At 41.4% G+C, this 56569-nt stretch carries 60 protein-coding genes, 2 tRNA genes and 2 pseudogenes (1 of these 64 cut by a window edge); 37 read left to right on the forward strand and 27 right to left on the reverse strand.

Features of this window, described 5'->3' with window-relative positions:
- Positions 1-573: pseudogene (locus ACP5L5_RS03030) on the forward strand (hypothetical protein); the annotation flags it as partial.
- 463 nt (positions 574-1036) lie between these two features.
- Here the strand turns inward: ACP5L5_RS03030 and ACP5L5_RS03035 are convergent.
- Entirely contained in the window at positions 1037-1549 is a 513-nt protein-coding gene (locus ACP5L5_RS03035) for a PaREP1 family protein (protein WP_428761517.1), read from the reverse strand.
- 102 nt (positions 1550-1651) lie between these two features.
- Between ACP5L5_RS03035 and tsaA the strand changes: the two genes are divergently transcribed.
- Positions 1652-2158: a tRNA (N6-threonylcarbamoyladenosine(37)-N6)-methyltransferase TrmO gene (gene tsaA / locus ACP5L5_RS03040; protein WP_428761519.1), complete on the forward strand. Its 507-nt coding sequence runs from the start codon at positions 1652-1654 to the stop codon at positions 2156-2158.
- A 196-nt stretch (positions 2159-2354) separates the two neighbouring features.
- Here tsaA and ACP5L5_RS03045 read toward each other — a convergent pair whose 3' ends face one another.
- On the reverse strand, positions 2355-2645 hold the full coding sequence (locus tag ACP5L5_RS03045; RefSeq protein ID WP_013603533.1) for a hypothetical protein: 291 nt from the start codon (positions 2643-2645) through the stop codon (positions 2355-2357).
- A 278-nt stretch (positions 2646-2923) separates the two neighbouring features.
- Here ACP5L5_RS03045 and ACP5L5_RS03050 point away from each other — a divergent pair, with 278 nt between their 5' ends.
- The 3 genes from ACP5L5_RS03050 to ACP5L5_RS03060 all read left to right on the forward strand — a co-directional run bounded on the left by ACP5L5_RS03050 (position 2924) and on the right by ACP5L5_RS03060 (position 6593).
- Positions 2924-4813: a 2-oxoacid:ferredoxin oxidoreductase subunit alpha gene (locus tag ACP5L5_RS03050; protein WP_428761521.1), complete on the forward strand. Its 1890-nt coding sequence runs from the start codon at positions 2924-2926 to the stop codon at positions 4811-4813.
- The gene (locus ACP5L5_RS03055; RefSeq protein WP_428761523.1) at positions 4803-5753 is read left to right on the forward strand and encodes a 2-oxoacid:ferredoxin oxidoreductase subunit beta; all 951 of its coding nucleotides are present in this window, start codon (positions 4803-4805) and stop codon (positions 5751-5753) included. The genes ACP5L5_RS03050 and ACP5L5_RS03055 overlap by 11 nt, the downstream gene beginning before the upstream one ends.
- 75 nt (positions 5754-5828) lie before the next feature.
- Positions 5829-6593, forward strand: a complete 765-nt coding sequence (locus ACP5L5_RS03060; protein WP_013603530.1) for an ATPase domain-containing protein — start codon at positions 5829-5831, stop codon at positions 6591-6593.
- A 27-nt stretch (positions 6594-6620) separates the two neighbouring features.
- Here ACP5L5_RS03060 and ACP5L5_RS03065 read toward each other — a convergent pair whose 3' ends face one another.
- Complete coding sequence (locus tag ACP5L5_RS03065) at positions 6621-7685, reverse strand: inositol-3-phosphate synthase (protein ID WP_428761525.1); 1065 nt, start codon at positions 7683-7685, stop codon at positions 6621-6623.
- A gap of 47 nt (positions 7686-7732) precedes the next feature.
- Complete coding sequence (locus tag ACP5L5_RS03070; RefSeq protein ID WP_048056780.1) at positions 7733-8221, reverse strand: hypothetical protein; 489 nt, start codon at positions 8219-8221, stop codon at positions 7733-7735.
- A gap of 63 nt (positions 8222-8284) precedes the next feature.
- Between ACP5L5_RS03070 and tmk the strand changes: the two genes are divergently transcribed.
- Both tmk and ACP5L5_RS03080 read left to right on the forward strand, forming a co-directional pair.
- Positions 8285-8884, forward strand: a complete 600-nt coding sequence (gene tmk / locus ACP5L5_RS03075) for a dTMP kinase (RefSeq protein ID WP_013603527.1) — start codon at positions 8285-8287, stop codon at positions 8882-8884.
- Between the two features lie 28 nt (positions 8885-8912).
- On the forward strand, positions 8913-9896 hold the full coding sequence (locus ACP5L5_RS03080; RefSeq protein WP_428761527.1) for a cyclic pyranopterin monophosphate synthase MoaC: 984 nt from the start codon (positions 8913-8915) through the stop codon (positions 9894-9896).
- On the opposite strand, the gene ACP5L5_RS03085 is transcribed toward ACP5L5_RS03080, so the two are convergent.
- Positions 9893-10582 (reverse strand): nucleotidyltransferase family protein, encoded by a 690-nt coding sequence (locus ACP5L5_RS03085; protein WP_428761529.1) that lies wholly within the window; start codon positions 10580-10582, stop codon positions 9893-9895. The genes ACP5L5_RS03080 and ACP5L5_RS03085 overlap by 4 nt on opposite strands.
- A 97-nt stretch (positions 10583-10679) precedes the next feature.
- Between ACP5L5_RS03085 and ACP5L5_RS03090 the strand changes: the two genes are divergently transcribed.
- The 4 genes from ACP5L5_RS03090 to ACP5L5_RS03105 all read left to right on the forward strand — a co-directional run bounded on the left by ACP5L5_RS03090 (position 10680) and on the right by ACP5L5_RS03105 (position 14613).
- Entirely contained in the window at positions 10680-11357 is a 678-nt protein-coding gene (locus ACP5L5_RS03090) for a 3,4-dihydroxy-2-butanone-4-phosphate synthase (protein WP_013603524.1), read from the forward strand.
- A gap of 259 nt (positions 11358-11616) precedes the next feature.
- Positions 11617-11808, forward strand: coding sequence for a chromatin protein Cren7 (locus ACP5L5_RS03095; RefSeq protein WP_013603523.1), 192 nt, complete (start codon positions 11617-11619; stop codon positions 11806-11808).
- A 468-nt stretch (positions 11809-12276) separates the two neighbouring features.
- Positions 12277-13662, forward strand: a complete 1386-nt coding sequence (locus ACP5L5_RS03100) for an MFS transporter (protein ID WP_428761531.1) — start codon at positions 12277-12279, stop codon at positions 13660-13662.
- 198 nt (positions 13663-13860) lie between these two features.
- Positions 13861-14613: a class I SAM-dependent methyltransferase gene (locus tag ACP5L5_RS03105; RefSeq protein WP_428761533.1), complete on the forward strand. Its 753-nt coding sequence runs from the start codon at positions 13861-13863 to the stop codon at positions 14611-14613.
- Positions 14614-14694: 81 nt separating this feature from the next.
- Here ACP5L5_RS03105 and ACP5L5_RS03110 read toward each other — a convergent pair.
- Both ACP5L5_RS03110 and ACP5L5_RS03115 read right to left on the reverse strand, forming a co-directional pair.
- Positions 14695-14771, reverse strand: a tRNA-Arg gene (locus ACP5L5_RS03110).
- Positions 14772-15045: 274 nt separating this feature from the next.
- Positions 15046-15180, reverse strand: a complete 135-nt coding sequence (locus ACP5L5_RS03115) for a hypothetical protein (RefSeq protein WP_428761535.1) — start codon at positions 15178-15180, stop codon at positions 15046-15048.
- 135 nt (positions 15181-15315) lie between these two features.
- On the opposite strand from ACP5L5_RS03115, the gene ACP5L5_RS03120 reads away from it, so the two are divergent.
- Positions 15316-16782, forward strand: a complete 1467-nt coding sequence (locus tag ACP5L5_RS03120) for a hypothetical protein (RefSeq protein WP_428761536.1) — start codon at positions 15316-15318, stop codon at positions 16780-16782.
- 216 nt (positions 16783-16998) lie between these two features.
- On the opposite strand, the gene ACP5L5_RS03125 is transcribed toward ACP5L5_RS03120, so the two are convergent.
- Both ACP5L5_RS03125 and ACP5L5_RS03130 read right to left on the reverse strand, forming a co-directional pair.
- Complete coding sequence (locus ACP5L5_RS03125) at positions 16999-17481, reverse strand: hypothetical protein (protein ID WP_428761538.1); 483 nt, start codon at positions 17479-17481, stop codon at positions 16999-17001.
- Positions 17482-17524: 43 nt separating this feature from the next.
- Positions 17525-18586 carry a TIGR04084 family radical SAM/SPASM domain-containing protein gene (locus ACP5L5_RS03130; RefSeq protein ID WP_428761539.1) on the reverse strand — a complete coding sequence of 354 codons (1062 nt, stop codon included), beginning with the start codon at positions 18584-18586 and terminating at the stop codon, positions 17525-17527.
- 76 nt (positions 18587-18662) lie between these two features.
- Here ACP5L5_RS03130 and ACP5L5_RS03135 point away from each other — a divergent pair, with 76 nt between their 5' ends.
- The 4 genes from ACP5L5_RS03135 to ACP5L5_RS03150 all read left to right on the forward strand — a co-directional run bounded on the left by ACP5L5_RS03135 (position 18663) and on the right by ACP5L5_RS03150 (position 22165).
- Positions 18663-19844 (forward strand): DUF1512 domain-containing protein, encoded by a 1182-nt coding sequence (locus tag ACP5L5_RS03135; protein WP_428761540.1) that lies wholly within the window; start codon positions 18663-18665, stop codon positions 19842-19844.
- 39 nt (positions 19845-19883) lie between these two features.
- Positions 19884-20210 (forward strand): hypothetical protein, encoded by a 327-nt coding sequence (locus tag ACP5L5_RS03140; protein ID WP_428761542.1) that lies wholly within the window; start codon positions 19884-19886, stop codon positions 20208-20210.
- A gap of 65 nt (positions 20211-20275) precedes the next feature.
- Positions 20276-21565 carry an asparagine--tRNA ligase gene (asnS, locus tag ACP5L5_RS03145; RefSeq protein ID WP_428761544.1) on the forward strand — a complete coding sequence of 430 codons (1290 nt, stop codon included), beginning with the start codon at positions 20276-20278 and terminating at the stop codon, positions 21563-21565.
- A 21-nt stretch (positions 21566-21586) separates the two neighbouring features.
- A complete protein-coding gene (locus tag ACP5L5_RS03150; protein WP_428761546.1) occupies positions 21587-22165 on the forward strand; it encodes an adenylate kinase family protein in 579 nt (192 codons plus the stop codon).
- Here ACP5L5_RS03150 and ACP5L5_RS03155 read toward each other — a convergent pair.
- Together ACP5L5_RS03155 and ACP5L5_RS03160 are read right to left on the reverse strand one after the other, a co-directional pair.
- Positions 22162-22563, reverse strand: a complete 402-nt coding sequence (locus ACP5L5_RS03155) for a hypothetical protein (RefSeq protein ID WP_428761548.1) — start codon at positions 22561-22563, stop codon at positions 22162-22164. The genes ACP5L5_RS03150 and ACP5L5_RS03155 overlap by 4 nt on opposite strands.
- Before the next feature lie 59 nt (positions 22564-22622).
- Complete coding sequence (locus ACP5L5_RS03160) at positions 22623-23897, reverse strand: SLC13 family permease (RefSeq protein WP_428761550.1); 1275 nt, start codon at positions 23895-23897, stop codon at positions 22623-22625.
- A 218-nt stretch (positions 23898-24115) separates the two neighbouring features.
- Here ACP5L5_RS03160 and cobS point away from each other — a divergent pair, with 218 nt between their 5' ends.
- From cobS to ACP5L5_RS03180, 4 genes are all read left to right on the forward strand, one after another.
- Positions 24116-24886: an adenosylcobinamide-GDP ribazoletransferase gene (gene cobS / locus ACP5L5_RS03165; RefSeq protein ID WP_428761552.1), complete on the forward strand. Its 771-nt coding sequence runs from the start codon at positions 24116-24118 to the stop codon at positions 24884-24886.
- Between the two features lie 67 nt (positions 24887-24953).
- Entirely contained in the window at positions 24954-26504 is a 1551-nt protein-coding gene (locus ACP5L5_RS03170; protein WP_428761554.1) for a glycogen/starch/alpha-glucan phosphorylase, read from the forward strand.
- 39 nt (positions 26505-26543) lie between these two features.
- Positions 26544-26750 (forward strand): hypothetical protein, encoded by a 207-nt coding sequence (locus ACP5L5_RS03175; protein WP_048056776.1) that lies wholly within the window; start codon positions 26544-26546, stop codon positions 26748-26750.
- A 37-nt stretch (positions 26751-26787) separates the two neighbouring features.
- Entirely contained in the window at positions 26788-27234 is a 447-nt protein-coding gene (locus tag ACP5L5_RS03180; RefSeq protein WP_013603509.1) for a hypothetical protein, read from the forward strand.
- Here ACP5L5_RS03180 and ACP5L5_RS03185 read toward each other — a convergent pair whose 3' ends face one another.
- On the reverse strand, positions 27235-28395 hold the full coding sequence (locus ACP5L5_RS03185) for a DUF763 domain-containing protein (protein ID WP_428761556.1): 1161 nt from the start codon (positions 28393-28395) through the stop codon (positions 27235-27237).
- Between the two features lie 125 nt (positions 28396-28520).
- Between ACP5L5_RS03185 and ACP5L5_RS03190 the strand changes: the two genes are divergently transcribed.
- The 4 genes from ACP5L5_RS03190 to ACP5L5_RS03205 all read left to right on the forward strand — a co-directional run bounded on the left by ACP5L5_RS03190 (position 28521) and on the right by ACP5L5_RS03205 (position 32187).
- Positions 28521-29738, forward strand: a complete 1218-nt coding sequence (locus ACP5L5_RS03190) for an acyl-CoA dehydrogenase family protein (protein WP_428761558.1) — start codon at positions 28521-28523, stop codon at positions 29736-29738.
- A gap of 55 nt (positions 29739-29793) precedes the next feature.
- A complete protein-coding gene (locus tag ACP5L5_RS03195) occupies positions 29794-30213 on the forward strand; it encodes a hypothetical protein (RefSeq protein ID WP_428761560.1) in 420 nt (139 codons plus the stop codon).
- A 29-nt stretch (positions 30214-30242) separates the two neighbouring features.
- Positions 30243-30485 carry a hypothetical protein gene (locus tag ACP5L5_RS03200; protein ID WP_048057098.1) on the forward strand — a complete coding sequence of 81 codons (243 nt, stop codon included), beginning with the start codon at positions 30243-30245 and terminating at the stop codon, positions 30483-30485.
- Between the two features lie 190 nt (positions 30486-30675).
- Positions 30676-32187, forward strand: a complete 1512-nt coding sequence (locus tag ACP5L5_RS03205) for a M28 family peptidase (RefSeq protein ID WP_013603504.1) — start codon at positions 30676-30678, stop codon at positions 32185-32187.
- Here ACP5L5_RS03205 and ACP5L5_RS03210 read toward each other — a convergent pair.
- The gene (locus ACP5L5_RS03210) at positions 32176-32646 is read right to left on the reverse strand and encodes a phosphopantetheine adenylyltransferase (protein WP_428761562.1); all 471 of its coding nucleotides are present in this window, start codon (positions 32644-32646) and stop codon (positions 32176-32178) included. The genes ACP5L5_RS03205 and ACP5L5_RS03210 overlap by 12 nt on opposite strands.
- 172 nt (positions 32647-32818) lie before the next feature.
- Here ACP5L5_RS03210 and ACP5L5_RS03215 point away from each other — a divergent pair, with 172 nt between their 5' ends.
- From ACP5L5_RS03215 to ACP5L5_RS03225, 3 genes are all read left to right on the forward strand, one after another.
- Positions 32819-33808 carry a PhoU domain-containing protein gene (locus ACP5L5_RS03215; protein WP_428761564.1) on the forward strand — a complete coding sequence of 330 codons (990 nt, stop codon included), beginning with the start codon at positions 32819-32821 and terminating at the stop codon, positions 33806-33808.
- Positions 33809-33850: 42 nt separating this feature from the next.
- On the forward strand, positions 33851-34495 hold the full coding sequence (locus ACP5L5_RS03220; RefSeq protein WP_428761566.1) for an METTL5 family protein: 645 nt from the start codon (positions 33851-33853) through the stop codon (positions 34493-34495).
- Positions 34496-34791: 296 nt separating this feature from the next.
- Positions 34792-34879: transfer RNA gene (locus ACP5L5_RS03225), tRNA-Leu, on the forward strand.
- Positions 34880-35092: 213 nt separating this feature from the next.
- Here ACP5L5_RS03225 and ACP5L5_RS03230 read toward each other — a convergent pair.
- Positions 35093-35347 (reverse strand): hypothetical protein, encoded by a 255-nt coding sequence (locus ACP5L5_RS03230; RefSeq protein WP_428761568.1) that lies wholly within the window; start codon positions 35345-35347, stop codon positions 35093-35095.
- Between the two features lie 185 nt (positions 35348-35532).
- On the reverse strand, positions 35533-36558 hold the full coding sequence (locus ACP5L5_RS03235; protein ID WP_428761570.1) for an aminotransferase class I/II-fold pyridoxal phosphate-dependent enzyme: 1026 nt from the start codon (positions 36556-36558) through the stop codon (positions 35533-35535).
- Between the two features lie 78 nt (positions 36559-36636).
- Here ACP5L5_RS03235 and glpK point away from each other — a divergent pair, with 78 nt between their 5' ends.
- The 6 genes from glpK (at position 36637) to ACP5L5_RS03265 (ending at position 43178) form a co-directional block, all read left to right on the forward strand.
- Positions 36637-38211 carry a glycerol kinase GlpK gene (glpK, locus tag ACP5L5_RS03240; RefSeq protein ID WP_428761572.1) on the forward strand — a complete coding sequence of 525 codons (1575 nt, stop codon included), beginning with the start codon at positions 36637-36639 and terminating at the stop codon, positions 38209-38211.
- Between the two features lie 136 nt (positions 38212-38347).
- The gene (locus ACP5L5_RS03245; protein WP_048056774.1) at positions 38348-39763 is read left to right on the forward strand and encodes an MFS transporter; all 1416 of its coding nucleotides are present in this window, start codon (positions 38348-38350) and stop codon (positions 39761-39763) included.
- Positions 39764-39806: 43 nt separating this feature from the next.
- On the forward strand, positions 39807-40532 hold the full coding sequence (locus tag ACP5L5_RS03250; protein WP_013603496.1) for a glycerophosphodiester phosphodiesterase: 726 nt from the start codon (positions 39807-39809) through the stop codon (positions 40530-40532).
- A 2-nt stretch (positions 40533-40534) separates the two neighbouring features.
- On the forward strand, positions 40535-41824 hold the full coding sequence (locus tag ACP5L5_RS03255) for an FAD-dependent oxidoreductase (protein WP_428761575.1): 1290 nt from the start codon (positions 40535-40537) through the stop codon (positions 41822-41824).
- The gene (locus tag ACP5L5_RS03260) at positions 41824-42294 is read left to right on the forward strand and encodes an SRPBCC domain-containing protein (RefSeq protein ID WP_428761577.1); all 471 of its coding nucleotides are present in this window, start codon (positions 41824-41826) and stop codon (positions 42292-42294) included. The genes ACP5L5_RS03255 and ACP5L5_RS03260 overlap by 1 nt, the downstream gene beginning before the upstream one ends.
- A 50-nt stretch (positions 42295-42344) precedes the next feature.
- The gene (locus tag ACP5L5_RS03265) at positions 42345-43178 is read left to right on the forward strand and encodes an alpha/beta hydrolase (RefSeq protein ID WP_428761579.1); all 834 of its coding nucleotides are present in this window, start codon (positions 42345-42347) and stop codon (positions 43176-43178) included.
- Here the strand turns inward: ACP5L5_RS03265 and ACP5L5_RS03270 are convergent.
- Positions 43152-44147, reverse strand: a complete 996-nt coding sequence (locus tag ACP5L5_RS03270) for a Gfo/Idh/MocA family protein (RefSeq protein ID WP_428761580.1) — start codon at positions 44145-44147, stop codon at positions 43152-43154. The two genes, ACP5L5_RS03265 and ACP5L5_RS03270, sit on opposite strands and share 27 nt — an antisense overlap.
- Before the next feature lie 22 nt (positions 44148-44169).
- A complete protein-coding gene (locus ACP5L5_RS03275; protein ID WP_428761582.1) occupies positions 44170-44808 on the reverse strand; it encodes a flavin reductase family protein in 639 nt (212 codons plus the stop codon).
- 54 nt (positions 44809-44862) lie between these two features.
- Here ACP5L5_RS03275 and ACP5L5_RS03280 point away from each other — a divergent pair, with 54 nt between their 5' ends.
- Positions 44863-45501: an ATP-binding protein gene (locus ACP5L5_RS03280; RefSeq protein WP_428761584.1), complete on the forward strand. Its 639-nt coding sequence runs from the start codon at positions 44863-44865 to the stop codon at positions 45499-45501.
- On the opposite strand, the gene ACP5L5_RS03285 is transcribed toward ACP5L5_RS03280, so the two are convergent.
- Positions 45496-46434 carry a hypothetical protein gene (locus ACP5L5_RS03285; RefSeq protein WP_013603490.1) on the reverse strand — a complete coding sequence of 313 codons (939 nt, stop codon included), beginning with the start codon at positions 46432-46434 and terminating at the stop codon, positions 45496-45498. The genes ACP5L5_RS03280 and ACP5L5_RS03285 overlap by 6 nt on opposite strands.
- Before the next feature lie 125 nt (positions 46435-46559).
- Between ACP5L5_RS03285 and ACP5L5_RS03290 the strand changes: the two genes are divergently transcribed.
- Positions 46560-47387, forward strand: a complete 828-nt coding sequence (locus tag ACP5L5_RS03290) for a metallophosphoesterase (protein ID WP_273304288.1) — start codon at positions 46560-46562, stop codon at positions 47385-47387.
- A 286-nt stretch (positions 47388-47673) separates the two neighbouring features.
- Positions 47674-47910: pseudogene (locus ACP5L5_RS03295) on the forward strand (TRAM domain-containing protein); the annotation flags it as partial.
- A 30-nt stretch (positions 47911-47940) separates the two neighbouring features.
- Here the strand turns inward: ACP5L5_RS03295 and ACP5L5_RS03300 are convergent.
- From ACP5L5_RS03300 to ACP5L5_RS03315, 4 genes are read right to left on the reverse strand one after another with little or no spacing between them, the layout of a single operon-like run.
- Positions 47941-49083: a geranylgeranyl reductase family protein gene (locus tag ACP5L5_RS03300; RefSeq protein WP_428761587.1), complete on the reverse strand. Its 1143-nt coding sequence runs from the start codon at positions 49081-49083 to the stop codon at positions 47941-47943.
- Positions 49084-49137: 54 nt separating this feature from the next.
- A complete protein-coding gene (locus tag ACP5L5_RS03305) occupies positions 49138-50682 on the reverse strand; it encodes a glycosyltransferase (protein ID WP_428761589.1) in 1545 nt (514 codons plus the stop codon).
- 28 nt (positions 50683-50710) lie between these two features.
- On the reverse strand, positions 50711-51364 hold the full coding sequence (locus tag ACP5L5_RS03310) for a DUF2067 family protein (RefSeq protein ID WP_428761590.1): 654 nt from the start codon (positions 51362-51364) through the stop codon (positions 50711-50713).
- Between the two features lie 19 nt (positions 51365-51383).
- Entirely contained in the window at positions 51384-52820 is a 1437-nt protein-coding gene (locus ACP5L5_RS03315) for a cation diffusion facilitator family transporter (protein WP_428761592.1), read from the reverse strand.
- 118 nt (positions 52821-52938) lie between these two features.
- Here ACP5L5_RS03315 and ACP5L5_RS03320 point away from each other — a divergent pair, with 118 nt between their 5' ends.
- Positions 52939-53916 carry a hypothetical protein gene (locus tag ACP5L5_RS03320; protein WP_428761758.1) on the forward strand — a complete coding sequence of 326 codons (978 nt, stop codon included), beginning with the start codon at positions 52939-52941 and terminating at the stop codon, positions 53914-53916.
- A gap of 33 nt (positions 53917-53949) precedes the next feature.
- On the opposite strand, the gene ACP5L5_RS03325 is transcribed toward ACP5L5_RS03320, so the two are convergent.
- From ACP5L5_RS03325 to ACP5L5_RS03345, 5 genes are all read right to left on the reverse strand, one after another.
- Positions 53950-54513 (reverse strand): hypothetical protein, encoded by a 564-nt coding sequence (locus ACP5L5_RS03325; RefSeq protein ID WP_428761594.1) that lies wholly within the window; start codon positions 54511-54513, stop codon positions 53950-53952.
- A complete protein-coding gene (locus ACP5L5_RS03330; RefSeq protein WP_428761595.1) occupies positions 54510-55298 on the reverse strand; it encodes a hypothetical protein in 789 nt (262 codons plus the stop codon). Before ACP5L5_RS03330 ends, ACP5L5_RS03325 begins: the two co-directional genes overlap by 4 nt.
- Before the next feature lie 64 nt (positions 55299-55362).
- Positions 55363-56043 carry a nucleotidyltransferase family protein gene (locus ACP5L5_RS03335; RefSeq protein ID WP_428761596.1) on the reverse strand — a complete coding sequence of 227 codons (681 nt, stop codon included), beginning with the start codon at positions 56041-56043 and terminating at the stop codon, positions 55363-55365.
- Positions 56044-56050: 7 nt separating this feature from the next.
- On the reverse strand, positions 56051-56389 hold the full coding sequence (locus tag ACP5L5_RS03340; RefSeq protein ID WP_013603479.1) for a hypothetical protein: 339 nt from the start codon (positions 56387-56389) through the stop codon (positions 56051-56053).
- A 71-nt stretch (positions 56390-56460) separates the two neighbouring features.
- A protein-coding gene (locus ACP5L5_RS03345) for a carbohydrate kinase family protein (protein ID WP_428761760.1) crosses the window boundary here: on the reverse strand, positions 56461-56569 show its final stretch. The gene runs 824 nt beyond the window's last position; only the last 109 of its 933 coding nucleotides appear in the window; its start codon lies off the right edge, out of view; its stop codon occupies positions 56461-56463.

Raw genomic sequence — 56569 nt, forward strand, 5'->3', positions numbered from 1 at the left:
CAAGAGCCTGTGTCTCAAACGTGCACCACGAGCTACAGCATAGGACTGACCGTAGGTTACACAGCGAGCGGTCCCTCACCGTCTGAGACGCAGATGATAACATTCACGTGCCTAAGGGATCAAATAATCCTAGACCCAGGTGAGACCGCGGCTACCTCCACTCAGATAGGTCCGGTAATAAACAATACCTGGATCATGGAGCCTACCTCACAAGCGGCGGCCACGGTACAAAACACCCTAGCCACGGACAGCTGGGGCGCGGCATACATGGGCCCTGCCAATGAGCCTGCACCGACTTACTACTACATACCCGCTGGCGTCTCTGCCCTCGTGGAGTATCCTAACGGTGTATGCGTGCTCCCAGGCCCGCTGGGGCCCATTATCGTTCCAGGTAATGATTATGAGCACGTAATTTATGACATAGCTTGGGAGGTTATTAACAACGTTGGTCCACTGAGCTCAAGCTCGGGTGCTGTGGTAATGATGCCGCCAGGCTATAACCCGAACCAACCCGGCTGGAGTTACACAAGCAACGGCTTCTACATATACCAATACTGTACGCCAACGTGGTAGTGCCAAAACCGTTTGGCAATGCTCGCGCTTAATCAAAATTAAACCTCTCCGCCTTTTTCTCCCTAATCTTCATTACTATGGTGAAACTTTGATGAGTGCGTAATGAAACTGGGGTGCGTATAAGCTCGCACTGTCAATGATAAAGCCATGGTCTCCGCAGTATGGTAGGTCCCAGGTCTATTGGGAGTATGTTTAACTTGAGCGACTGGCTCATTCAATGGCTAAGTTAGCCGCCGAGGTGCTCTTCCCAGTCCCTTGAACCGCTAAGTAATGCCGAGGCAACACCTCGATAAGCCATACACAATCACGCCATCAAGCCTGCAGCACCGGCCAAGCATGGAAACCAATGGCAGTATACAGACTCATTAATAGCCAAGGGGCATGAGGGTTGCCTAAAATTAACCAACGGCCTAAATCCCCTTTGTCATTGGTTTTAGGTTAGTCCTTAAGAGGTCGGAGCTTATTAGGACGGCGGTGAAGGCGACCCAAGTCCTGAGCCATATATTAAGCTTAGCAATTTCCTGCCTCCCTCAATGATCGCCGTTATGTCCTGCCTAACCATGTCAAGATCTAAATAGCGACTGAGAACGCCCTCCTTATCTAATCCGTTGTATTGAAATTCATGGATATCAAGCGCCAACTCTGTCAGCAGTACCACATCATTGCCATACCTAGACCTTAGCAGTGCGGCAACCTTCTTCATATGCGTCGTAGGCATTACGGCTATAATAAAATCAACAGCCTCAACCCTAATCCTCTCCCGGAGCCTAACAACACCCCTAAACTCGCTCGCCAACTCGTTACGGGAATTCGCGGCCAAGACCGCCAGGGTTGCTTTCCAACCCTGAAAGGCCTTACCGGCCGCATTCCTATAAAGGCTGTTTTCCAGGAACTTCTCGGCCAGTTCGAATCCGTAAAGTGCCTCCTTAATTCTAGCCTCTATGTACTTATTTAGGTCCTTCCAGGGATGCGCCATAGATTCCACGCCACATTAAGTGCGTAGGGAAATATATACCTTAACAATAAATCGAGGTAGCCCTTCACAAAGGTTTATTTCAGTTTACGCTTAACCAATTCAATGGTTGGGTTCGTGTTTAAACCCATTGGTTATGTGGAGGTGGGTTTTCCAAGGCCTGATGAGCCTGATAGAAGTAAATACAGGACTAGGTATGACTTTATTGGTGTTGTTCGTGTTTATGATGAGTACGTTGATGGACTACACGGTTTGGATGAGTACTCACACGTAATCCTGGTCTACGTATTCCATGAGCAAAGGGAGGTGAGGTTAAGGGTTAAATTGAAAGGTACAGATAAGGAGGTTGGCATATTCGCAACGAGATACCCAATGCGGCCAAACCCGATAGGCGTATCAGTGCTTGAGCTCGTAAAAATCAAGCCACCACGCCTATGGCTCAAGGGCCTTGATGCATGGACTGGCGCTCCCATAATCGATATTAAGCCGTATGATTATTACGACATCGTTAAAAAACCAAAAGTTCCTAGGGAGTTTGAGGATGAGTGGGTTAGGAGTTACGTTGAGAAGAAGTATGGTGAGAAGGTTCCGTGGCTTGGCCCATGTTTTTAAAGCCTTAAGGGTTATTAATCTCATGATGTATTACCTTATTGATAAATCACGTATGGATTAATGCTAGGATTGACAGTGTTGATTTGAGTAGGGTTGTTGAGGTTAGGGCCTTGGTTGATACTGAGACAGGAGTTAAGTAACGTGTGTAAGGTTTCTCAGGATTGATTTTTAATTGAATTTTAATACAGAATCCTTCCTAACTAACCATTGGCGTTTCCTCGGGTGCGACTTCGTCAGGCATGAATCTATTAGTTAATACGTGACCCTTTCTCAAATGTTCAAGCGCCTCATTTAGGTCAAAGATTGGGTGTTTACAGTCTATGCAGTAAACCCAGCCAAATGTTGATAGTGTCTCCTTTAGCCGATGCTCGGCATCCTTTGAGAAATGACTATACTTAGCCCCATCATCCTTCGTGACTATGTGATCCTTAAAGTAACCAAACCACGTGTGAATAGCGTGGGGTATGAACTCCTCGCTCTCGCCCATTAATTATTTACAAAGTAAAGAAGTGTTTAAGCTTTTATTAAGAAATTTTTCAATATTTACAGAATTTCTTCATAAGATATTTATTATTATTACCTAATTTAAAAGAATATTATTCATTAAATAGCGGATATTTTTATTAATTATTTTTAAATTATCTATGTCAATTTAAAATAATTAATAATTAACAAATCTATTCTAACTGATAATTAAAGGATTCTTTTTATACTAGGTATTGACGAGCTCTTGATAAGTATGGCGTGCATAGTGGGTGATACAATATGAATGAGTTAAAGTACGTTATCGGGGGTCCTCAAGGAGGTGGGCTGGAGACCACGTCTGAGATACTTTCGTGGGCCTTTGCGAGGTCTGGTTATGGCATTATTTCTGACAGGGAGTACTTCTCGAATATTAAGGGTAGGCATAGTTATGTTCATGCCACGGTATCGGCTATTGAATTACCTAAACACCTTAGTTATCCCGTTGATATTGTAGCTGCCATGGATGCGGAGACCGTGTTCACGCATCTTAGTGATCTTAGGGATGGCGGTTACTTGATCTATAATAGTGATGATGACTCCATAAACTACACCAACATACCAAGTATGGAAAGGGATTTGAGGGATAGATTGAGTGCTCAATTTAAGGAGCTTGGCCTTGATGGTACCGTGAAATCCATTGTTAAGTACCTACAGAATAGTAGGAAGATTCGCATCGTCGCCCTCAGTTTTAAGGAGCTCCTCATGGAGATACAGAAACGCGAGGGCATAGTACCATCACAAGCCTCTAGGTACATAAGTACGATACTTGTTGGTGCCGTTGCCGCAATAACGGATATCAGTGAGGAGAGCCTTGACTACAGTCTCAGGAGAAGATTCACTAGGGAGGATGTCTATAGGCATAATAGGGCGATGGCACGGATAGTAATAGACCTAGTCAAGGGTCAATTCGGTTCTGAGTTAAAGCTTGAACAACCAAGAATGGGCATTAAGGAGATCCTAATTGCCAGCGGTAATGATGCAATAGCCATGGCTAAGATAGTGACTGGGGTCAGGTTTCAGGCATATTACCCAATCACGCCTGCAGCCGATGAGAGCTTCACACTTGAGGAATACGAAACATTAGGCGGTGAGGGTTCCGTAGTAGTATTTCAGACGGAGGATGAGTTAGCCGCAATAAACGCCGCGATAGGCGCTGCCCTGACTGGTACAAGGAGTTCAGTAGCTACGAGTGGCCCTGGTTTCGACTTAATGGTTGAAGGACTTGGTTGGGCCGGGCAAAATGAGGTTCCTGTGGTAGTCACTTACTATCAAAGGGGTGGACCATCAACTGGTCAACCTACGAGGGGTGGCCAGAGTGATCTATTATCATCAGTATTTGCATCACATGGTGAGTATCCAAGGATTGTACTTGCATCTGGTGATCATGAGGAGGCCTTTTATGATGCAATAGATGCATTTAATTATGCCGAGACTTACCAAGTACCTGTTATACACCTGGTCGATAAGTTCCTAGCCAACACAATAGCAACAATACCAATGCCCAACCTGGACAATGTGAGAATAACAAGGGGCGTATTGGCACCAAGGGGGCTCAAGGAATATAAGAGGTTTGATCTATCTAATGCGGTATCACCAAGGGCATTCCTAGGTGATTATGTGATGTGGTATGCGGGTGATGAGCATGATGAGTATGGGCACATTGATGAAGATCCAATTAATAGGATTAGGATGTTTGATAAAAGAATGAAGAAGCTCGACATTATAGAGAGGGATATATCTGAGGAAAGGAGGTATGCGTACTTCGGGCCTGAAAAACCTGACCTACTATTGATTGGTTGGGGCTTTGTTAAGGGCGTGGCTACTAAGGCTGTTTATGAATTAAATGAGAAGGGAATAAAGGCTGGTTACTACCATATTAGGACGTTCATACCATTTCCAAGGAATTCACTTATTAAGTTCGCCAATGAAATCGGTGCAAATAACCTAATTGCTGTGGAGCATAATTACATGGCGCAAGCATCAAAGCTAGTCACTATGAATACAGGAATAATAATCAACAAGTCAATTGTTAAGTACACGGGGAGACCCATGTATGTCCATGAATTAATTAATGCAGTGAGGAACGTATTAAAGGGTAGTACAAGGGAGGTGGTGAGTTATGGAGCGTAAGATAAAGCTAACAATGAATGATTACAAGACCAACGTTTGGGTTGATTGGTGCCCTGGATGCGGCAACTTCGGAATACTCTCAGCCATGTATCAAGCCTTTACCGACCTACAGCTTGAGCCTGAGAAAACCGTGGTTGTCTCCGGAATAGGTTGTTCAGGGAAGACACCGCACTTCATAAATGTGACGGGTGTTCATACACTACATGGTAGGGCATTACCCTATGCCGAGGGCATTAAGCTGGCTAATCCTGACTTGACTGTGGTGGTTAATGTAGGTGATGGTGATTTACTGGGTATTGGTGCAGCTCACTTCGTAGCGCTGGGTAGGAGGAATGCGGATTTAGTTGTTATAATGCATGATAATACGGTTTATGGCCTAACAAAGGGGCAAGCGAGTCCAACATTGACAAGGAATTTACAGCCAAAGGCACTACCTAAGCCTAATATCCAGGACGCAGTTAATCCAATAGGTCTTGCCATTGCCTCTGGCTATACGTTCATAGCCAGGAGTTATGCGGCTAGGGTTCAGCACCTTAAGGAGATTATTAAGAAGGCAATACTCCATAAGGGTTCAGCGTTCATTGACGTTTTGCAACCTTGCGTGACTTATGACAATATACACACGTATGATTACTATAACAAGAGGGTTTATGATCTACAGGAGGAGGGTTGGGACCCAGTTGTGAAGAGCCCAGAGGAGTTACCGCAGAAGGCTTCCCAGGCCTTGGTTAAGTCGTATGAGGGTGATGGTAGGATACCCATCGGTATATTCCTAATAAACCCGAACGTACCAACATTCGAGGAGAGATATTCACAGAGGTTGCCCAATTACTTAAAGATACCGCCTTCCAGAGAGTCCATTGAGGCTGATGGCAAGCCCATAATAACTACTGAGAAGTTTAAGGAGTTGTTTAGGAAGTACGTAATAGAGCTCAAATAATGGAAGTACCAGGTTTAATGTGAATTTAAAATAGTGTCCGCAATCTTTATAACTCTGGACAATGTTATTGACCCAATGTCATTATACTACGATTTAATTCCAACAGGAATTCCAGGGCTTGATGAAGCACTTGGAGGTGGGTTGATTAGAGGTAGAACGTACTTAATAAGTGGTGAGACTGGTACTGGCAAGACCCTATTGTCATTGTCCTTCCTGATCGATGGTATTTATAAGTATGGTGAACCTGGCATTTATGTTTCAGTTGATGAAACTTACGATCAGTTAATGAACGGTGTTAAAAGGTTCGGTTGGGATCTTGAAGCGCTTAGGGAACAGGGTTATCTAGAGGTCTTAATACCCGAGATGGATATTATTGAGAAGATTAGGGAGAAGGACCCAATAACGATTGCTAAGTCCCTTGTCTACACAATAGCTGATTATGCAAAATCCCTTGATGCCCAGAGACTTGTTATTGACCCAATAGCTCCATTGGTTACCCTTGAGAAGGATGTCCAGGTACTTAGGGAGTACATTAGGGCCTTGGTTATGGGAATTGAGAGAGAGGTTGGCGTTACGACGATAATAACCACGGAAATACCCACGGGAGCTAGGGTTATTTCTAGGTATGGAGTTGAGGAATTCCTGGCGGCTGGTGTGTTTGTAATGGGATTAGCCCAAACAACAGAGGGTGATTTCAAGAGGTACCTATTCATTAGGAAGATGAGGTGGCAGGCAGTGCAACCAACAATACTCGAAGTTGATATACAACCAAAGGTGGGTGTTATCGTCAAGGGCCCACTCAAGGATGTTCATATACCATTTTACGCATTAATGATTTAATAGGGGTTTTTAGTCAGTATTTGATTTTTATCTATTACGCTTACCTTCGAGAAACTCCACGAGCCATTGATAAGCAACGTCTGGTGGCGCATGAACTGGCGGGTTCTTGAAGGCCCAGGCTGATAGGCTAATTAATGGCCCACCTACTTCTCTATCCATTGCCACCTTCACGGTCCTAACAATATCAATCATGACACCTGCATTGTTGAATGGGTCATAAACTTCCAGGTCAACTCTTATCCTGATTGGTACATTGGCAAACCCACGGGCTTCAATGAACATATGCGCTATTTTCCTACTACCAAGGAACTTTATGTAGGCCACTGGCGATATATACGCATCGAAGTCTTCACCCTCAGCCATTCTCTTTACAGCCTCCGTCTTAGTCTTCTCCTTCTGGCCTTTCCTATACATTAAATTCAGGAAGTCTGGTGTACCACCAACGTTCAATTGATACGTACCCTCAATCCTAACACCCCTCAATGCAAGTAGCCTAATTATGGTCTTATGAAGCACCGTAGCACCTACCTGATTCTGAACATCATCACCAGCAAGTGGTAGTTTAGCCTTTTCGAATTTCTTCTGCCATTCCCTAGACGTTGCTATTACGGAGGGCATTGCATTCACAAACGCAGTTCTACTCCTTAGGGCCGCCTCCGCATAGGCCTCACTGGCTCTTTGGGCACCAGTGGGTAGATAGTTAATGAGAACATGGGCATTGGTACTTTCTAACTCTCTAATAATATCTTCAATGGAACCCTCCGTAATCGGTATGAAGGAATTCCTTAATTGCTCAGCAATGCCATCAAGTAATGGACCAGCTCTAACAATCACACCTAACTTACCAACCTCAATGACCTTAAGTGCATTATTTGGCTCCGCGAATATGGCCTCACCGAGGTCCTTACCGACTTTACGTGAGTCGACGTCAAAGGCCGCAACAACCTTTATGTCTCTTGGTTCATATGGCCCAATGCGTGAAAACGCAAGCCCCACGGGTTCTACCTCCATCTCGCAATACTTAAGTCCTTGAACGAAGGCTGAGGCCGTATTGCCCACACCGGCTATTGCGACGTTGATATTAGATTTCATTGCTCACGTAATATTAACAGCTATTAATAAAGGTTTCTCCCGATCAATTACTTACTCTTTAATACTGCACCCAATATCAGGAGAATTATACCAACAATGATAAGGCCTATACTAATAATTGTGGATAGGGCAAGGGGCATCAGTGTATTGATGTTAATGGCACCATACGTGTAATAAACCATGGCATTCTCACTATAATTATTCACTAATGATAATGTACTAGGGCTTGCCTCCGGCACATAAATAACCACGTACTGACCCTCAACACTCTCAACCTCCAGTTGTCCGGGCCCTGAGGTAATTACCTGTAACGGCTTTCCTAAAGTATCATTATAAACAACCGTTACTGCAGCGCCAGTCTCATTAGTATTCACTACTATTGATGAACCAGGTGAAATCATGGTTTCATTATGAATCCCAGTAACCAGGGACGCAATACCACTTGTTATGCCCGAACTTAGGTAAATGCCTATGAAGAATATCACTACCCCAAGTATGATGATTACGGCACCCGTTATTAATAATCCCTTCCTCATTAACTTCACAACTTAGATGAATTATTTAAGTAATTCTCACTCTAATGGTTCTTGGCGTTAGTAATGTTCGTAGCTGTTGAGGGGATAGACGGTGTTGGAAAATCAACAGTGATCTCCATGCTAAGGAAAAAACTGGAAAGCAATGGGTATAGGGTATATACTACGGCTGAGCCCAGTCAATCACCCATTGGCAGGTTAATAAGGGATTGGCTCCTTAAGCCAAGTTCAAATGCAGCTCATCCATCAATCTTCGCCCTACTCTTCACGGCTGATAGGGTTCAGCATTACTATGGTGAGGTGAAGCCAAAGCTTGATAGTGGTTATTTAGTCATTACTGAGCGCTACATGGAATCCACACTAGCCTACCAAGGTGCAATGGGGCTACCGCAGGAGTGGTTGATGGAGCTTCACAGGTTCGTACCTAGGCCCGACTTAACAATAATCCTCGACGCGCCCATTGAGACCGTAATAGGTAGGTTGAGTAATAGGCGTGAGCTTGAGGTTTTTGAGGTTAATAAGGAATTCCTCAGTAAGGTTAGGGAATTCCTCCTAAGGCGAGCGTCTACAAATAATTACCCAGTCATTAACGCTGATAGAGACCTGGAGTCCATTGTTAATGATATTTATGAATTAATAATTGATGCATTGAGGAGGGTTATTTAAATAGGCGTAAATGCAGTAAAGCCTTGTTATGACTGTTAGGATGATTGACATCACAAGTAAGGAACCTGTTTATAGGGAGGCCATTGCCACGGGTTTTCTAAGGGTTGATGAGGATACCATGAGCGATTTGATGAAGGTTGGGATTAGCGGCCTTGGTAATGCAGCAGCTATAGCTAAGGTAACGGCTATTAATGCTACGAAGACCGCTTGGAAGTACATACCCCTTCTTCACCCAGTTCCTATTACCTATATAGAGACCAGGGTGCATTATGAGAAGAACGGCATTAGAATGGCTGTACTAGCCAGGACTAGGGCACAAACAGGTGTTGAGATGGATGCATTGTTTGGCTTATTCACGGGCTTACTCGCCGCGTGGAATACCATTAAGGGATGCAGCAGGACCTGCACACCTGAGTGGGTCACGAATTTCATGGGTAAGCAAGTACAGACTTGTGGTTCTAGCCGTGTTGATGGTATGTTCGACATTAGAGTTGTTAGTAAGGTAAAGTCTGAAGAGGGTGTAAATCTATCACTAAGCAACTTCGAAGATAATACAGGTGGCGAACCCGTAGTTACCATGTTCGATGTAACTACTGAACCGACCTATTACGGTGAAGCGTCGGCCAAGGGCTTCATAAGACTTAGAGATAGCACTGTGGAGCTTATCAGGCAGGGTAGGGTAGAGAAGGGTGATGTAATAACTGTTGCCAAGGCAGCGTCAATAATGGCCACTAAAAAGGCCTGGGAGATACTACCCCTCGTGCACCTTAATTACATAACTTATGTTAATGCTGATGTTAAGGTTGTTGAGGATGGTGCTGAGGTTTCCGTCGATACACGTAATGTATCAAACACAGGCTCTGCCATGGAGGCCGTATTCGCCGTTGGCGTGGGCTTATTGACTATCTGGGATATGATTAAGAAATATGAGAAGGATGAAAATGGTCAATATCCATACACAATGATTAAGGAGATTAAGGTACTAAAGGCACTAAAGACACCTGCTGTTTAGGCATAAACCTCCGTTATTATCTTCTCAACCTCCTCCACGTCCTTAACAGTATCAACGGACTTCCAATAAACATCCCTATAAATAACTCCCCTAATCCTCTTTTCGCCCGCTAATTTTGGAAATGCCGTTACCTCAATATCGCCCTTATCAGGCAAGTACTTAAATATGTCCTTAGTGAAGGCATAAACACCAGCATTGATTAAATAATCAAGTAGTGGCTTCTCTCTAAACTCTGTTATGAATCCCTCATGATCAATGTGGACAATGCCGTAGGGGCTTCTCATTGGTACTAGGGCTATCGTTGAAATAATATTACCATTTAACTGCTCTATTAAGGGCCTGATTGAGAGATTCGTTATTATGTCACCATTAAGCACTATAAATGTCTCATCTTCAAGGAACTTCATTGCATTCTTAATGGCGCCACCCGTGCCTAGTGGTTCCTCCTCAACACTATAAAAGAGTCTGACACTATACTTTGATCCATCACCCATTACCTCAAAGACCTTAGTTCTCAGGTAGCCAACGGCAAGGACTACATCCTTAATTCCCTGTCTACTAAGCCACTCAATCTGCCATTGAAGTATTGGCTTACCACCAATCTCAATTAAGGGTTTAGGTCTATCCAACGTTAGAGGTTGAAGCCTTTTACCAAAGCCTCCGGCCAAGATTAATGCCCTAACCATCAATTGAATTGCCAGGTAACCCTATTAATGCATTAAGTGCCATAAACCCAGAATTAAAGTTAAATTTATTAACTTAAACTCTAGGTTTATGGAGCGTATGATCGAGAAAGCCTTGGAATTGTTTAGGCAAGGTAAAATAATATTCATACATGATTCGGACAATAGGGAGAATGAGGTCGATGCAGTAATAAGGGCTGATTATATTACGCCATCAGTAATTACCTGGATGAGAAAGAATGCAGGTGGTTTAATATGCTTTGTAACTGAAGACTCGGTAGGTAAGCAATTAGGCCTTGATTTCATGAGTGATGTTCTTCGCAAAATAGGCTTTGATGGTTTAGTAAAAAGGCCTGGTTATGGTGATGACCCAGCCTTCTCAATATATGTGAACCATGTGGAGACGGTGACGGGTATTAGGGATAGGGATAGGGCATTAACAATTGCGAGACTTGCTGATGTCATTAAAATGATTGAAGAAGGTAGAGTTGCTGATGCTCGTAAGGTATTTTATGGGGAGTTTTATGCGCCGGGGCATGTACCAATACTACTCGGTAGAGTTGGACGTAGATTTGGACATACGGAATTATCTTTAATGTTATCAAAAATGGCTAATACACTACCGGCATTAGTGATTGTTGAGATGCTTAGTGATGATGGTGGTGCATTAAGTAAGGACACGGCTCTTAAGATAGCAAATGCGTTCAATACAGTGCTCGTAAGTGGTGATGAAATAATTAATGAGGCTAAGAAACGTGGGATTATCAACGAGACCTAAGGAAATGATTATTAAGGTTAATGTGAAGTGAGTGATTTATTATGCAATTGAATATATAAGAATAATCGTATTTCTTCACGTATTATTAATACGCCTCTAGCTTGATATTGTTTAATTTCGACTTGTCATAATTATCATAATATTTGATATTAGTAAAGAAACTATGTTAGATTTAGCGTATTGAGGCCGATATATTCGTCCGTTGCATTTCCAAGCGATGTTTTTAAATACTCCCGAATCAGTGAACTCATTGACCAATATGGTATCTCTAGAGGATCTGGCGAGGAAGGAGTATGAGGTTGAGGGTAGGAGGTTGAAGCCTAGTAAGGTTTGGAAGGTGCAGCCTAAGGGTAGGAAGGGCTTTGTAATGGCGTTGTTCAAGACACCAGACGGAAAGACAGTAAGAAAAGTCATAGCCAAAGTAGACGAACAAGGAAACATAATAACCTAAGCATAAAGTTTTGCATGCTACGGCTCTTAAAAATTTAAAATTAACGTCTTTTCTTTTATTTCTGCCATATTAATACTATGGATTGCTGGTTAGTTTTCGTCAGGGATTGCTCAAGGCCATGCAATTGTTTAAGTGAGCATCCATTAGCATTAAGTTCAAACCCTGGTATTGCAGAGAATGATAACGTAATAATTATTGATGAGGAAATAGTAATACCATGCTGTATAGCTACGGTTAATAAAATCAAGACTTCTCAAATTAATAATACATCAAGGGTATATATTTATTTAAAGAATTGCAGTGCTCTTAATGAATATAATATGAACAAGGTTATGAGGGTTATAAGGTCTATAAATCCTGTAATCACCGTAATAAACATAGATCAAAGTTTATGTGCGATGTATTAATTAAATTGAATATAGAAATGATGATAAAAGTTAAAAATAAAGAAATTGAAGACGTATTCTTATGACGGAATCTAAGGAACAGAAGCAAGCGATTAAGAGGAGCAATGTTAGATGGCTCCTCGTGGCTTTGATGTTTATTGCAATAACGTTTAATTATGCCGATAGAGAGATATGGGTTTTAACCGAGCCTGCTTTCTCGGTATCCTTCGGTTGGTCAAAGTCAGGCGCTCCGTTATCTCATTATGCATTGATGAATATAAGCCTGATACTATTTATATGGTCCTTGGCATACGCAATCTTCAATTTCCCTGGTGGTTGGATTACAGATAAGTTAGGCATAAGGAAGGCCATGGCAACTTTCTTCGGCCTATGGTCAGCATTTACCGCCCTCACAGCATCAACCTTCAACTTCATTTCAATGGCGGTGGTGAGAGGCTTAATGGGTGCATCGGAGGGGCCTGTATGGCCAATAAATTCCAAGGTTAGTAAAAACTGGGCCAGTATAAGAGACCCATCAAAGGCCTTTACATGGGCTGGGTCAGGGCAGGCATTAGGGCCTATAATCGGCTTAGCGGGTGGTGCAGCGTTATATGCATTATGGGGTTGGAGAGGCGTGTTTCTATTCTTCGGTATACTAGGTATATTATTAGCAATTGCTTGGTATGCACTTTCTAGGGATAAGCCTGAGGAGCATCCTTGGGTCAATAAGGCGGAGCTTGATTACATTAGGGAGGGTAAGGCCATGGCTACAGAACCAACGCTTAGATCCAGTGATACATGGAAAATAGCACTCCGTATAGTATTTACGACGCAGGCAGGCATTGGTGTCCTATTAACATTTATATCATTTGGATATATACTTTATACATTCCTATATTGGTTACCCCCGTTAATGTATGGTGAATTCGCTCACTCAGTGACCGCATCAGGTTATTACTCAGCGGCGATAGATATGGCGCTCTTTATTGGTTTCATAGCATCTGGTCCATTTAATGATTGGTTGGTTGCTCGTTATGGTAAAGTAATGGGTAGGAGGCTCGGCTCGATAGTACCCATGTCGTTAATGATAGCAGCGGTTGCATTATCATACTTTACGGGGACTGCCCATGAATTATTACCAACGGCGTTATTGCTTGCGACGGCAGCGGGATTAATGAACTTAACCGTGGGCTCTTATGCCGTTAATGGCTTTGATATAGCACCACCCGGTGTCACGGCTACGGTGTATGGAATATATAACGGAATACTGAATTTAATGGGCGCATTCAACTCAATAATAATAGGATACCTCTTCATTAAATACGGACCATTTGTAGGCTTCACAAGCGCCGTATTCTTTATGGTACTATTCCTAGCAGGCTACCTAGTATTCATTAGAGAAAGCACATGGAAAAGAGCGGTAGATTACGGCTATAAACTAGTACAAACAGCAATAAATAGGGCATGACTTTCAATAAAATTAAAGTGTGAGATTTTCTAAAATTCAATCTTGAATCCCTCAGTTATTAGCCATATGCAGGACATGGTTATGCGAGATTTTGTTATGGTTTATTTCTATTAATTCAATTATTCATAATTAACTAAACTAAATAAAATAAGAAGAAAGGCAAAAATAGTTTTTAAGGTTGCATAAGGCATGTTGATTATGAATGATCAAATGAGATCAGGAATTTACCCACACCAAGATTTGTATAAGGATGCTGAAGTCTATAGTGCCATGTTTTCGTGGGACCCTGCCATAGAGATTAAGTACATTACAAACATTGTAAAGAAGTTTTCCTCAATGAATATCCGTAACTCCGTTTTCCTGGATATTGGATGCGGAACTGGCAGAATAGCTAGAAGGCTATCAGAGCATGCAAGGGGTGTTGTGTGCCTAGATAAGTCCTTCGAGATGCTTATCTATGGTGATGCTGAAGTCATGCGAGTCAATGCAGATATGCTTACCATACCCATCAGAGATAATTCAATCAATGTGGCCTATAACCTGCTAGCAACAATAAACCATTTAAGCTCTCTCGACGATTTGGCTCAGCATATTTCAGAGGTGCATAGAATACTTAAGAATGATGGTCTGTATATAGTAGACCTTGTCTTAGAAGAGCCTCCCTGTATAGGCATGTGTGATGAATGGAATACCAGGTATCGTGACATAGAGTGCATGGCTAGACACTTAGTTGAGTCCGTTCAAGATAATCAATTCATTGAAGTGCTCGAATTAATGTGTGAAAATAAGGTAATCGTTAGGTCCCGGGACGCCCTTTTACTACCAAGGACGAGATCCTTTATCGATAAGGCGTTAGACTCTGGTTTTAAGCAGGTTATATTCCTTAAACCATTTACACTAAAAACCATGAACAAACCACAGGGCAGGGTCTTCGCAGTTTTAATAAAATAGAGGATTTATTCCAGGTTTTCGGTCCAGTGTTGTTAATGTAAACGGCTCGGTCACGGTGTATTTAGGGATAGAACACAGTTTTGGCGGCCCCGGTGGGATTTGAACCCACGACCTACGGCTCCGAAGGCCGCCGCTCTTCCTAGCTGAGCTACGGGGCCTGTTTTATTCCTTCACTTGTGTATTTAGGTTTTTGGTTCGTGTTTTGGGCCTTTTGTTTTTGGTTTCTTGGTGTTTTGGTGTTTATGGTTCTTTACTTACTTCTCGCTTGGCTTCGGCTGTGCTTGCTCTGTGGCCCGTGCGCAGTCACAGGTCTAGCATGATATTGCCCTATTAAGGTGGAGTTAGCGAAGGAGTTAAAAGGGGGACGTTCACCTTAACGGTGTGGGCTGTCCAGGGGTTTGGGCGTTTGGGTTGTGTGGGGTATTGTGTGGGCTATTCAACTTCACTGATCGTGGGTCTACCTACCCATTTGCAAGGTAGTCTCCTGAGGCTCTTCACGTAATCTACGGACGGCATCTCCGTAGGATCGCCAATTGTCGTATCCACAACCAGCCAACTAACAATCATACGAATGAGAGCCTCAATTACGCAATCGATTATTTGCCAGTAAGAGGGCAAGCCGAAACTTTCGCAGAACTCTTTACTTATTTTCTCAATCATACTTAGAAAGTTTTTTAAAGAGCTCATGCATTTGTTTGCTTAATGTCTTCTGCTCAAATAAACGCCGATAAGCCGAGGATTTGTTGGGGTGTTAGGAGGGGCAGGAGGCTTATTTGTGGTGAGCCGGTCACGGATGAAGCCGTTATTGAGGAGGTTCTTGAGCTTGTTGAGGAATTAAAGAGAAGGATTGAGAGGCATAGGGACAATCTCGGGACTGCAGCCTTTATAGACGAGCTCATTGATTTATTGGAGAGGTGGCTTGAGGAGCACAGAAACGACAAGGGTAGGAGGGTTAGGGAGGCCAGGAAGATCGCTAGGAAAATGATCAAGCTACTAAGGAAGCTCAAGAAGAAGTGGGTTGAGGTGTATTGGAGGCAGTTTATGGAGTTGATGGGCTTGCTCGAGAGGAATGCCATAGATATAGTAGTGACTGGCAAAGGTAATGAAAAATCGCTCGTGGTTCACATATACAGTACGGACGTGACTGTCAAGGTGACTAGGGTTGCTAAGAACGGGGGTATCACGATATTCCTAACACTGTCCGAGCTCAAGGGTGACGACGTCAGGGTTTCTAACACCTTCAGTGATGAGGAGTTACTAAAGGCCATCCAACGCGGTTGGGAGATGACGGATGGAGGTATTATGAATGGCCACCCAGCAATGGGTACGAACCAGCCTTGGCAAGTGATTTTGTGGTCACTGTGCTACCCAGGCAAAATCCACGTGCTCATATACGGCATAAACATTAATGAGAATGATGTCTCAGTTAAGTGGTACTTAGTCGCTAAGGACCATGAGGCGAGGTCGAAAGAGGAGGCTGCTAAGGAGGTCAAGAACTTTGACGAGGAGAGGATCAAGGCGTTTCTGGCTCCGGCGGTTTGGGGTGATGGTGAGGTTAATGTTGGTGAGAGGTACGTGAGGTTGATAATTGGCCTCGCCAAATATGAGTTGTGGCTGGGAATTATCGAGAGGTTGATAAACGAGCTGGGCTTCACGATGAAAATAAGGGATTACAAGGCCGAGGTTGCGGTTAATTCGAGTAAAGCCATCAAGCTGGTCAGGGATTGGCTCTCGATGCCAGACATTAGGGAGTTGATTGAGCTTGGCGCCTCTCTGCCAGGCGGTGAGAAGTTGAGGCGAGTAATCGAGATGGCTTCGAAGGAAGTTGAAGAGCTCGGTAGCTCATCAATTGTTATCCCCGGCACAAATATAAGCATGAGCATTGATGTAAAGGGTGATTGTAGGGTTGAGCTTAGGACACATAGAAAGGACAAGAACGAGGCTTTGAAATTGGTCGAGGAGCTCAGGAAGGCTGGCTATAAACCATCTATGTACGTTAGTCGTGGAAACTACATAATCTCAATAACACACGCTAACGTGAGGGACAGCCCATTGAGGGAGCCGGTATGCCAAAAACTGGGCGAATGGCTTGAGGACGAAAAGGACGAGAGGAGGAAGGAACGAATAGCCAAAGCAATGCAAAACCTAAAGTGCTTCGACGAAGCCTAGCCCACCCAAACCCACGGGCCAACAAAACCTAATTTTTCCTTTCCTTACTCAAATTACAAAGAAAAACACGAAGGATTGTGAGTCCGCGGGATTCGAACCCGGAACCTACGAGTTAACAGCCCACCGCTCTACCTGGCTGAGCTACCGAGGTCGGATTATTGTCTTGCTCGTGGTTTTAAGCTTTTGTGGTGTCTTTGGGTTTGAATAATGATGGGATTAATGTTCATTAATTTTGCTTTTTAATGCGTTGTACATTATGGTGATGTCTTTGCTTAGCGGCTTTATTGTTCTCATCAATGTCTCTACTTCAGACAATACTTTCCTTGCCTCCAGATACTCGCCCTTTTGTAGGAGTAGGTTCGCCAGGATTAATTTTAAGCGTAGCAATTCCTCGGTCTCCTGGCCCTTATTTTCCACTTCATTGATTTTATCCTTAAGTTTGTTTATTGCCGTGTCTTCGTTGGCACCTATTACATACGTTTCAAAGCGATGACTATGGTGAGCAGTACCCATATGAAATGACCTGTATATTGCATATGTTATTATCAGTATTATTGCTGTGGGTATTACTGCATAATACATGTAATTTAGGAGGTTCAGTTGAAAGAACGCTATCAAGTCATAGATACCCAGTGCTATCAATGCTACCTTTAGTATTTGCTCTAATTTTGACTTATTCGTGGATGCGATACTCGTCATGGCAGGTGTTATCCTGCGAGCACCTTATAAGCCCTGCCTCATTTTATGGGATAACCTCTGTTGAGTCTAGTATTGGGTCATAAGCAATGTCCTCAGTTTTAATAATGCCATTGTTAATCAGTTCCTTAATTCTCGGGGCTATGGAGAGTACGGCCTTTATGGTCTCCCTTGTTACGTAATCCACGGCTAAGACCCCATCCATACCCCAATACTTCTCACCCTCCATTATTGCGTATAAGCACCGACCGCCGCAGTAGGGCTTATATTCGCATTTCATGCACATTTCTGGTAATTGAATATTCATTAGTTTAAAGCCAGTATTAACATGGCCAAGCACTGACCAATCTTCCCTAACGGCTATTGGGCACGCAAGTACTCTACCGTCTGTTGATACGGCGACCGCTCTATATCCTGCACCGCATGGTGGGCCTTCATACGGCTTGAATAGGTATGCATTTAATATGCCAAGTATTGGTACTATGCCTAACACCCTGCCCTCCTCGGCACTCTTTAAGAATGAACTCACCAGCCTCTTAATACCTGGTAGGTAACTATTATCTGCCCATGCCTTAACATTCCATTTTCTCGTCCATATAACGTTCAATTGCCAGTGAACATATTCAAAGCCGAGATTGAGTAGGTGCATTACATCTTCGTATATGTTGGTTAGCTCTGTAACCGTCATTCTTGCAATGATTCTTTTAACACCTATATTTCTTAAGTAATTGAATGCATTAATAACAGCCCTATAGACACCCCTACCCCTATTTGCATCTGTTACCTCTTCCCTACCATCAATAGATAGTAAGACAACATACATCCTCCTCCAATAATCTCTAGGTAATAAGTTAACGAGAGTACCATTGGTCTGAATGCCAAACCTCTTGGCCTTAACATTATCCATAATCTGCATGATAAAGCGTGGATTAAGTAGGGGCTCACCGCCATAGAATATTACTGTAGCATTTTCATCACCCTCAATTAATTGCTTCACTTTATTAATATCATAAGTTACCTTCCAGGGCACTACATAAGGCTCGAAGGAGCCTCCGCAATACGAGCACTTTAGGTTGCATGCACCCGTTGTGAACAAGAACCATAGCATATGCTAACACCTATTATCAATTCTATTCGCTCATGCTCAGAATGTTTTTAAAACTGGTGTCTGTCATTGCTAATTGATGGTAATACTCACATTATTACAGCAAGTGATATTGCAGATTGGACTTGGAGGTAGTCAGAGTAATGTATGGATTGCTCTAATCTCAAATATTGTGTGGATTGCATTACTAGTGCTATTCTTCTTCCAGGACTATGCAATGATATGGAGGTACTCATATACAGTGGGTAGTTTCCTAACGGGACTTAGTAAATTAATTACCAACAACGTTAATTTAGTGATTGGTCATGTTGATCAACTACTGAAATCAAATGGGTCGTACCAAACCGTTAATAAGAGTTTGGTTGAGAAGACGATACAGGAGCTCATGGAGTTCGTGGTTATAGAGCCCGTGAATACGGAGCCCACTGGATTAATGAGGACGCTTAAGTTATTGGTAACGGCATATAATGAGAAGCTTGAGAGTTCGATAAGGGCATTATTACCAAATGTTGATAGGCCCTTGGTTCAGAATGTTGTTGATGCTGTTGATGGTTTAAGGGAATTGAATTACATATACAAGGTAATAATGCATTACTATAAACTGAGTAATAAATACAAGAATCCCTACCTAATGATGCAGGTCTATATGTTATTGCCAATACTTAAGGAGTACGTTAATGCATTAAATGGTGCAATATCTACGTTCCTTAAGGGGCAACCGGTTGGTGATGCTGCGGGTCCCTTAACGGCCTATAGATTCGTAAGGAGCTGCTCTGATGTTAACGAGCTTACGCATAATATTAAGGATACGTACATAGGACTTTGTAATTTTGAGGGTAGGAAAGTATATGTCATTAAGGCTAGAGGTCCTGGGGGTACGGTTGGTAGTCTTGATGATGGGATAACATACCTAATAGAGAGGGTTGGTGTTAAGCCGAAGATAATAATTACCGTGGATGCGGCTTTAAAACTTGAGGGGGAAAAGACGGGTTCTATTTCTGAGGGTATAGGTGTTGCCATGGGTGGTATTGGCGTTGAGAGGTTTAATATTGAGAGAACAGCCAGTAAGTACGACATACCACTTTATGCAATACTAATTAAGATGAGCCTACCCGAGGCTTTATCGGCAATGCCTAAGGACGTTGAGAGTGCTGTTAATGATGCCGTAGAGAGGATTAAGAGGGTTATTAGGGAGAGCATTAGGGAAGGTGAGGAGGTAATACTAATAGGTGTTGGCAATACTGGCGGTGTTGCCCAGTAAGTTAGTAATTTATTTAAATACTCAGAACCTAACATTACAGTGAGCTTTGAGTATTACTACATAACCTTAATGAGTCTAGTAATTTTCGTAGTGGCATTACTAATTGGATTAATAATGAACAATAGGTACTATAGGGTAATTAAAGAATCACTTACGCAGGCTAGGGAGGCTGAATCAAAGGGACCACTAGCAATTAGCGGTGAGGTTGAGGTTCTAATGTGTCCTCGTTGCGGTTATTCAAAAACAATATCATATAGGTTAGGTGACTATGTTGGTAAGGTTGTCGATGATAAGTGCCCCAATGATGGCGAGAGACTTATTGTTCATGCAATATATTCCTCAAGACCCGCTGAGCAATCATCATAAAGATAAGCTTTATAACTGGTTCTTTATTACCAAACCCGTGACCTATTTTAATAAGTAATAAGGTAATGAGTATAAAAGATGTTTTTAGCCTAAACGAGGGTATTGAGGTCACAATAAGGGGCTGGGTTTACAGGAAGAGGGAGTTAAAGGATAAAGTATTCCTTGTGGTGAGGGATGGTAGTGGGATAATACAGACAGTTATTAGTAAGTCAGATCCGAACCTATTGGATATTGTGTCTAAGTTGAATATGGAGTCGTCATTAGTATTAACGGGTGTTGTTAAGAAGGAGCAGAGAGCTCCTGGTGGCGCTGAAATACATGTTAAGAGCATTAATTGGTACTATGTTGGTTATTCATTCCCTATAAATGAGGATGCCGCTAAGGCCGATAGTGAGTACTTGCTTGATGTTAGGCATTTGTGGGTTAGGAGTAGGAGAATGTGGGCTGTTCTCAGGGTTAGGCATACGGTATTTGGTGCAATACATGAATTCTTCAGGTCCAGGGATTATTATGAAGTTCAAGGACCCATGTTTGTGTCGGCGGCTGTTGAGGGTGGAGCCACACTATTCCCAGTGAAGTACTTTGATAGGGAGGATGTTTATCTAACGCAATCGTCACAGTTCTATCTGGAGATCCTAATATATGCCCTTGAGAGGGTATATACAATCGCACCGAGTTTTAGGGCTGAGTCATCAAGGACAAGGAGACATTTAACTGAGTTTTGGCATGCTGAGGCTGAGGAGGCTTGGTTGCAATTTAATGATTTACTTAATCTACTTGAGGATTTAATAACGTATGTTGTTGATAAGGTTCTTGAGGAGAGGCAGGATGAATTGAAACTATTAAATAGAGACACTAAGGTTCTTGAGAATGTGAAACCACCGTTCTATAGGGTTAGTTATGACGAGGCAATTGAGATTCTCCGGTCTAAGGGATTGAAGATTAAGTGGGGTGATGACATTGGAGCTGATGAGGAGAAGGTATTAACAATGCAGTTTGATAAGCCAATACTTCTTCATCATTTTCCTGAACAGGTAAAGGCATTTTATCACAGGAATGACCCTCAAAGACCTGAAACCACATTAAGTGTAGATGTACTTGCACCTGAGGGCTATGGAGAGATTGTTGGTGGTGGTGAGCGTATTTATGATTACGAGGAGTTACTTAGTAAGATTAAGAAGTTTGGATTAAGACCTGAGGACTATGATTGGTACCTAGACCTAAGGAGGTATGGTTCTGTGCCGCATGCTGGTTTTGGTCTTGGTATTGACAGGCTCGTGATGTGGGTTTGCGGACTTGATCACATTAGAGATGCAGTGCCGTTTCCTAGAGATATAAGGCGTGTTAAGCCATGACCTTAATAAGGAGGAGCTAAAATGGTTCGTTTATTAGTAACTGGTTCTCCTGGTGTTGGTAAGACGACAATAGCCATAGAATTATCAAAGATATATAATGCGCCATTAATTGATGTAGACGAGGTCATAAAGCCCTTACTTAGGTGGGATGATCGATTGCAGACGAATTACATAATTGATGAGACAAAGGCGCGTGACCTAATTATGAGGAAATTAAGTAATTTAGAGTTGTTCATTATTGATACAACCGCTGTGAATTTAATCGATAGGTCATTGGTTGATTGGTGCATTGTACTTAGGCTCAATCCCATTCAATTAATGCAGAGGTTATTAATGAGAGGTTGGCCTCGGTGTAAGGTGATTGAGAATGTGCTTGCTGAGATCGTTGGTTCATCACTAAGTATGGCTATTGATACGTTTGGTAAAGATAGAATCATTGAGGTTGATACGACAAATAAAGGCGTTGGTGAAGTCGTTAGGTACATAGTTGATCATGTGTCAAATGGTATTCCTAATGTTGGGGTTGTTGATTGGTTCGATACGCTTAATACGGATTTACTGATAAGCCTGAGTGAGGAAATGGATAAATGCTTAACCTAGTGGTCCGTGTACTTAATACTCCTCATTAGTCTCTTGATCTCAAACATGAATAGTCTATTCCAACCAATATTCTCAAGTCTCTTAACAATACTCCTAAGTGTACCAGCTCTAAGGCTTACGAGTAGTGCCTTACCAACGCGTTTACCCTGCATGAAGAATCTAATAAGTACGAGTCTCTCATTCTCATACTCAAAGACATAATCCTTAATAGTCTTGTACTTACCAAGTGTGTCTCCAAACTCCTCCTCAGCCATATCAAGGTATGCAGCCAGGTCTGGATCGATCTCCATATACTCAAGTCTATGTAGACCAGAATTCTCAAGGTCGAGGATAGTAACGTCAAGGTCCTTATTAACCTCGAATATGGCAATGCCATAAATACGCATTTCAATCCCCATATCAATGGCATTACTACGCTTTAAAAACATTTTGTCCAATAATTATTGAAAAAACAGAGCTAGAGCGGTACATGTATATAACTTAACCATATATAGTAAATTATGGTGTTTACGATGGTTATGAGTATGCCGTACTTCATGAACTCAAAAAACCCGAATCCCTCACCACCCCTCTTCTCACTTGCTTCGCTTATTATTACATTACTTGCCGCACCAATCAATGTTAGGTTCCCAGCTATTGTGCTTGATGCTGCCAACCCAACCCAAATAATGGAGTTACTTGGTGAAACCCCTAACTCCCTCATTAGTGGTATGTAGAGTGCCACCATAGGCACATTACTAATTACCTGGCTAAGAAGTAGACCCGATATGAAGACGCCTAATAATGTTGTTGGTTGTGGTAAGTAATGAGCCAGTGCATTGAGAACCCCAGATTCGAGTGCGCCTTCACTTACTATAAAGAGGCCTATGAAGAATAATATTGTTGTCCAATCAACATTATGCGCGACGTTCCTTCTATCATTACCACTCAATAGATAAATTATGGCAGCGCCCGTGAATGTTAAGGTTACTGGAGTTAGGTATGGGCTTATGTTAAATATATCTGTTATGAAATAAAGTGGTATTAGTATTAATAATATTGTAATAGCGATATACGCTAGTCTCCTATTAACTAGCAATTCCTCAGGTCTTCTGGTCTCCTCTATCATAACCTCATCATTATCATCACGAAACAACAGCAATAATAATGGGTACATTATTAATGCGTTAATTGCCGTGGGTGGTAATAGGTAAACTGTGAATATAATGAAGGGTTTAGGCATTCCTGATTCTAGCGCTATGAGTAGGTTTTGTGGATTACCGACAGGAAGTGCAACACTACCTATGGTCACGCCAAAGGCTAACGCATATAGTAGCGGCTTTATATTTATCCTTGCCTGTTTCCTCATGGACACTATTACCGGTGTAAATGCGCCAGCAATGCCATCATTTGAGAGAGCAAGTGATAATAAGGCAGATAGCCCAAATATTCTAAGTATTAATTTACCTATGTTACGACTACCAATTAATAATCTGTATGCTAAGTAACTGAAGAATCCACTGACCTCGAGTGCAGATGATATTGTGAATAATGAAATTAGAAATAAAATAACATTAAGATTTATCGAGGATAAGGCCTGGGTAGGTGTTAAGATACCAAGCACAACAGTAAGCGCAGCACCGAGTAACATAGCGGCCCAAGGCTGCACATTAATTCTCCCTATTCCTCTCAGGGCTATTAGGCCATACGTAATCGCTAGTATAACAGCATCCTCTATGAACCGCGTGGGCATCATAACTCATTTAGCGAGTCAATCTACAGTAATATAGGAATAAAAAGCTTTGTTTTTAGTATTAATTAAAGGGATTTTTGATTAGATAAGGTTAATTAGGAAGTTGAATAACGAATTATTGATGATGAGGCTCGAGAGGTTTGATCTAATGATAATAACGCAAACCTTACTGAACCTACTTAAAAAGGGTTGATTTTATGGTAAGTTGGTGGCATTAAGTGGAGGCGGAGGATTTCATTGATGATTTAAGGGCCGTAATTACATTCTTTACCATAGTACCCATCGGTGGTTCTCATGATATTTCAAGGGCATTGAAGAATGCATGGCTGGCAATAATAATCGTACCGCCAATAACGGGATTATTACCCGGCCTTCTTGGTTATTACCTGAGTCTCTTCGTACATAATAATTTACTTACTGCGTCGATCACATACTTATTATTACTCGTTCTCACTGGGCTTAATCACATTGATGGTTTTGCCGACGTGATTGATGCGTTAATGGTTAGGGTATCCATTGAGGATAGGATCAGGATACTTAAGGATCCGCATAGGGGTTCAGCATCGATAGCCATGGTTGTATTATTAATAATAATGGCAATCTCAGCATTAATAAACCTGGCAGGTATTCTATGGCAATCATTGCTCATTGCTGAAATAATGTCTAAATCAACATGTTGCCTTTGCGGCATAATTGGTAAGGAGCCTAGTTATAAGGGATTAGGTTGGCAATTAACAAGGTATAGTAGGGAGAAAGCTCATTTAATAATAATGGCAATAATCATAGGTCTCATAATTACCTACTTATTACTAGGCCCCATTGGTATAGTGATATCCCTAGGATCTATGGCATTAAGTACATTATTATTCATAGCATTACAAAGAAGTTTTGGAGGTGCTGTTGGTGACCTTTATGGCTTTACCCTTGAGATTTCAAGGGTAATTACACTAGTATTAATGGCATCAATAATAATTGTTAACCTTCACTAATGGCTAATATTATAAGCAGTAATACAGTACTGCTTTAATATGCCAATGCTTATATCGTATCCTCAGTATGAGTAATGATCCAGATGCCATAATAAGTATAACACCCGACCTAGCTCTCGACATGGGATATACATATGCAGGTGGACTTGGTGTTCTTGAGGGTGATAAATTCTACGGCGCAGCAGCACTAGGGCTTAATTATTACGTAATTACCCTCCTGTATAAGAATGGTTATGTTGATTATGACTTCGATAAGGAGGATAATCCAGTACCGAAGCCTCAGCCTCAACCCAAGCCCTTCCTTGAATCCCTAAGGCTTACTGACACATTCACAATCAAGTTAAGGAATGAGGATGTGGAGGTTAATGCATGGGAGTATAATTTAGGTTCAGCTCATGCCGTGTTCCTAGAGCCTAGAGGCCCTGAATGGGTCTTGAAATTAACCGATAGGATATACATAGAGAGCAGTGTTGAGGATAAGTTCCTGAAGTACATATTCCTTGCAAGAGGCGCTGTGGAGTTCATTAGGAGGAATATTGGCCTTGAGAATGTTAGGTACATAGATCTTCAAGAGGCTTATGCGGCCATGGTTCCAATAATACTAAAAATACCAGGTAGATATAGACTAATAATTCACACGCCAGGTCCTTGGGGCCACCCATCATTCCCAAATAGACTGTTCGAGGAAGAGACGGGTTATAGGTTTATTGAAGATCCCGTGGTCTTGACAAGCATTGGTGCCGCCATGGCATGGGAAATCATTATGGTCTCCTCAAAGCATTACGATATAATGAGGAAGGTGATACCCCAATATATTAGTAAGGCTAGGTTCATAACAAATGGTGTTGACCTAAATAGGTGGATGGATCCGGAGATAAGGATGCTTTACGAGAAGGGTTCGTTAACGAGGGATAACCTAGGACTCATTAAGTCTAGGCTAAGAAATGAGTTACAGGGATTAATAAGGTCCTATAAGTCCATTGAGTTAAATAATAATGCGCTTGTGACTGCGTGGGTTAGGAGAATGACGCTGTACAAGAGACCTCACTTTGTGGCTAGGTTAATTGAGGAGGGGGAGTTTAATGATGTTATTTTCATACTGGGTGGTAAGTCGCATCCCATGGATAAGGATGGACTAATATACATGAAGAAATTTAGGGAGTTGCATAAGAAGTATAAGAATGTTGTTTATATGCATGATTATGATGTTAATAAGGCCAAGATAGTATTAAAGGGCATTGATGTATTATTATTTACACCATTTCCTGGTTGGGAGGCTAGTGGTACGAGCTTTATGAAGGCTGCAATAAATGGTGTACCAAGTATAGCTTCACGGGATGGTGCAGCCATTGAGTTAATTGCAGACGGCGTTAATGGTTGGTTATTCGGTAATGACATTAGGGATTTAATAGATTTTGCAAATGATCCAAGGGGTAAGGAGATTGATGAAAGGGAATACACCGAGTTTAAGGCTAAGTTCTCTCAAGTCTATGATTTATATAATTCGGATAAGGAGCGTTTCTACCTAATTAGCCTAAGTGCAATACTTAGTTTCGTACCTAGAGTAGACATTAAAAGAGTTCTGCGTGAGTATTACCCTGACCTTGTGAGTGCATAAGGGTTAAAGCTTTTAATTCCCCTATAGCCTTGGTCGTCAATGCCAACATGTAAACTTTGCGGTAGGTCATTTGACACGATTGCCGAATTGTATGTGCATTTACGCAGTGAATGCGGTAAAATTCCAAGGTCTAGGAGATGTCCTGTATGCGGTAGTAAGTATAAATCGATTAGGTTTATGAGGCATCACTTAATTAATGAGGCGTTTATTGAAGGTAGGCATATGAATTATTTAATTAGCATTTAATAGTTAACGTTATTTAATTAATCGTGATACCTTAACTGTGGAGGTAACAAGGATAGTTAAGGTACAGGCGAATTGTAGGGAGTGCTTGGATCTGGCATTGAGAGCATTATCCACACTTAATGGGATATTGCTAATGAAGATCTTCAATAATGACTTGGCAATAACATACGAAACAAATAACATTAGTTTCAGTGATATTGCCCAGGCAGTGCTTTCTCTTGGTATTGGATTAGTACTTAGGAAGGTGGTCATGGTCATGAATACCAGGAGGAATATAGACATTAGTGAAGTGGAGTCGATAATAAGTAGGGTTGTTGACGGCGTTGTTAGTTTATCATATGATCAAGCAACATCTAGGTTATTAATTATAATGCATCCAGATACTGATATTAATACAGTTATCAGTAAATTAGCAAGCATGGACATTGTAATTAATGAGGTAACCATTGATGAATTATCCCAGGTATTGATGGCACGCTCATGATCAGGGCGGCGTTGGTCTTACCAAATCGACGGGTAGATTCAATTGCCTAGTTACATTAGCTAAATGTTTCAGGTATATTGTCAATGCACCATCCTTCCTAGCCATGTCTACTATTGCCTGCATTATGTCAATAACAGTATCATAGATCTCCCTATTCACTGGGTATGGTGATCCATCCTTACCACCTAACGCGAATGCATATCTTCTTGGGTCAATATTTGCTGGGTCATTCCAATCAATTGGATTTCTATAGATGAGCTCAGCTATTAAGGCTAGGGCTAGCATGGTGCTTGGGCCCAAACCTCTGGTGAGTAATAGATCCTTAAAGTCATTAGCATCCCTAGCTTGCTTGATGGTATCCTCGTTTATCGACGCGGTATATGGCTTAAAGGCACCACTTAAGTATGGATTATAATACCTAGGTGGTTCTTTGCCTAAGTATGTTAATATTGTGGTGTTACCCTTCATCATTGCCTTTACCATCGCCCAATCCCTAACTACTTTAATTGCTTCCTGATGTACAAGATCAAGTATAGTCTTCCTAGCATCGTTACTCGTTCTACTAACCATGTTGAGTGCATGGTTACCCTTAATGCCAACAATACCTGTATGTGGTTCATTCAGTAAATCATTCTCCATCCAAATATGGTATCTTCTAGCATATTTTATTTTCTCATTTAATCCCTGCTGAATAACGGCCCACGTACCATCAGAGCCTATGATCATTGCATGGTGATAGAGCCTATAACCATCCTGTAGCGCCGTATTATCGATCTTAGCTGAAAGCCTTGACATTAATTTAAGGGTTTCAATATCAATATCCCATGTTCTACCTAACTCCTCAATTTCTACGGGCGCATTAAGTGCATAAACACCCTTACCACCAATAACCTTAATACCAGTATCCTTCTTGGACAATGCTTCCTTAAGTGCTGCCGTAGTTATCGTCGTGCTTCCCGAGGAATCCCAATCCATACCAATTATATTATTAAACGCTTGGAAAAACACCGGGTTAGAGAATAATCTAATGGTATTCTTAATACCACGTTCATCAATTAATAACTCGACAATAAGTCCACTAAGCCTAACCATCCTACTATAAAGCCATGGTGGTACATGACCTGCATGAAGCGGTAAATCCGCTACGCCCGAAATACCCACAAAATTACTAACTTAATGAGCAATATATAGTTCTTTCGTTTTCAATGAAACATAAGGTAACAATCATTCCCTCACCAGGACTATAAGGTTATGCTTTTATGTACTTAGGGTTTTGTGATTTATTAATGGATTTCGATCTTAGTAGGGAGGAGGCCCTGTTTAGGGATTCCGTTAGGGAGTTTGGTGAGCGTTACATAAAACCTCACTGGGTAGACCTTGATGAGGGTAAGTACTCACTCCTTGAATTAATACCTAGGCTCGCGGAGCACGGCTTAATAGGTTTAACCCTTAGTTCTAAGTACGGGGGTTCAGAGGGTTCCTTCCTAATGGCGGCAATAGCTGCTGAGGAATTGGCCTACGCGGATCCAAGTCTCGCAGTGCCTGTGTACTTCTTACTCGAGACCGCTTGGCCATTTATTGTTCAGCGATATGCAAAGGATAGTACTAAGGAGGAGGTCCTACCGAGACTAACCAAGGGTGAGGCCTGGATTGGCATTGCATCGACCGAGCCTCAGGGTGGTAGTGATGTGGGTAATGAGAGGACTGAGGCGAAGCTAGTTAATGGTAAGTGGTTGCTCACGGGCGAGAAGAACATGGTTACTGGTGTGTCAATAGCCCTTAGGTTGCCCTATGGTGGTGGCTTTGTAACTATAACCAGGACAGGCCCTATTGAGGCTAAGCATAGGGCTATAACAACAATGCTGTTCATGGTTAAGAGGAATGGTGTTGTTAATACTGGCTTTGAGACTAGGGATTATGAGGAGTGGGGTAGGAGGGGAATACCCACTGGTTACTTAAGGCTTAATGGTGCTCCTGTGGATCCAGACTTCGTGCTTGGCGAGGTGAATAATGGGTTTAAGATAGCAATGGAGGGTTTTGATGTTGCGAGAACTCTCATTGGTGCAGCGGCTCTAGGAACTGCACGCTGGATGCTTGAGCAGGGCAGGGAGTGGATTAGGAGTAGGGTTGTCTTTGGTAAACCAATTTCCTCCTACCAATCAATAAGTTTTAAGTATGCTGAATTGAGCACGAGGCTTGAGGCGGCAAGGCTCATGGTTTACAAGGCGGCTTGGCTTGCTGATAAGTTTTATAGGGGTGATTCCTCAGTTTCAATACTTGACATTGCTAATGCTGGGGCTATGGCTAAGATGCTTGCCGTGGAGTTGGCGGTAGACGTAGGTCTAGAGGTCATGAAATGGTTTGGCGGCATGAGCTATTACAAGGAAACACCAGTAACTAGGGCATTCCTAGGTGCCCTAAGTTACTACGTTGGTGCTGAGGGTGCACAGAACATACTGAGACTAATAGTGGCAAGAAACCTAATAGGAAGAGAGGTAGAGTAATCTAAAGCCAGGTGTGAGAATAGTTTTTAAGGATAACGTGCGGTCTTTCATCAATATGGGTCAACAACCAGGAACACAAAGTACAATTCCCTATACCGCATACATACTGTCATTAATAGGTAGTATATTAATGGTAATTTACTCAATAATGGTACTGGCGTTCGCAGCCTTTATTGGTACATTACTACCCCGTTACTATGCGTTTCATCGGTTTGGATATTACCCAATGATGACAATGATGCCACTAACACCTGTGCTTTTCATTGTTACAGGTATTATCGGCCTTATAGTAAGCATACTGGCTCTATACTTCTCTTTAAGGTTGGGCAGATTAAGTGATGTGAATGCTGTGCGTAGTACAGGTGTAATCCTTCTTGTACTGGCAATAATAGGTTTGTTTGTCGCAAATGGCTTCTTCATTGGTTTTATACTGCTTCTGATTGGTTCAATATTGGCTATGACGTGGAAGCCATAAATAGGTCCCTTAAGGTAATTAGAATTAAAATGGTTAGTAAGGCCGTGATGAGGTTTATTGAGGAGTTATTAAATCCATACTCAATTTATTACTCGGATGGTGTATTAAACAGTGAGGGAATGACGTTATTGAAGGTAATAGCTAGGGAAGTCCTTAGGGAATACCCTAACCTGAAGTCGAGGTTTGCCAAGGCTAGGCGTAGGAGGGATTATGAGTATGTTTCGGGTCTCCTTAATGACGTAATTTCCTATCTTTCACAGTCCTCTCGATAAAATCTACGGATCTTCTGTAGATTCTTTCTATGTTGAAATTACGGCCCTTAATAATGATTATACTAATTAGTACTATGAGCAATACTAAGGTCCTTATGCGTTTATAAAGTCTCGTAATACTCCTTAGGCCTGCCATACCTGGTTCTCATTATTACGCTACACTTATATTTATCTCTGTATTAACTTGGTCGTGTCTGAATTAACAACGGCGCTTAGCATTGCTAAGAAGTGCTCATCATACATGGATCTGGCAAGTGGATCAGTTGCCGAATACGACTTCATACAGTGGCTTCTGAATCAAATAGATAATCCACTATTCTCCTATGAATTACAACCTGTCAGTGTCCTTGTCTGGAGGGATAGGTTTTCGAGAATTGTACATGGTAGTAATGAGTTTAGGGCATTGAGTATGCCGCTAACCCTAGGTGGTTCCGATAGGGGTAAGTTAACGATGGATATTAATGATTCGGAGGGCAAGGTATTACTTATGGACTATCCCGAGGATATGGATGATGCGAAGTATATATACATAAAAGCCATGGAGAAGGGAGCACTCGCGGTGATCTTTAGGGATAGGTATCCTGGTGTGGTTAGGAGGATTGTGGTGACGGCAACACCCGATTACTCCTGGGACAGGGCGCCACCACCAGTGATACCCGCACTCACTGTTTCTAGGGAGGTTGGTGATGAGTTAAGCAAGCATGTTGGTGAGGAGGTGGAGTTCGTGAGTGACGTAGAGACTAAACTAAGCACTGGTTATAACCTCATAATTAACCTTGAAGGCAATAGGGAGGAATCGGTAATTCTGGCGGTACACCACGATCATTGGTTGACGGGCTACGCAGATAATTGCCTAGGTATTGGTTTAGGGACAACCATGTTACTTAATGCGATTAAGGAGAGGTCGAGCATTAAGAGGGGCTTATCCTTCATTTCCTTCACTGCTGAGGAGGCTGGTAATCCAGGGTTTGCAAGTCTTTATTGGGCCTATGGATCAACTAGGTATGTTGAGTATCTCGAAAGGAGGGGCTTACTTAATAATGTATATGCTGTGCTTAATCTGGATGTGGTTGGTAGGCAGTACGTAATACATACTAGTGAGGATTTATCAATGCAATTAAGTCAATTAATTAGTACTCAATGGGAGTTGCCCAAGCCTTATTTTGACTCACTGAATTTTGAGATGAATGGTACGCCATCGATGACATTATCAAGTCTTGATTATTACTGGGATGTTTATCATACAGACAGGGATACTGAGGACAAGGCTAGTCAACGGGATATTGACTCGGCCTTTAAGACTGCGGGTCAATTACTTAATTATTTATTAACTAATGATTTAACGCCATCCCCATACATATCCGTATTAAATAGGGATATAATAAGTGTGGGCTTGGGTATTGAGCTTAAGGAGGATTGGGATACATACAGGCTTGTTAAGTACTTACTTTCTAAGTACCTGGTTGAGTATAGGCGTGATGGTTCAGTGAAGACTATATACACGAACTCAATATTATCCTACGTGAGGAGGTTCATAAACATTAATGACATAAGCCAGGTACCGCTCAGGGTTGAGGAAATGGGTACCGGAAAGGTCATAATGGACACAAGCACCATAAGAAACGTGAGACAACTAAGCCAATACATATCCCAAGTGATAGAGTCATTGGCTGAGGACATGAATATAAACCTAGTCACCTAGCTCCTTAGTACCTGTCCTATCCCTAATAAGTGTACTTGATACTTTATTCCCAAGTCCATCCTTAATTATTGGAACGGCAATAATGTATAGAGGTCGTAACCCCCTCTCTCTCCTAAGGTTATTTATCTCAATAGCCCTGGGCAATGTCTCTAGGCTTACCACTATTGCATCAATCGTTGGATCAACAATTGTTGGGCCGTATGGATCATTAATAACGTCAATTATCACATCACGGTCATTACTGCCCAACTCCTTAATTAGACTCCTTAGGTTAAGGAACCTGATCTTTAATGGTTTCACCTTGTACGTCTTATAGGCCTGGGCAAATTCATCGCTCGTAACGCCAACAAGCACCTTGCGCCCATAATTAAGTGCCGTGAATAGCAATGCCGTATGTCCCGTATGGAGTGTATCGAATGTTCCACCGACGGCAACCTTCCTGAACCTGAGTCTCTGCATATATTAAATAATGAATGCATTAGTACTTAATAAATCTTGAAGCTCTCTCTTTAATGCCATGCCTTACTACTTGTTTAGTCACTAGCTATATATTTAGTGGTTATTGATATATATGGGGTAGAAAAATAATACTTGAGACTTAGATTTTTATACCCAGTTATACCCTATATGCGTGTCATCTATCTATAGGAGGGTTATTAGGATTGGCGAGAAGAGTATTGGAATTACATTACCTAAGCGGTGGCTTGATGTATTAAGTGTTGGTGTTGGTGATGTCGTTGAGATAAGCCTTATTGGTAAGGTTATTGTGGTTAAGCCCGTTACACAGGTTGGCGGTGAGACTAATGAGGTTAGTATATCACTTGGTGGTTCAATTGATGAGACCACTAGGGTAATAATTGCGAGTTATATCGAGGGTTATGATAATGTAGAGGTTATTGGACAGAAGGACGTGATTAGGAAGGCTTTCTCGAGTGTTGAGAAGAAGTTGCCTGGTTCATTAATGCTTGAGGGTGATGGTAGCGTATTGATTAAGGTGGCGACTAGCGAAACGAATGTCGATCTCAACGAGGTAATTAGCAGTATGGCCAATATTCTAAATTCCATGTTTGGTAAATTCATTGATTACCTTGAGTCGAATAAGGATGATTTGTTAAGGGAGGTTCTTGAACTCGATGATCAGATGGATAAGTTGTACTTCCTCGCATTAAGGACGATAAAGAAGCTATCCTTTAGGGATCCGAAGAGAGCCATCGACGATACCATAGTCGTGAAGAACCTAGAACATGCAGCGGATGCGTTGGATAGATTATCGAATGCCTTTATGAGGATACAAGCAACTCAGTGCAGGCGTGAAATCAGTGAGAAGCTTAGGGATGTTTGGACTTACATAATGAGGGCTGTGTATTCATACCTGGAAAACAACATCAATAATGCCATAAAGGTACTACTCGATAGGGAACGCATGCTCAATAATATGCTGGAACTTGCAAACACTGGATGTACTGGACTAAGTGGTTTATTAACGGCTTCGATACATGAGGGTCAATTAATAGTTGCATTGGCAGCGGACATAGCAGAGGCAGCCTTCAGTAGGCATGTTAGGAGTATTGCGAAGCCCACTAGATTAATCACTGGTGAGGAATTAAATAGTGAGGAGTGAGTTTAATTTAGGCTTTATGATGAACACGTCGGTAGCTGATTAATGAGGACGGTCAGAGATGCTGATATTCACAGCCTTAGGGATCTCGAATTACTCATACAGAGTATACCGGGTTATAAATCACCGAAGTTAAACCTTGAGCAGTATATAACTGATGCGAACATTGTTGCCGTAGCTATCTGGGATGCGTATATGAGGAATTACTTAACTGACGCTAGGGTCCTTGATTTGGGCTGCGGTACAGGTAGGTTTGCAATAGCCGCGGCACTAATGGGCGCTAGGCAAGTAATATGCATTGACATAGACCCTGAAGCTCTAGATACGGCTAGAGAATCAACTGGCAAGTATGGATTAAGTAACTTGGATTTCATCACAAGTGATGTTAGGAGCATAAGTATCACGGGTAGGTTCAACGTAGCCTTTCAAAACCCACCCTTCGGAATACAGTCAGAGAGGGGTCTCGACATTAAATTCCTAGCCACGGCAATAAACCACAGCAATACAGTATACACAATACATAAGTTAAGCACCCTAGACTACGTAAGCACTAAGGTTAACTCCTGGGGATGCGCAATGAATATACTGGATAAGGTAACAATAACAATACCACTCATGTACAGGCACCACAGAAGAAGAATATACAAAACCGAGGCATTCCTCGCACGAATAGAATGCCCAGGAAAATAACCAAAAGTTAAATCCTACTGTATTCATGGTTTTATGCACGAAATACTTAGGAGCATCTTTATTCCTAAGCAAAGTTCTATTAATTATCGTTATTTATCATTCCATCTTAGCAACACTCTTTAACTTACTCCATGCACTCTTAATACTTATTTTATCTATTTAACTAATAAATTACCTTCAGAATCAGAGCAGAAAGTCACTCAATAGATAATTCACTCAGATTAAACGCTATGAGAAAATAAACAAATAATCAACATATAAAAGCTTAAAAATCAAGGTTAACAAATCATTGACCTGCGGGGGTGCCCGAGCCAGGTCAAAGGGGACGGGTTCAGGTCCCGTTGGCGAAGGCCTGCGTGGGTTCAAATCCCACCCCCCGCACCAAAAATTGAATTATTCTTGGTTTATTATTGATGCTGAATTTTGCGTGATGTATCTTTATAAGTTTCTGCATAGTTAATGGTTTAGTAATTGTGGATTTCGATGATGCTGGCGGGGTTTGCTGATTACTGATGAGCTCTACCTTTACGGAGATTTCTCTGGATGATGTTTATTTTCGGGGGACTGAGCCTTGATGATCAATCCCGTCACTGACAATTAACCATTACATAACCTAATTACATGCTTATTTCTAGCCATTGTCTCCCTCTCGATCATGATCGTTGTATAATTAATCCCACTACCGTTATAATCCTTCATCGCTTGTGTAATCATTGTATTATTAATACGGTTTGTTTCATTAGGTGGGGGATTACTGTGAGTATTTATTGTGTATAATTGATGAGCGATAATTATTATGGCTATTATTAAGAATATCACAGTCACTAGTATTATCGTTATTCTTAATCCCATAATACTTACTTTGCCATGTACTAATTTAAATATTCATTGCACTATGGTGTTTTATTGATTCATGTTGAATCATGAGTAAGACTTATTTGCTGAAGTTATTAGTTCTTATTGATTCCCGTGCCGATGAGTCCCGCGGGAGCGGGGCCTGTGAACCGGCATCCGTCGGGCATGGAGCCCAACACAATTCATCTTCTTCCGCATTCTTCATTGATTGCATTCATTATGATTCTCATTGCTTCCTCAAATATATCTCTCTTAACCGACCCTAACCCAATCCTAATACCATCATCTTTGCCGAAGTACTGCCCAGGTACTGTCAGGATATCCCTACTTAGTAACTTATTTGCGAATGCGCTTCCTGTAATTTCCTGGCATTTGGTCCTTATATAGAGTATGGGCATGTATTCCACGTAACTAATACTGACGTAGTCACTAATCTCATTAATCACCTTTCTCATAGTATCTACATTTGGTATTATTATGCCTAGGTTCCTTTCCCTAACCCAACTCCTATTCCGTAGGAGTATTGATACGTATTTTAGATTTAAGTCGATAACGAGTGGACTTACTAGATCAATTATTCCATTAATCTCCTTCACTATCTCATTATCACCGACGACCCAACCAACCTTAATCTCATTCATTGTGTAGAACTTTGATGTGCTGAAGGTGAAGATTATATTCTCCATGGGCAGGTCCTTAAGATTATTCTCAACGAATTCTAGAAATATTGAATCGATTACAGCATAGGCATTTCTCCTTCTTAACTCATCACTTAACTCCCAAAGTAATTTCTTATTCAGAAATGTACCGAGAGGATTGTTCGGATTCGAGAAGAAGAGCGCTGAACCTCTCTCAATATTATTAAATAATTCAGTTAATGATTCATTAATGTTCAATTCAGTTTGCCTTAAACGAAGGAACTTCGGTAGTACTCTTATTGGTTCATACTCAGGTATTACAGTAATTACTCTCTCAATTAACCCTAATTCCCTCAATGCGGTTAAAGCGGCGAAGTTACCCTCCTGTGTACCATGGGTAATTGCTAAATTCCTCCTATCAACACCATAAATACTCATTAAATCCTCAATGAAATTACTCGCTTCACCAAGTTTTATTATCTCGTCCAGTTGTATTGGCTTAACACCACTACTTGATACATCGTACTTAGCCCTGTGTGTCCGTAACCACGTGAAATGCCCAATCTCCACGGTTTACAAAATTATTCCAATATTAATAAATAGTATCTATTCAGTAAATCCTAAATACCATGAATCACTAATTAAGTCATGACGCAGGAGAAGAGGTTTATATTGGTTATTGATCAAGGGACCACTGGTACGAGGGCTGCCTTAACTTCTCACAATGGCTCAATAATAGGCTATGCATACCACGAGCATTCCCAGGTTTACCCAAAACCTGCCTGGGTTGAGCATAATCCGATGGAGATTTGGGAGAAGACTAGGTTAGTGATTAAGGAGGTCCTTGAGTTCACGAAGGTTGACCCAAGGGAAATAGCAGCTATTGGAGTAACTAATCAGCGTGAGACCACGGTTATTTGGGATCCAAGGAATGGTCAGCCGGTCTACAACGCCATTGTCTGGCAGGACAGAAGGACATCATCTATGGTTGACTATTTAAAGCAGAATTACCTGGGCGTGATTCAGGAGAGGACAGGTCTCGTTCCAGATGCTTATTTCTCCGGGTCAAAGATTTGGTGGCTCCTTGATAATGTACCTGGACTTAGGGACAGGGCCAGGAAAGGCGAGGTGGTCTTTGGTACCATCGATACTTGGTTAATTTGGAACCTAACTAGGAGTAATAAGGACGTGCTAACGCCCGAGAGAGGCGGTGCACATGTTACTGACTATAGTAATGCGTCCAGGACCATGATATTTAACATCCATAAGCTTGACTGGGATGATGAATTGCTTGAGATTGAGGGTAAGATTCCTCGAGACATACTACCCTTGCCAAGACCATCAAGCGATAGTAGGATATACGGTTACACGGGCCCTGAGGTTTCTCAACTACTTGGTGGCGTGAATATTCCGGTTTGTGGCGATGCTGGTGATCAACAAGCAGCTCTCTTTGGCCAAGTTGGTTTTGAGGTTGGTGAGGTTAAGTCGACTTACGGTACTGGGAACTTCATACTAATGAATATTGGGGATACACCAGTAAGATCTAGGGCAAATCTATTAACCACTGTTTATTACTCCATTGAAGAAGGCAAGGCAGAGTACGCACTTGAGGGTAGTATATTCATCACTGGAGCTGCCGTACAGTGGTTGAGGGATGGTCTTAAGATAATAGAGGTTTCTGACGAGATAGAGCCATTGGCAGTCTCAGCCCCCGATACCGGTGGCGTTTACTTTGTACCAGCATTCACGGGACTTGGTGCGCCGTATTGGGACCAACATGCCCGTGGGCTTATAATAGGCATTACACGTGGTACAGAGAGGAAGCACATTGCCAGGGCTGTCCTTGAGGCAATAGCGTACCTAAACAGGGATGTTCTTGAGGCCATGGTGAGCGATACGGGAATTAAAATACCCAGGATTAAGGTTGATGGCGGTGCCGCTAGGAATAACTTCCTAATGCAGTTCCAAGCTGACATAACGGGTATTGAAGTCTGGAGACCAGTGATCTTCGAAACAACATCGCTGGGCGCAGCTTACCTTGCGGGTTTAGCGATTGGTCTTTGGAAAAACCTGGATGAAATTGCCAAGAACTGGAAATTGGACAGGGTATTTAAGCCGAGGATGGACATAGAAACGAGAGAGCGGTTGTACAGGGGCTGGAGGGCGGCCGTACAAAGAGCCCTGGGCTGGGCTAAGGAAGTTCCATGGGCTTATGGATTATAGATAGAAAATATAAAATATAAGGTAATTATATAGCTATGTCATTTTTATTTATAGTAAAGATAACCTAAGGAGAAGTTATAATAAATTAAATGAATAAAGATAACATTTAAAAATAATGTTTATTAATTTTTTCCGTATGAATAGTCAGGGATTACCTAAAAGAAGTACATATACGGTTTTATCGGCAATGGGTTATTTTTTAGATGGTTATGATCTTAGCGTGATCAGCGTCTTCACTTATGCCCTTCTTCAGTTTAAGTTCTGGCATTACACGAGCCTGGAACTGGGTTTTGTGAGTGGTGCGGCGTTGTTGGGTGCTATGGTTGGTGCAATAATTTTCGGTCATTATTCTGATAGACTCGGTCGTAGGTACTTATATGTCTGGGATTTGTTGTTTTTCGTAATATTTGCCATACTTAGTGCGATTGCTAATGATATAATTCAATTAATTATTTTTAGATTCTTTGTTGGTTGGGGCGTTGGTGCTGATTATTCACTGAGTCCTGTGTACGCTACTGAGATGTATCCAACGGGTAGGAGGGGTATGGGCTATGGCTGGGTTTGGTCCTTCTGGAGTATTGGAGCGCTGGTTTCTTTCTTAATCGGGTATTATCTCTATATTTGGAACCCCATTATTGGGTGGCGCTGGGCTCTTGGCCTTGGCGCCATACCAGCACTAATTACTGTAGTGCTAAGGGCTAGCATGCCTGAGTCTTCGAGATGGAGAGTCGCTGTACAGGGTACTGAGGATGCTGTTACAGAGGCAAAGAGACTTTCTGTAGTTACCGGCTTAACTGAGGAGGAATTGAGTAAATTAATAGAAATTGAGAGGAAATTAATGGACCAGGTAAGACCAGGTGATTGGCGCTGGCTATTCAGGGGTGATTTTGCTAAGAGAACGGCCATTGTGTGGACACAATGGATACTATATGATATTGGTTCCTACGGATTTGGGCTATACTCACCCGCAATACTTGCAATGCTAGGATTTAAGGGGGCACTAGCTATACTTCTTTCGTCATTGTTATACGTACCCGGCTTCTTAGGCGCCCTGGGTGCAGCGTTTCTAAATGACGTTTGGGGTAGAAGGAGGTTACAGTTGATAGGGTTCGGCGGCTCAGCCCTTGGCATGTTATTCGTTGCCTTAGCTGCCATTTGGCAGAGCGCGTTTGCATTATTAGCATTAGTTATTGGTGTCACAGGGCTTATACTGTGGTATGGTATTGGTAATCTAGGCCCAGGAAATACGATGGGGCTTTATGCAATTGAGCTATTCCCAACAAAATTAAGGTCAACATCTATGGGTTCTGCCACGGCAATAACTAGGTTCGTATCATTCCTAAGTGCCTTTGAATTTCCATACATTGCATTAGCCATTGGTAAGTTAACATTCTTTGAATTCCTATTTGCTATTACATTTATTGCGTTTATTTTCACGATATTTTTTACGCCAGAAACTAAGGGTATTCCTCTTGAATTAATAGCAATAGCTAGGACTAGGGCGCCGAGTTTACATCCGAGGCTTGAAATTCCAAGTATCGAGAGACACTAGTAATGTTTAATTGCTATAATTACTTAGGTTAAAACGAAAGACTATGGTTTTAGTCTTTGGGCATAGGGGCGCCATGGGTTATGCACCTGAGAATACATTGTCCTCGTTTAGGATGGCCATTGACATGGGCGTTGATGGTGTTGAGCTCGATATTCACATGACTAGGGATGGAGAGGTTGTTGTCATTCATGACTTCACGGTTGATAGGACGACAAATGGAAGTGGTTATGTTAAGGACTTAACCTTGGCTGAGATTAAGAAGCTCGACGCCAGTGCCAGGTTTGGTGGTAAGTGGCGTGGTGTTACTATTCCAACACTTGAGGAGGTATTTAGGGAGTTTGGTAGGAGGGTTAAGTATAAGGTTGAGATTAAGCGTGGTAGTGATTATTACCCTGGCATTGAGAGGAAGGTCGTTGAGTTAATTAGGAAGTATGGTGTGGATGCCCAGGTTATTTCCTTTGACTTTGATGCCTTAAACAATGTTAGGTCTATTGATAAGGACATAGAGATTGGTATAATATTTATTGGTAGGATTACCTGGTTCATTGACATTGCTAGGAAATTAAATGCACAATGGCTACATGCATCTCATGACTTAATTGATGAGAAGGGTATTGAGTTAGCGCATAGGCTTGGTCTAAAGGTTGGCGCCTGGACTGTGAATGATGAGGAGGAGGCAAGGCGTCTCGTTAATATGGGTGTCGATGATATTACGAGTAATTACCCGGACAGGATTTTGCGCGTTGTTAGAGTTGGTAAGGTGATTTAACAATGGAGTTTGATGTAGCCGTAATCGGTGGTGGAGTTAATGGTGTATTCACGGCGTTGGACTTAGCCCTTAGGGGACTTAAGGTGGTGTTGCTTGAGAGGGGGGTCATTGGTGGTGGGACGTCGGGTAGGATGCATGGTTTACTACATAGTGGTGCTAGGTACGTGGTTACTGATCCTAAGTCTGCGGTTGAGTGTGCGGAGGAGAATAGGGTCATTGCCAGGATAGCGCCTCACGTGGTTGATGATGCTGGTGGTTACTTCGTGGCAATTACTAATGATGACCTGGATTTCCAGGACGAATTCATCAGTGGTTTGAGGAGGGCTAATATTGATTATAAGATTGTTGACGTTAAGGAAGCGATTAGGGAGGAGCCTAACCTGAACCCTGAGGTTAAGGCGGTGATTGAGGTTCCTGATAAGGTAGTCTATGCGAGGGAATTACTAATGAGTGCGGCTATATCGGCGTACATTGAAGGTACATTGATAATTCAGGGTGCTGAGGTCGTGGGCTTCGATATTAACGGTAATGAGATAACGAATGTGAGGGTTAAGGATAATGTTAAGGGTGATGTTAAGCATGTTGATGCAAGGGTTTTTGTTAATGCGGCTGGTCCCTGGGCTGGGCGTATTGCTGGTATGGCTGGTATAAACGTTGATATAATGCCCACGATGGGCGTTATGGTGGTTTATAGGCATAGATTGACGAGGAGGGTCATTAATAGGATGAGACCTCCATCAGATGGTGACATACTAGTGCCGTATGGTTCGGTATCGATTATGGGAACCACGGCAGTAATCATAGAGGATCCAGACAACCTAACAATAGCTAAGGATGACATTGATTTTCTAACGTCAGAGGGTTCTCAAATGGTTCCTGCATTAACGAGGGAACCCATTGTTAGGGCCTATGCATCTGTTAGGCCGTTAATAAGTATACCTGGGGCTACTGGGAGGGAGGCCACCAGGGACTTCATGGTTGTGAGGCATGATAAGCCAGGGAACCTTGTCTCGGTCATCGGTGGTAAGTTCACAACGGGTAGGTTGGTTGGTGAGAAACTTGCTGACGAGGTTTCCAGGGTACTGGGTATTAATAAGGCATCAAGAACTAGGGATTACACATTGTTTGGATCCAACTTAAGCATTGATATTAAGGATTTGGATCAGGAGGTAGTTTCAATTATCAAGTCATTTAGGGGAAGCGTTGATGAGGAGAGGGGCTTAATAGCGTCATTATCGTTAATACTCCAACACATTGCCCATAGGAGTAGGTTATTGATTGGGTGGTCCTGATGTCGAGCGAGTTACATTATAGTGGTTCATTTACAGTAAGTAAGTCACCAAATGAAGTCCTAAACTTCATAACTGATTTGCCTAGGGCAATAACCTGTATACCTAACATCATTAATTATGAGGTGCTTAGTAAGGATAGAGTTAAGGCCAGGTTTAGGGTTGACCTGGGTAATGAAGTCCCCATTGCCGAGTTGAGGAGGATAACCACGGACGCAACCATTGAATTAATTAATCAGTCAGGTAACGAGGTTAGGTATAGGGTTGATGGTAGGGCCGCGGGTAGCGCAATAAGTATATTATTGACTATAAGGATTAGTGGGTCAGGTAATGATTCTCGAATTGATTGGGACGCCACTGCAGGCCTGGGCAGGTTACTTCAGATGATGAGCAGGTTTGTAAGCATCGACTCATTGGTTAAGAGGATTTCTGAGGATACTATTCATGGATTTATAGAATGCCTATTGAGGTAAGTAGTTTATGTATTTCGTAAACTTAAAAGCAGGTAATATAGGCTATATTCATGACTCAGAGGATTGAGGATAGGATTTCACTGAGCACGGGCATTAATGCGTATTATAGGTGTTGGTTAGCGGATAAACCGCTGGGTCTCGTGATTGGGGTTCACGGCTTCGCAGAGCACAGCAGTAGGTATAATGACTTCGGTAATTACCTATCAAGCAATGGGTACTCACTGTGCATGCAGGACCTGAGGGGTCATGGATTAACGGCAAGTCCCAAGGACCTTGGTTACGTGGATAACTTCGACCTATTCCTAAATGACCTGGAGGAATTCATAGAGTTAATGCTCAAGAGGACGGGCTTCAACTCGGCATTCCTACTTGGGCATTCAATGGGTGGCTTAATAGTGCTTCACTACTTAGGTAGGATTGGTAAGGGAATTCGCGCAGCGGTGACAAGCGGAGCCGCTGCAATAGTCAATGTTAGCGCTGGTTCCTGGTTCATGCTATCACTACTCAATGCGTTATCACCAAGGTATAGACTAAACCTACCGATAAACCCTGAGTTCCTGACTCATGATAAGAAGGTCGTTGAGGAATACGTAAGTGACCCCCTCGTCTTTAAAAAGCCAACTGTCAGGATTCTGTATGAGCTTGTCAGGGCATCAAGGAACGTTTGGAAGTATATCGATAACATATCGGTACCCATAATGATGATGCATGGTGGTGAGGATAGGGTGGTACCACCAAGGGCCACCCAGGAGGTATTCAGTAGGTTGAGGGTTAGTGATAAGGCTATGAAGATCTATGATGGGATGTACCACGAAATACTAAATGAGTTGAGTAGGAATGTGGTTTATGAGGACGTACTAAACTGGCTGAGAACTCACACCTAATTCTCCGCAGTCCTTATACGCATCCAATACTGCTCTCAAATCACGTAGTGCAATTTCAGGGGGCATTGGGACGTCGGCATTATTAATGACTGACTGTATGAAGAGCTCAATCTCCCTCTCAATCACATTTACCTTCTCAACAATGACCTTCTCCCGCTTCTCATCAATACTAATTACTAAATCACCGTATGGCTTACCAGGAACACGACTATCTGGGTCCTCCATTATGAAGCCACGTTCACCATAAACCTCGAAAGCGGGTGCCCTATCACCACCCGGCGATGACCAGGAATAAAGCAAGGTCCCCACAGCACCATTTTTAAACTTAAATATTGATACGCTGGTGTCTTCACCCTCAAGCCCGGCAAAGCCGCATGTGCATATTGACTTAACCCCGGTATAATCACCACCAAGGTTGAGTAAGGTATCAATATAGTGAATACCACCGTCAATAAGCGCACCACCACCCATCAATCTCCTAATTCTCCTCCAACCACCCGGTGAATTAAACTGAAGCTTCCTAACAATAATCATCGAGATCTTACCTAACTTACCCATAAGTTCCTTGGCCTTCCATACTGACGGATCGAAATAATGATTCTCAAGAACCATGAATTTCCTACCACTGGACCTAGCAACATTAATTATACCTACTGCCTCCTCGATCGTCCTTGCTATCGGCTTCTCAAGCATCACGTGCTTACCAGCCTCGAGAGCCGCTATGCTCATGGGCATGTGGGCGTCATGACTAACCACAAGGTCTATTATGTCTACGTCAGACCTCAATACATCGCTATACCTCATGAAGTAGCCGCTGGTGTCATACTCCCTATGGCAATCCCTCGCGTACTCCTCAGCCCTACTAAACACGTAAACCTCCAGCCCATACTTATCACGAAGTTTTGATAGTGCATTTAAGTGAATCTTGCCAAATCCTCTACACCCAACAACCGCAATTTTAAGTGACATTCGCTATAACGTTAATGCCATTTTATTTAAGGGATTTCTTGGCAAACACCTTCCTTGGATCAACCCTATGGAATACCCTGCCAGCCCCATGGAGTGGTATGTTTGTCTTACTGAAGTCTATGCTCCACTCATCAGCAATTCCAGTTTTCACTTTAACTTTCAATACTTCAAAGACAAAGAGCGTACTTTCACCAACATCTAGCCTATTCATAACCCTCACCTCATACGCGGCAATCGCATCCCTCCAGGTCGGTGCCTTAACGATATCACTCGGTATTAACTGTACCTTAAATTCTCTTATCTTATCCACGTCCCTACCTGAGACGGAACCAAGTTGATAAATTAAGTCAATATGCTTAATGCTTGGCACATTAATCGTGGCCTCAGGGTGGTAATTAAGGCATTGATACGTGAATGTCTCCCTATAAACAGTCACCCCAATTGTTGGCGGTTCCTCTGATATTGGTAAATTCCAGCTGGCGGGCATTATATTCACCCTATCACCTGGGCATAACGTAATCAGTAGGATTGTGGGTCTTGGATGTAGAAGCCTATAGAATACGCCATTGTATTCTATGAATGACACGTATAGAGAGTTCACGGTACTTAAAAACCTAGTTCCTCGTTCTCTAGCAATATTACTTACGTATTTTCTACGCATTATCAATTATTGTAAGTATATGGTAATTTTATTTCGTAGATTTAATGATAATTGATGTATGATTACGTAATTAATTGTGGGAAAGTTGATGAAGATTCTCTCGTTGGTTCGTCTATTAAGGAGGTCATTAATTGGGCCGTAGGTAGGGTAATGAGTAATGAGAAGAAATTGATCATAATGGGTGAGACTGGCAGTGGTAAAACCACCGCATTATTAGCAATAATGAATAGGTTAAGGAAGTTAGGAATACCTGTAACCTATGTAAATGCCTATAATGAGCTTGGCCTTAGGTCCATAAAACTTGTTGATTGCCATAATGACCTAAATGCGAGGGTCTTACTTATTGATGATATTGATGCAGCATTCACAGTACCTAGGATTGCCCAGGGATTCATTAACAAGATCCTGGATTTTAACGGTACGGTAGTCGTCACATTAACGATACCCTTGCTTGTTGGTAATGAGTTAGAATTACTTGAGCCATTAGTAAGGTTTCTACGTAATGCGTCAAGGATAGCTATTGAGTATCGTGATGACGACATAAAGATGTTCGCCCAAAAAATAGGTATTAGTTATGTTAAACCCATTGTGAAGACTCCAGGCATGGTTCTGAGGAATTTCAGGAAGTGGGGTAATAATGAGAATTCAGTGGTTGATAAGGTTCTTAATGATAGTAATAGTGTTGTGTTATAGTATCCCACGAAATTCCTCCTTCATTCTCTCGATAAGGATTTCAGAGCAATCAAGTATGTTTGTGCTTCCTAGGTCAATTAGATTTATACCAATGCCATTAATCTTAAATATTTCTGGGTCAATCCAGGATATTTTAAGGAGATCCGGATTAATGCTTCCCTGGATTACTGATGATGTGAGTGCGTGTTCACCATTTATTGAATACTCAATCATGCCACCTTTCTCATCAGTCTTGATATCGAAATACTCCCTTAAGGTTTCAATGTCTTCCTTTAATACATAAGCCTTGATATAGTTATCATTCAATTTATTATTACTTATAAGGTACTCAGCAGCGTCGGTATTCGTAGGCACCCTATTCAAGCCCTTGGTTAATAGGTATATATAGCTATCCGCAATAATGTCGAGTCCTAGGTGCGTTGGATTTATTACGAAGTATACAGGAAGTGCTATTAGGCTCTCCACAACTATGCTTGTTGGGTTCTCAAACATCTTCTCTAATGGTATTAACATTTCACCATTGATATTCTTAACCTTAATATCAATGCCATACTTCCTCATTAACGTTTTATCAATATATGCTATCCTCTCGCCATCTCGTATCGATTTATCCTTACAAGTCACCGAGAGTATACCCTCATTAACACTTATTGATATGCAGTCATTGAATTCCGCGTATTTAATATTATCGATTGACCAATTATTTATCTTTGCCAAGTCAGCAAGGAGTGCCACTGAATCCTCCATAATTATATAATCCAGGTTTTTCCCGTCGACTCGGTAATCATAGGCATTATATGGATATAGGCTAATTACATCCTCAGTGCTTAATGACATTATTGAACTCTCTCTAATGGCCTTAACTATGAAGGCCTCCTTAACCATATCCCCAACTATCTTCTTAATCCTTACCAATATCTCAAGCGCATTCATTTTATTAATGATTGAAATTAAAATTTAAAAACTTATCAACTGATTTTAGCCATAATTACGTTAATGAAGGCCTCCTTAGAATTCAGGTATAACTTATTTAAATTTATAATTACTCATGTTAATACGTGGACCCTTTAGTAATTAAGGAATTCCTTAAGGAAAATCTTAATAGAATATATGATGAATTCAGTACCCATGAGTCGTTACTTAGGATTACGACGAGTAAAGCCATAATTATTGGTGATCTACATGGCGATTTTGATACATTATTACGAGTAATGGATAGGTTCTCACCAGATAAATGGACATACATAATGCTTGGAGATTATGTAGATAGAGGCGAGCACCAGATCGAGACGCTATACCTCGCATTAAAGTTGTTCCTTGAACATAGGGCTATACTATTAAGGGGTAATCATGAATCGCCATTGACTAATTATGAATACGGCTTCTACATGGAATTACTAAGGAAGTTTGGCCCTAGGGATGGCGATTCCATTTATGATAGGCTAAAGGACGTATTCTCACAAATGCCAATCTCAGCAGTTCTCAATGATAAGTACTTCCTAGTTCATGGGGGTTTACCGATAAATAACGTGAGTATTGATAGTATCGCCAAGCTTCCAAAGCCTGATGAAATACCTAGTAATGAAATAACATTTCAACTGTTATGGAATGATCCATCTGATGATGTTAAGTATTACGAACAAAACATTATTAGAGGCCCAGGAACATACGTATTCGGGCCTGTATTAACAGAGAATTTCCTTAATAATAGTGGATTAAAGATGGTGATTCGAGGACATGAATATACACCACAAGGCTACAAGTGGAACCATGGAAATAAGGTCTTAACAATATTCACTTCGAGAGCCGGTCCATATAATGGTACAAAGCCCCACATGGTGCTAATTGATGGTGGCTCGCTCAGTATTATTGATGTTTCCTCGTAGTATCCATACGCGCAGTTTAACACTGTTTCTTACCTTAATTATTCATTACTAATTACTCAGTCTGGGGCTTGGCTCAGTCATGAATCCTAATCAGAGGTGGTCATCACACGCGTTCTTATACTTGGGAGTGATTTAAATATTATTGTATCAGAATGATTTATAAAGGGGTTTTCCCCATTAGTGTTGTAAGGCGGTTACTACGTCCGAGTCCGAGAGACCAAGAAGGAGAAGTTTCCAAAGAGGTAGGGGTAGAGGTCCAAGAGGTCCTAAGCCAGTAAATGTTGGTGATGTAATAGAGGTAAGCATAGTGGAGACATCTAAGAGAGGCGATGGTATAGCTAGGGTGAAGGGTTTCGTGATCTTTGTGCCTAATACAAAACCGGGGGATAAGGTTAAGGTTAAGATAACTAGGGTAGGTAGATCGTATGCTGTAGCTGAGATAACACAGGAAGGAGCTGAGACGTCTCAGGAAAGTGCTGAGGAGGCCGGAACCGAGGAATTTGAGGAAGAATCGGAGGAGTGAAATTCCCCCTATAAAGGGTTTTTATTAAAATTATCCGTGTAATGTCTTTCTAAGTATTATTTTCGGGCCATTTATTAAGGAGAATTTAATAATGGATGCTGGTACTCGATAATACCATATATTTCCCCTCATTATTCTCTTGATCAATTTCTTAGTATTTGACATGGAAAATGCACTTATTCCTAGTCTTCCCATTACTAAATGATCAACTCCATAAGCGCCTAACGATAAGTAATAAGCCAATGATAGGTTCTTAATTAATGGTTCGATACTTCCCAAATAATTATTTGCAAATTCTGCAGGGTTACTTGAATACCTTAGTGCTAGTGCTGCTAATGCACCGCTATACATGGCATAGAAAATGCCCTCGCCTGTAGTTGGGTCGGCAAATCCACCTGCATCACCAATTAAGGCTATGCGTTTGGAGATTATATTCTCACGAGGCTTAATTGGGATGGGATGGCCAAGTACTGCACCTTCTCTTAGTCCTATATCATGTACGTACTTAATGAGTTGGGTTTTATAATTAGCCCAACGTATTGAGCCAATACCAACATCATATTCATTATCACCTCTTGGAAATACCCATGAATAACCCCATTTCATTCTTGTCATATCTATAATACATAAATCATTATGGTAGCTCCCACGTGCTATTGTCATGAACGCCATTGCGTTATTTCTCCGTATATTATTACCAAGGCTCTTGGCAATTATGGAATTAACACCATCTGCTGCAATTACGTATTTGCCGATGTATGAATTATTCATACCCGTAACACTAACGTAATCATTACCATTATTAATCCCAATTATTCTATCATTAACGTAATCAGCACCCTTCTCTAGGGCATTGGATAATAGATAATTATCGAATTCATCTCTGGAAACTACACTTATTATTGGTTCATTGTCGGTAATGATGAAGGAACCTGCATTATTAATAATAACCACTCTATTACATGTATTCCTAATGACACTGTTTAAGTCAATACCGAAACTCCTCAATAAAATTACAGATTTCTGAGTTAATCCGCCACCACAGGGTTTCATTCTTGGAAAACGAAATCTATCAATAACTAATACCCTTAATCCAAGTCTTGCTGCTACGTAAGCAGCCATAGAACCGGCAGGACCAGCACCAACTATAATAGCATCATACGTATTGCCCATGCTATTGAGATAATGCTAGAACCCTTTATTTCATATACCTTATTGTGATTTTCACTAGTACCTGTGCGGTATTATTAGCTTAAACCCGTATAGGAGAATAGCCAATATACTTGCTATGTATAGTGTTGTTAATACCTGGTTACTTAATACCAGAGTAATCATCACTGCAATAAGTACTAGAATAATCAATAGCTCATGAATTAAATCCTTTAGGAAGGAATAACTATGGGTTAACTGTCCCTTAGGTGTTGGTACCCACTCCCACTCATCAATTAATAATGACTCTATTGAGTATGCAAGCATTGGGAATGACATAAGTATCGTAAGTAGTACCGACCTTACGGCATTTGTTATGAAGTCCCACATTCCATAACCTACACGCCTACTAATTAGTATTAGGATTATGGTTAGCGGTATTACGATGATTGCGTTTATGGCCTCGAGAAATAGTATTGATATTGGTGGTACCAAAACGCCTATTATTGAGAGTATTACTGTTACTAAAATTGATAATGCAGCAAAGGACATGCTTGGAAACTGTAGCATCCAAAGCAAGCCATCAATCTTCTCCCAAAATGTGGTCTTATTAGACGTAATTAGTAAACTCAGGTTATGTTTCATATTCCATATACTATTAAATAACCACCTGCTAAATTGTTTCTTAAATGATGGGTATGTATATGGTACCTCACAGTAAACATCAGAATCTATTAGCCCAACTTTATACCCTCTCGACCTCAACTTTATACTAAGATCAAGATCCTCACCAGTGCATTCGCAAAAGCCGTTAACAGAATATAATACCTTTCTCCAGATCACTAAGTTATTACCGGTTATGGCTGGGAAACCACCACTAAGGAACCTACCTCTTATGAAAACTTCATTGTAAACGTCATACATGAACTTCAAAAGCCTTGAAATAACATTATCAACCGTGTAATAACCCTTCCACACAGCAGTGATCGCATCATAACCGTTCAATAACGCATTCACAGCCTTCATTAAGTAATCACTAGGCATTATTGTATCAACATCAAACACAGCAATAACATCACCTTTAGCATGCTTAATCCCATAATTTAGGGCACCGCCCTTATAACCAGTATTATTTACCCTACGTATTATCCTAGCGTTTACGCCCAACTTATGCATCATAGAGCCTATTATCTTAGTGAGCCCATTTACGTAATATTCAGGGTCATCACTTATGTATAGCACTTCAAGTAATTCCCTGGGATAATTAAGTGATGCTATGTTCTCTAGGTTTCTTTTTATTGTTAATACGTTCTCGTTCTTTATAGGTATTAATATGGATACAAAGGGTAATTTGTGCACTGGTATATTTTTGATACTTAAATTGTTCCTTCTATAGGCCTTAACATACCTTAAACTCGCCATGCTATATCTCACTAATACTACTATTTGTATGAAGCTTAGTATAAGTGTCGTTATTGTTATTATGTATGTTATTGATAATATCATTAATGCTACTGGTGTTAATGGCCTTGTTATTATTCCCCAGGGATATTGATTCATCACGTACTGCTGAATTATTTGCTTAGTCAGTTCCTTAACCTCGAAATACTCATTACCGCTCATTATGTAATGCCAGTATTAAATAAGACCCTTAATTTGTGTTTCTCTCATTCTCTATCATTTCCTGGAGTTTGGATAAGGCATGTTTATAGTCCATTGATAGTACAAGCATTTCTGTGTCTCCATACTTAGATAATAACCCATTATTAAGTAACTCCTTAATACTGTCCTTAACATCCTTATTTAACAACATTGAGTAAAGTGCAATTACTCTCTTTGCCTGTGCTGATATTTCCATATCAATCATTTCATTATAAATCCTGGAGATTCCCTCGGCAGTACTAATTAAATCCTCAAGCTTAACATTACCCACAACCTTTATCCTAGAACCCTCAAGCTCCGCATTTATACCCTTAATATGGAGTAAATCAATTATTAGGTCAATGGGTATGGCAGCACTAAGCCTTGCCTTACTGAGTATGAAGGATATATCGTAAGTACGAACACCAAATTTACCCCTCATTAACTTAATATCATTATATAGTCTCTTAATCTCCGTGATATAGAGCTCGATCTCATGAGGCTCACCCTGTATTGAAACCCAAACCCTAATTCCACTACCAGTATCATAACGAATAAGTATCTCCTTACTCTTAATCTTATTCGTAATCATCTCTATGAACATTAATGCCTCATCCATGTTATTAAACGTGAATACTAATTCTTTACGCACTATTGATCGCATCCATTATGGAACTAATGGGTTATAAGGCTTTGGTATCAGGCAGCACCGAAACAGTAACATGGTGGGGCATACTATAGATCTTGGCTATTTCTCCCTCTATTTCAGTGGCAACATCATGTGCCTCAACAATGCTCATGCTTTGCGGCAAATACACAAGTATCTGCATAATGTTTACGCCTTCAATATTGATAATACGAATATCACCCACACGCCCACCATACTTAGAACTAATATTTTCAGCCACCCTCTTTACTTCATCGATGTTAATGATCTTCTTATCAGGTTCTAAGTGTATCCAAACCTTGGCATTGGGTATTACCTGCCTTATCTTACTCTCTATTTCGCTTATGACCTTACTAATATCACTTAACTTAGTATTGCTTTTAACAACTACGTGCATACTAACTATGATATCATTATTTGGAGAATCTATTATATTTAGTTCATGAATATTAATGATTAATGGATCCCTAATACTGGCAAGCACCTTTTCCACCTTTTCACGAAGCTCAGGTTCTACATGAACCATAACAATTGATGAATCAATTTCATGTTTTATGGCGGATTCTACATTATCAGCAATATCATGGGCCTCAGAAATACTTAAGTGATCGGAGACACCTATTGTTACCTCTATATGAGCCATGGAACCTGTCCTCCTAGCCCTAACATTCTTTACAGATATAACGCCAGGCACAGACTTAATAATATTGGCGACCCTCCTAGTGAGGTCCTCAGATGTTCTATCCATTAGCTCATCAATTGAGGTCCTCATTATACGTACACCGATTACTGAGAAGTAAATGACTATTCCAAAGGCAACCATGGCATCAAGCAAGGTACCCCATCTATCGAATAAGCCAATGCTTAGTCTCTCCATTAATAAACCGGTGATCATAAGGGCAACAACGGAAACCTCAATAGCGACGTCACTCAGGAAATGATAGGAATCGGCCTCAAGGGCCCTACTATTCCACTTAGTTGCTGTTCTCCTTAATACCCTCGACCTATTCGCATCAATAACTATTGCTATTGCCATAACAATTATTGCAATAACGTCAGGGCTAAACGGCGTCCTCATTATTATGCGCTCAGCGCTCTCATAACCAATGAGTATACCGGTCACGATTATGAATAAGGAACCAAAGAGTCCGCCAATGCTCTCGGCCTTACCATGACCAAAAGGATGCTCCCTATCAGGTGGCTTAGAACCAACACTAACTGCGACTAGTGTTATTGTCGTCACTAAGATATCCAGGAATGTATGCATTACCTCAGCAAGAACGGCTAGGGAATTCGTAAGCAACCACGCAGTGATGTTCATCGCGGTTATTAGCACTGACGCTAGTAATGAAGATAATGCAACTCTTGTCTTCTCATTTCTCATATACATAAATAAGCTTCTCATTCCTACTTCTTTATCCTGGGAATCATTAATTAATCTATCTTCAATCATGCTCTAATTCGATAGCAAATCCGATATCAAATTTATAAAACTAACTGTCCAAGAAAGGTTTATTAATCCTAACTTTAGGGTAGCCCTAATGAATATGATCTCACGAATTGGCTTAACAATGATAAGCAACCTGGCATTACTAACAACTGTGGCAGTATTACTTGGACTTGGGGCATTTAACCTAAACTTCCTACTTCATCCATCGGGACAATTAACTGTGACTGAAATATTAATAGTATCTCTATTTCTAGGGATGCTTCATGGAATAACACCCGATGAACATACATGGCCAATTACCTTCAGCTACGCAGTTGGTGAGTATAGTACAAAGGGAGGTATGAGGGCAGGTTTCCTATTCTCGCTAGGTTTCACGATACAGAGGGCCTTGTTAACTACGCTAGGTTATATAGGACTTGCCTACTTTTACATGAAGTATAACCTTGATGGGCCGGTTTACTTCATGGTTGGCCTGGTTATGGCCATAGCTGGTTCATACATATTGAGAGGTAAGTACATACACATACCGATTGATGTATTGCTGGGCGGTCATCAACACCATACAAATGAAGCCAGAAGAATACCACTTCATGAGGCGCATCCTAAGGAGGTCCCAATAAAGATGACTATTATCCACGGATTAATAGCAGGTTTTGGATTTGGCGCTTACGCTTCAATAATAACGTTCGTACTCGCCCCAGAGATGCCGAACATATGGTACGCACCACTACCTGGTTTAATGTTTGGAATAGGCACCATGTTAATGCAAATAATACTAGGCGCATTCTTTGGTGGATTATTAAGGGCTAAAAAATTCACTGAGGAGGAGGTTAAATACGTGGGTAGGAAGACGGCAGGTATTACGCTTTATTATGGTGGTATTGTGTTCGCCCTGGTTGGCCTATTGATAATCTTCCTACCACAGATTGATGCATGGGCAATAAGTACTGGAATACCAATACCGAACCTCAATGCAATAGATATAGGCTTTCTACTTGTTATCTCAGTAGTGGGTATAATTGGAGTATACGGCATTATAAGGTCATATAGGGAGGCCGTTAAAATCCACAGAATTAATTCAACAACTAATAATGCATGATTTAAAATTATTTCCGTAATATATTTACTTCGGTTAGGCCTTAGACTCGGTCTTTATCAGCGCTAATGCTTGAACAACTCTTTTTACAAGTTCTAGGTCAGCCTTGACTCTAGTGTACACATCATCGGGTATTTCACCCTTAGCCCTACTATCCTCAAGCTCCTTTATCATGCTATCAACCTGGTCAGTGGTTAGTGTTGTGACGTCCATTGACCTAAACCAGTGTTCCTTAATACCCCTATCAATCTCATCAATCTTGGACTTAACATCTTCATACATATTGGTTAACTTTGTTAGTGTGTCTGTTAGTTCTGCAGATGATTTTGAGTACTCCTCATCGTCAATGAGCCCAAGTTCCTTCTTAACCTTAAGCATGTCGAGTTCCTCGCGTATTGAGTCAATACTAGCCTTAAGCTCATTAATCCTAAGTGCTAGTAATATATTATCAACATCCCAATTTCTCTTAACACTACCAACGGCAGTCTTATAGTCAGACCACATGCTGTTTAAACGCTTTATTTGTTCGGTGTAGTCATCATAGGTCCTATTGATTTGCTTAAGTAGTTCCTCGTATATTTTCAGCATATCTTCGCTCATGATATCACCCCCTCAATCTCGGCCTTCAGCTTCTCATAAACCTCCTTACTGATCTTACCATCCCTATACATCTCCTCAAGCTTCGCTAGGGAGAGCTTAAGCTTACTGATCTCAGGCGTTACTGTGGTCATTAACAACCTCTTATAGTGCTGGTTTATTGTTGTTTCAACTTCTTGGTACCTAGCATTCAATTCCTTAAGCTTATCACTAATCCTATCAAGTTTCTTCTGAATATTATCCTTAAGTTTATTATAGGTTTCATCGTTTATCAAGCCCATACCTCTCCTAAGTTCTACCTCCTTAAGATCCTCGCTATACTTATTACGAATCCTCTCAAGAATAACCATATACCTCTTAAGCTTTGCCTTCTCAGTCTCCCAATTCTGTCTAGTTGATTGTACAGAGCCTTCATAATCCTTCCACTTATCATTAAGAGTCTTAGCACTTCCTTCAAACTTAGATATTATTGATTCACTGTTCTTAATTAACTCATCCTCAGCATCTCCCATGGACTCAACACGCGTGGTTGTTGCGGTGACGGGGATCGTAACTACTTGTTGCTGTGACTGTTGCTGGGTCTGCTGTTGTAGCGGTTGAACAGTTTGTGAAGGCTTGGTCTCGGCTTTGACCTGCGCGCCCTTGGTCTTTGTGTATTGTACGTATATTGGGCACTCAAAATAATCACCAAAGCAGTACCACTGGAATGGGTTAATTGGTCTCTGTGCATATGTACATACGTACCCGCTCGCTGTCCTTTCAAGTCCTGGACAAACAGCCCTAGACATTATTAATAATCCCTGTATTTTAATTGCTTAAATATGTTGCGTTCAATGATCTAACGATCCATGGTCATGTTACTAATGAATTCAAATAATCCTGAGGCACTCCAAGGTCTATATAATTACCATCCATTAAATAAACAATTATTTTCAAGCCCATCTGCCGTAAAGTCTCGATGTACTTATTCATGTCGAGCCTTTCTTTATTCAATCTTTTAATCAATGAACCTCTCAATATGTATATGCCAGTGACTATTGGTAATGTAATGGTGGGTTTCTCAAGCCATCCTCTGAACTCGCCATTAGGACCAATATCAAGTACTCCATACCTAGCAGTTAGCTTATAATTTATTGAGATTATCGTTATATCTGCATTATTTGACTTATGGTATTCAAGGGCTTTTATAAGAGATGCATCAGTTAATACATCGCCATTTATTATGATAACATCATCATCATCATTAACTAATTCTCTCACGTACCATAACTGCCCAGCAGTACCAAGTAATTGGTCTGCTGTAACAAATCTAATATTGCGCATGGCATTACCCAATAACGAAAGTATCTTATCCGTCATGTATGCTGTCACTATGATGAGGTCATCATAATGCAAATCCTGTGATTTAATCCAACTCAGTATATGCTCAATTATTAATCCATCACGAAGTGGTAAGTATGGCTTAGGAACCAAGTAAGTGAGTGGTCTTAATCTCTCCCCTAAACCTGCAGTTAAGATAATTATTTTTAACATTGTAGACCTACATGTAGTCCTTAAGGCCAAGCTTCTTTAAATGCCTATTAATTACCGAGGCTTGCTTATCGAGCTTCTTAGCCTCCTCAATAATATCCCTCTCCTTACTCTCCATATTCCTAAGGTCAAGCAAACACCTGCCATCAGGTGCCATTGCATGAGCCTCACAGACTGCGTACTGGCACTTATACCCAATGCAAGGTCCTCCAAATAATGTACATTGAGTTACTACCTTATTACCCTGCCTAACGATCTTCAAAGCCTTCTTGGCGCACCTGAAGTATTGGAAGTTACACCAGGTACCATCACAGTACTTAACCTTAACCTGGACATTAGCCTTGGACACGGTAATCCCCTAGCTCTTAATACCCAATATACACCTTACATATATAAGTTTTTTCCATTACTAAATTAGAACTACCCAAGTCGAGTCAATATTTCACTGGCCAACTTAGCATAACCAAGAGAATTCAGGAAATCAAGTACTTCATTTAACTTAGGTGACGACCTAGCCCCCCTCTTAGTA

The sequence above is a fragment of the Vulcanisaeta sp. genome (assembly GCF_049966235.1).
Lineage (GTDB): Archaea > Thermoproteota > Thermoprotei > Thermoproteales > Thermocladiaceae > Vulcanisaeta > Vulcanisaeta moutnovskia.

Excerpts from the sequence above, each read along its gene's own strand:
- ACP5L5_RS03035 (WP_428761517.1), bottom strand. The coding sequence starts at position 1,549 with ATGGCGCATCCCTGGAAGGACCTAAATAAGTACATAGAGGCTAGAATT.
- tsaA (WP_428761519.1), top strand. The coding sequence starts at position 1,652 with ATGGTTGGGTTCGTGTTTAAACCCATTGGTTATGTGGAGGTGGGTTTT.
- ACP5L5_RS03045 (WP_013603533.1), bottom strand. The coding sequence starts at position 2,645 with ATGGGCGAGAGCGAGGAGTTCATACCCCACGCTATTCACACGTGGTTT.
- ACP5L5_RS03050 (WP_428761521.1), top strand. The coding sequence starts at position 2,924 with ATGAATGAGTTAAAGTACGTTATCGGGGGTCCTCAAGGAGGTGGGCTG.
- ACP5L5_RS03055 (WP_428761523.1), top strand. The coding sequence starts at position 4,803 with ATGGAGCGTAAGATAAAGCTAACAATGAATGATTACAAGACCAACGTT.
- ACP5L5_RS03060 (WP_013603530.1), top strand. The coding sequence starts at position 5,829 with ATGTCATTATACTACGATTTAATTCCAACAGGAATTCCAGGGCTTGAT.
- ACP5L5_RS03065 (WP_428761525.1), bottom strand. The coding sequence starts at position 7,685 with ATGAAATCTAATATCAACGTCGCAATAGCCGGTGTGGGCAATACGGCC.
- ACP5L5_RS03070 (WP_048056780.1), bottom strand. The coding sequence starts at position 8,221 with ATGAGGAAGGGATTATTAATAACGGGTGCCGTAATCATCATACTTGGG.
- tmk (WP_013603527.1), top strand. The coding sequence starts at position 8,285 with ATGTTCGTAGCTGTTGAGGGGATAGACGGTGTTGGAAAATCAACAGTG.
- ACP5L5_RS03080 (WP_428761527.1), top strand. The coding sequence starts at position 8,913 with ATGACTGTTAGGATGATTGACATCACAAGTAAGGAACCTGTTTATAGG.
- ACP5L5_RS03085 (WP_428761529.1), bottom strand. The coding sequence starts at position 10,582 with ATGGTTAGGGCATTAATCTTGGCCGGAGGCTTTGGTAAAAGGCTTCAA.
- ACP5L5_RS03090 (WP_013603524.1), top strand. The coding sequence starts at position 10,680 with ATGATCGAGAAAGCCTTGGAATTGTTTAGGCAAGGTAAAATAATATTC.
- ACP5L5_RS03095 (WP_013603523.1), top strand. The coding sequence starts at position 11,617 with ATGGTATCTCTAGAGGATCTGGCGAGGAAGGAGTATGAGGTTGAGGGT.
- ACP5L5_RS03100 (WP_428761531.1), top strand. The coding sequence starts at position 12,277 with ATGACGGAATCTAAGGAACAGAAGCAAGCGATTAAGAGGAGCAATGTT.
- ACP5L5_RS03105 (WP_428761533.1), top strand. The coding sequence starts at position 13,861 with ATGAATGATCAAATGAGATCAGGAATTTACCCACACCAAGATTTGTAT.
- ACP5L5_RS03115 (WP_428761535.1), bottom strand. The coding sequence starts at position 15,180 with ATGATTGTTAGTTGGCTGGTTGTGGATACGACAATTGGCGATCCTACG.
- ACP5L5_RS03120 (WP_428761536.1), top strand. The coding sequence starts at position 15,316 with ATGTCTTCTGCTCAAATAAACGCCGATAAGCCGAGGATTTGTTGGGGT.
- ACP5L5_RS03125 (WP_428761538.1), bottom strand. The coding sequence starts at position 17,481 with ATGACGAGTATCGCATCCACGAATAAGTCAAAATTAGAGCAAATACTA.
- ACP5L5_RS03130 (WP_428761539.1), bottom strand. The coding sequence starts at position 18,586 with ATGCTATGGTTCTTGTTCACAACGGGTGCATGCAACCTAAAGTGCTCG.
- ACP5L5_RS03135 (WP_428761540.1), top strand. The coding sequence starts at position 18,663 with ATGGTAATACTCACATTATTACAGCAAGTGATATTGCAGATTGGACTT.
- asnS (WP_428761544.1), top strand. The coding sequence starts at position 20,276 with ATGAGTATAAAAGATGTTTTTAGCCTAAACGAGGGTATTGAGGTCACA.
- ACP5L5_RS03150 (WP_428761546.1), top strand. The coding sequence starts at position 21,587 with ATGGTTCGTTTATTAGTAACTGGTTCTCCTGGTGTTGGTAAGACGACA.
- ACP5L5_RS03155 (WP_428761548.1), bottom strand. The coding sequence starts at position 22,563 with ATGGGGATTGAAATGCGTATTTATGGCATTGCCATATTCGAGGTTAAT.
- ACP5L5_RS03160 (WP_428761550.1), bottom strand. The coding sequence starts at position 23,897 with ATGCCCACGCGGTTCATAGAGGATGCTGTTATACTAGCGATTACGTAT.
- ACP5L5_RS03170 (WP_428761554.1), top strand. The coding sequence starts at position 24,954 with ATGAGTAATGATCCAGATGCCATAATAAGTATAACACCCGACCTAGCT.
- ACP5L5_RS03175 (WP_048056776.1), top strand. The coding sequence starts at position 26,544 with ATGCCAACATGTAAACTTTGCGGTAGGTCATTTGACACGATTGCCGAA.
- ACP5L5_RS03190 (WP_428761558.1), top strand. The coding sequence starts at position 28,521 with ATGGATTTCGATCTTAGTAGGGAGGAGGCCCTGTTTAGGGATTCCGTT.
- ACP5L5_RS03195 (WP_428761560.1), top strand. The coding sequence starts at position 29,794 with ATGGGTCAACAACCAGGAACACAAAGTACAATTCCCTATACCGCATAC.
- ACP5L5_RS03200 (WP_048057098.1), top strand. The coding sequence starts at position 30,243 with ATGGTTAGTAAGGCCGTGATGAGGTTTATTGAGGAGTTATTAAATCCA.
- ACP5L5_RS03210 (WP_428761562.1), bottom strand. The coding sequence starts at position 32,646 with ATGCAGAGACTCAGGTTCAGGAAGGTTGCCGTCGGTGGAACATTCGAT.
- ACP5L5_RS03220 (WP_428761566.1), top strand. The coding sequence starts at position 33,851 with ATGAGGACGGTCAGAGATGCTGATATTCACAGCCTTAGGGATCTCGAA.
- ACP5L5_RS03230 (WP_428761568.1), bottom strand. The coding sequence starts at position 35,347 with ATGGGATTAAGAATAACGATAATACTAGTGACTGTGATATTCTTAATA.
- glpK (WP_428761572.1), top strand. The coding sequence starts at position 36,637 with ATGACGCAGGAGAAGAGGTTTATATTGGTTATTGATCAAGGGACCACT.
- ACP5L5_RS03245 (WP_048056774.1), top strand. The coding sequence starts at position 38,348 with ATGAATAGTCAGGGATTACCTAAAAGAAGTACATATACGGTTTTATCG.
- ACP5L5_RS03250 (WP_013603496.1), top strand. The coding sequence starts at position 39,807 with ATGGTTTTAGTCTTTGGGCATAGGGGCGCCATGGGTTATGCACCTGAG.
- ACP5L5_RS03255 (WP_428761575.1), top strand. The coding sequence starts at position 40,535 with ATGGAGTTTGATGTAGCCGTAATCGGTGGTGGAGTTAATGGTGTATTC.
- ACP5L5_RS03260 (WP_428761577.1), top strand. The coding sequence starts at position 41,824 with ATGTCGAGCGAGTTACATTATAGTGGTTCATTTACAGTAAGTAAGTCA.
- ACP5L5_RS03265 (WP_428761579.1), top strand. The coding sequence starts at position 42,345 with ATGACTCAGAGGATTGAGGATAGGATTTCACTGAGCACGGGCATTAAT.
- ACP5L5_RS03270 (WP_428761580.1), bottom strand. The coding sequence starts at position 44,147 with ATGTCACTTAAAATTGCGGTTGTTGGGTGTAGAGGATTTGGCAAGATT.
- ACP5L5_RS03275 (WP_428761582.1), bottom strand. The coding sequence starts at position 44,808 with ATGCGTAGAAAATACGTAAGTAATATTGCTAGAGAACGAGGAACTAGG.
- ACP5L5_RS03280 (WP_428761584.1), top strand. The coding sequence starts at position 44,863 with ATGTATGATTACGTAATTAATTGTGGGAAAGTTGATGAAGATTCTCTC.
- ACP5L5_RS03285 (WP_013603490.1), bottom strand. The coding sequence starts at position 46,434 with ATGAATGCGCTTGAGATATTGGTAAGGATTAAGAAGATAGTTGGGGAT.
- ACP5L5_RS03300 (WP_428761587.1), bottom strand. The coding sequence starts at position 49,083 with ATGGGCAATACGTATGATGCTATTATAGTTGGTGCTGGTCCTGCCGGT.
- ACP5L5_RS03305 (WP_428761589.1), bottom strand. The coding sequence starts at position 50,682 with ATGAGCGGTAATGAGTATTTCGAGGTTAAGGAACTGACTAAGCAAATA.
- ACP5L5_RS03310 (WP_428761590.1), bottom strand. The coding sequence starts at position 51,364 with ATGCGATCAATAGTGCGTAAAGAATTAGTATTCACGTTTAATAACATG.
- ACP5L5_RS03315 (WP_428761592.1), bottom strand. The coding sequence starts at position 52,820 with ATGATTGAAGATAGATTAATTAATGATTCCCAGGATAAAGAAGTAGGA.
- ACP5L5_RS03320 (WP_428761758.1), top strand. The coding sequence starts at position 52,939 with ATGATAAGCAACCTGGCATTACTAACAACTGTGGCAGTATTACTTGGA.
- ACP5L5_RS03325 (WP_428761594.1), bottom strand. The coding sequence starts at position 54,513 with ATGAGCGAAGATATGCTGAAAATATACGAGGAACTACTTAAGCAAATC.
- ACP5L5_RS03330 (WP_428761595.1), bottom strand. The coding sequence starts at position 55,298 with ATGTCTAGGGCTGTTTGTCCAGGACTTGAAAGGACAGCGAGCGGGTAC.
- ACP5L5_RS03335 (WP_428761596.1), bottom strand. The coding sequence starts at position 56,043 with ATGTTAAAAATAATTATCTTAACTGCAGGTTTAGGGGAGAGATTAAGA.